General features: G+C 70.0%; 50 protein-coding genes and 1 pseudogene (2 of these 51 only partly in view). 29 read left to right on the forward strand and 22 right to left on the reverse strand.

Features of this window, described 5'->3' with window-relative positions; genetic code table 11:
• The 3 genes and pseudogenes from IEW13_RS17400 to IEW13_RS08470 form a co-directional block, all read right to left on the reverse strand.
• Window positions 1-59 carry the start of an N-acetylneuraminate synthase family protein gene (locus IEW13_RS17400; RefSeq protein ID WP_229745032.1) on the reverse strand. 823 nt of this gene lie to the left of the window's left edge, so only the first 59 of its 882 coding nucleotides appear in the window; the start codon lies at window positions 57-59; its stop codon lies off the left edge, out of view.
• Between the two features lie 300 nt (window positions 60-359).
• Window positions 360-827, reverse strand: a pseudogene (locus IEW13_RS17405) (acylneuraminate cytidylyltransferase family protein); the annotation flags it as partial.
• Between the two features lie 73 nt (window positions 828-900).
• Window positions 901-2,493: a dolichyl-phosphate-mannose--protein mannosyltransferase gene (locus IEW13_RS08470; RefSeq protein WP_188550509.1), complete on the reverse strand. Its 1,593-nt coding sequence runs from the start codon at window positions 2,491-2,493 to the stop codon at window positions 901-903.
• Between the two features lie 97 nt (window positions 2,494-2,590).
• Between IEW13_RS08470 and IEW13_RS08475 the strand changes: the two genes are divergently transcribed.
• The 8 genes from IEW13_RS08475 (at window position 2,591) to groL (ending at window position 12,153) form a co-directional block, all read left to right on the forward strand.
• Window positions 2,591-3,127, forward strand: a complete 537-nt coding sequence (locus tag IEW13_RS08475; protein WP_188550510.1) for a DUF4190 domain-containing protein — start codon at window positions 2,591-2,593, stop codon at window positions 3,125-3,127.
• A 5-nt stretch (window positions 3,128-3,132) separates the two neighbouring features.
• Complete coding sequence (gene rsmI, locus IEW13_RS08480) at window positions 3,133-4,041, forward strand: 16S rRNA (cytidine(1402)-2'-O)-methyltransferase (protein WP_188550511.1); 909 nt, start codon at window positions 3,133-3,135, stop codon at window positions 4,039-4,041.
• 40 nt (window positions 4,042-4,081) lie between these two features.
• Window positions 4,082-5,608 (forward strand): methionine--tRNA ligase, encoded by a 1,527-nt coding sequence (gene metG / locus IEW13_RS08485; RefSeq protein ID WP_188550512.1) that lies wholly within the window; start codon window positions 4,082-4,084, stop codon window positions 5,606-5,608.
• Entirely contained in the window at window positions 5,605-6,516 is a 912-nt protein-coding gene (locus tag IEW13_RS08490) for a TatD family hydrolase (RefSeq protein ID WP_188550513.1), read from the forward strand. The genes metG and IEW13_RS08490 overlap by 4 nt, the downstream gene beginning before the upstream one ends.
• 181 nt (window positions 6,517-6,697) lie before the next feature.
• Window positions 6,698-7,867, forward strand: coding sequence for a resuscitation-promoting factor (locus IEW13_RS17775; protein WP_188550514.1), 1,170 nt, complete (start codon window positions 6,698-6,700; stop codon window positions 7,865-7,867).
• A gap of 528 nt (window positions 7,868-8,395) precedes the next feature.
• Window positions 8,396-9,847 carry a cytochrome P450 gene (locus IEW13_RS08500; RefSeq protein ID WP_188550515.1) on the forward strand — a complete coding sequence of 484 codons (1,452 nt, stop codon included), beginning with the start codon at window positions 8,396-8,398 and terminating at the stop codon, window positions 9,845-9,847.
• Window positions 9,848-10,231: 384 nt separating this feature from the next.
• Window positions 10,232-10,525, forward strand: a complete 294-nt coding sequence (groES, locus tag IEW13_RS08505) for a co-chaperone GroES (RefSeq protein WP_188550593.1) — start codon at window positions 10,232-10,234, stop codon at window positions 10,523-10,525.
• A 35-nt stretch (window positions 10,526-10,560) separates the two neighbouring features.
• The gene (groL, locus tag IEW13_RS08510) at window positions 10,561-12,153 is read left to right on the forward strand and encodes a chaperonin GroEL (RefSeq protein ID WP_188550516.1); all 1,593 of its coding nucleotides are present in this window, start codon (window positions 10,561-10,563) and stop codon (window positions 12,151-12,153) included.
• Between the two features lie 144 nt (window positions 12,154-12,297).
• Here the strand turns inward: groL and IEW13_RS17780 are convergent, their stop codons facing one another.
• The 6 genes from IEW13_RS17780 to IEW13_RS08540 all read right to left on the reverse strand — a co-directional run bounded on the left by IEW13_RS17780 (window position 12,298) and on the right by IEW13_RS08540 (window position 19,076).
• Window positions 12,298-14,025, reverse strand: a complete 1,728-nt coding sequence (locus IEW13_RS17780; RefSeq protein WP_188550517.1) for an ATP-binding cassette domain-containing protein — start codon at window positions 14,023-14,025, stop codon at window positions 12,298-12,300.
• The gene (locus tag IEW13_RS08520; protein ID WP_188550518.1) at window positions 14,022-14,789 is read right to left on the reverse strand and encodes an energy-coupling factor transporter transmembrane component T family protein; all 768 of its coding nucleotides are present in this window, start codon (window positions 14,787-14,789) and stop codon (window positions 14,022-14,024) included. The genes IEW13_RS17780 and IEW13_RS08520 overlap by 4 nt, the downstream gene beginning before the upstream one ends.
• A gap of 92 nt (window positions 14,790-14,881) precedes the next feature.
• On the reverse strand, window positions 14,882-15,760 hold the full coding sequence (locus IEW13_RS08525) for a histidine kinase (RefSeq protein WP_188550519.1): 879 nt from the start codon (window positions 15,758-15,760) through the stop codon (window positions 14,882-14,884).
• 68 nt (window positions 15,761-15,828) lie between these two features.
• Complete coding sequence (locus tag IEW13_RS08530; RefSeq protein WP_229745019.1) at window positions 15,829-16,740, reverse strand: queuosine precursor transporter; 912 nt, start codon at window positions 16,738-16,740, stop codon at window positions 15,829-15,831.
• Window positions 16,737-17,828 carry a nucleoside hydrolase gene (locus IEW13_RS08535; protein ID WP_229745020.1) on the reverse strand — a complete coding sequence of 364 codons (1,092 nt, stop codon included), beginning with the start codon at window positions 17,826-17,828 and terminating at the stop codon, window positions 16,737-16,739. Before IEW13_RS08535 ends, IEW13_RS08530 begins: the two co-directional genes overlap by 4 nt.
• A gap of 36 nt (window positions 17,829-17,864) precedes the next feature.
• The gene (locus IEW13_RS08540) at window positions 17,865-19,076 is read right to left on the reverse strand and encodes a serine hydrolase domain-containing protein (RefSeq protein WP_188550520.1); all 1,212 of its coding nucleotides are present in this window, start codon (window positions 19,074-19,076) and stop codon (window positions 17,865-17,867) included.
• A 79-nt stretch (window positions 19,077-19,155) separates the two neighbouring features.
• Between IEW13_RS08540 and IEW13_RS08545 the strand changes: the two genes are divergently transcribed.
• A complete protein-coding gene (locus IEW13_RS08545; protein WP_188550521.1) occupies window positions 19,156-19,716 on the forward strand; it encodes a PadR family transcriptional regulator in 561 nt (186 codons plus the stop codon).
• A gap of 335 nt (window positions 19,717-20,051) precedes the next feature.
• On the opposite strand, the gene IEW13_RS08550 is transcribed toward IEW13_RS08545, so the two are convergent.
• Genes IEW13_RS08550 through IEW13_RS08560 form a run of 3 tightly spaced genes read right to left on the reverse strand, consistent with a single transcriptional unit; the run spans window position 20,052 to window position 24,801 of the window.
• Entirely contained in the window at window positions 20,052-20,999 is a 948-nt protein-coding gene (locus IEW13_RS08550) for an aminotransferase class IV (protein ID WP_188550522.1), read from the reverse strand.
• On the reverse strand, window positions 20,996-21,895 hold the full coding sequence (locus tag IEW13_RS08555; protein WP_188550523.1) for an HAD-IIA family hydrolase: 900 nt from the start codon (window positions 21,893-21,895) through the stop codon (window positions 20,996-20,998). Before IEW13_RS08555 ends, IEW13_RS08550 begins: the two co-directional genes overlap by 4 nt.
• Before the next feature lie 47 nt (window positions 21,896-21,942).
• On the reverse strand, window positions 21,943-24,801 hold the full coding sequence (locus IEW13_RS08560) for a chorismate-binding protein (protein WP_188550524.1): 2,859 nt from the start codon (window positions 24,799-24,801) through the stop codon (window positions 21,943-21,945).
• Between the two features lie 3 nt (window positions 24,802-24,804).
• Between IEW13_RS08560 and IEW13_RS08565 the strand changes: the two genes are divergently transcribed.
• Both IEW13_RS08565 and IEW13_RS08570 read left to right on the forward strand, forming a co-directional pair.
• The gene (locus IEW13_RS08565; protein WP_229745021.1) at window positions 24,805-25,620 is read left to right on the forward strand and encodes a DUF998 domain-containing protein; all 816 of its coding nucleotides are present in this window, start codon (window positions 24,805-24,807) and stop codon (window positions 25,618-25,620) included.
• Window positions 25,621-25,725: 105 nt separating this feature from the next.
• Window positions 25,726-26,664 (forward strand): pseudouridine synthase, encoded by a 939-nt coding sequence (locus tag IEW13_RS08570; RefSeq protein ID WP_188550525.1) that lies wholly within the window; start codon window positions 25,726-25,728, stop codon window positions 26,662-26,664.
• 36 nt (window positions 26,665-26,700) lie between these two features.
• Here IEW13_RS08570 and IEW13_RS08575 read toward each other — a convergent pair whose 3' ends face one another.
• From IEW13_RS08575 to IEW13_RS08615, 9 genes are all read right to left on the reverse strand, one after another.
• Complete coding sequence (locus tag IEW13_RS08575) at window positions 26,701-27,438, reverse strand: hypothetical protein (protein WP_188550526.1); 738 nt, start codon at window positions 27,436-27,438, stop codon at window positions 26,701-26,703.
• A gap of 259 nt (window positions 27,439-27,697) precedes the next feature.
• Window positions 27,698-31,636, reverse strand: a complete 3,939-nt coding sequence (locus IEW13_RS08580; RefSeq protein WP_188550527.1) for an FtsK/SpoIIIE domain-containing protein — start codon at window positions 31,634-31,636, stop codon at window positions 27,698-27,700.
• A gap of 2 nt (window positions 31,637-31,638) precedes the next feature.
• Window positions 31,639-32,184 carry a pilus assembly protein TadG-related protein gene (locus tag IEW13_RS08585; protein WP_188550528.1) on the reverse strand — a complete coding sequence of 182 codons (546 nt, stop codon included), beginning with the start codon at window positions 32,182-32,184 and terminating at the stop codon, window positions 31,639-31,641.
• A gap of 72 nt (window positions 32,185-32,256) precedes the next feature.
• On the reverse strand, window positions 32,257-32,691 hold the full coding sequence (locus IEW13_RS08590) for a hypothetical protein (protein WP_188550529.1): 435 nt from the start codon (window positions 32,689-32,691) through the stop codon (window positions 32,257-32,259).
• Entirely contained in the window at window positions 32,688-33,110 is a 423-nt protein-coding gene (locus tag IEW13_RS08595) for a TadE family protein (RefSeq protein ID WP_188550530.1), read from the reverse strand. Before IEW13_RS08595 ends, IEW13_RS08590 begins: the two co-directional genes overlap by 4 nt.
• Entirely contained in the window at window positions 33,076-33,327 is a 252-nt protein-coding gene (locus tag IEW13_RS08600; protein ID WP_229745022.1) for a hypothetical protein, read from the reverse strand. The genes IEW13_RS08595 and IEW13_RS08600 overlap by 35 nt, the downstream gene beginning before the upstream one ends.
• 133 nt (window positions 33,328-33,460) lie before the next feature.
• Window positions 33,461-34,381 (reverse strand): type II secretion system F family protein, encoded by a 921-nt coding sequence (locus tag IEW13_RS08605; RefSeq protein ID WP_188550531.1) that lies wholly within the window; start codon window positions 34,379-34,381, stop codon window positions 33,461-33,463.
• The gene (locus tag IEW13_RS08610) at window positions 34,378-35,259 is read right to left on the reverse strand and encodes a type II secretion system F family protein (protein ID WP_188550532.1); all 882 of its coding nucleotides are present in this window, start codon (window positions 35,257-35,259) and stop codon (window positions 34,378-34,380) included. Before IEW13_RS08610 ends, IEW13_RS08605 begins: the two co-directional genes overlap by 4 nt.
• Window positions 35,256-36,476: a TadA family conjugal transfer-associated ATPase gene (locus IEW13_RS08615; protein WP_188550533.1), complete on the reverse strand. Its 1,221-nt coding sequence runs from the start codon at window positions 36,474-36,476 to the stop codon at window positions 35,256-35,258. Before IEW13_RS08615 ends, IEW13_RS08610 begins: the two co-directional genes overlap by 4 nt.
• A gap of 675 nt (window positions 36,477-37,151) precedes the next feature.
• Between IEW13_RS08615 and IEW13_RS08620 the strand changes: the two genes are divergently transcribed.
• From IEW13_RS08620 to IEW13_RS08690, 15 genes are all read left to right on the forward strand, one after another.
• Window positions 37,152-39,377 (forward strand): glycoside hydrolase domain-containing protein, encoded by a 2,226-nt coding sequence (locus IEW13_RS08620; RefSeq protein ID WP_188550534.1) that lies wholly within the window; start codon window positions 37,152-37,154, stop codon window positions 39,375-39,377.
• A complete protein-coding gene (locus tag IEW13_RS08625; protein ID WP_188550535.1) occupies window positions 39,374-40,648 on the forward strand; it encodes a glycosyltransferase in 1,275 nt (424 codons plus the stop codon). The genes IEW13_RS08620 and IEW13_RS08625 overlap by 4 nt, the downstream gene beginning before the upstream one ends.
• 340 nt (window positions 40,649-40,988) lie before the next feature.
• Window positions 40,989-41,444, forward strand: a complete 456-nt coding sequence (locus tag IEW13_RS08630; RefSeq protein WP_188550536.1) for a MaoC family dehydratase — start codon at window positions 40,989-40,991, stop codon at window positions 41,442-41,444.
• Window positions 41,441-41,887, forward strand: a complete 447-nt coding sequence (locus IEW13_RS08635; RefSeq protein WP_188550537.1) for an FAS1-like dehydratase domain-containing protein — start codon at window positions 41,441-41,443, stop codon at window positions 41,885-41,887. Before IEW13_RS08630 ends, IEW13_RS08635 begins: the two co-directional genes overlap by 4 nt.
• Complete coding sequence (locus IEW13_RS08640; RefSeq protein ID WP_188550538.1) at window positions 41,884-43,089, forward strand: CaiB/BaiF CoA transferase family protein; 1,206 nt, start codon at window positions 41,884-41,886, stop codon at window positions 43,087-43,089. Before IEW13_RS08635 ends, IEW13_RS08640 begins: the two co-directional genes overlap by 4 nt.
• An 85-nt stretch (window positions 43,090-43,174) precedes the next feature.
• Window positions 43,175-44,215: an ABC transporter substrate-binding protein gene (locus IEW13_RS08645; protein WP_188550539.1), complete on the forward strand. Its 1,041-nt coding sequence runs from the start codon at window positions 43,175-43,177 to the stop codon at window positions 44,213-44,215.
• A 54-nt stretch (window positions 44,216-44,269) separates the two neighbouring features.
• Entirely contained in the window at window positions 44,270-45,475 is a 1,206-nt protein-coding gene (locus IEW13_RS08650; RefSeq protein ID WP_188550540.1) for an ABC transporter ATP-binding protein, read from the forward strand.
• A gap of 86 nt (window positions 45,476-45,561) precedes the next feature.
• On the forward strand, window positions 45,562-47,223 hold the full coding sequence (locus IEW13_RS08655; RefSeq protein WP_188550541.1) for an ABC transporter permease: 1,662 nt from the start codon (window positions 45,562-45,564) through the stop codon (window positions 47,221-47,223).
• Between the two features lie 98 nt (window positions 47,224-47,321).
• Complete coding sequence (locus IEW13_RS08660; protein ID WP_188550542.1) at window positions 47,322-47,810, forward strand: MaoC/PaaZ C-terminal domain-containing protein; 489 nt, start codon at window positions 47,322-47,324, stop codon at window positions 47,808-47,810.
• Window positions 47,807-48,589 (forward strand): 3-oxoacyl-ACP reductase FabG, encoded by a 783-nt coding sequence (fabG, locus tag IEW13_RS08665; protein WP_188550543.1) that lies wholly within the window; start codon window positions 47,807-47,809, stop codon window positions 48,587-48,589. The genes IEW13_RS08660 and fabG overlap by 4 nt, the downstream gene beginning before the upstream one ends.
• Window positions 48,590-48,607: 18 nt before the next feature.
• Window positions 48,608-49,582: an NAD-dependent epimerase/dehydratase family protein gene (locus tag IEW13_RS08670; RefSeq protein ID WP_188550544.1), complete on the forward strand. Its 975-nt coding sequence runs from the start codon at window positions 48,608-48,610 to the stop codon at window positions 49,580-49,582.
• A complete protein-coding gene (locus IEW13_RS08675; RefSeq protein WP_188550545.1) occupies window positions 49,579-50,352 on the forward strand; it encodes an enoyl-CoA hydratase/isomerase family protein in 774 nt (257 codons plus the stop codon). Before IEW13_RS08670 ends, IEW13_RS08675 begins: the two co-directional genes overlap by 4 nt.
• Window positions 50,342-51,277 carry an NADP-dependent oxidoreductase gene (locus tag IEW13_RS08680; protein WP_188550546.1) on the forward strand — a complete coding sequence of 312 codons (936 nt, stop codon included), beginning with the start codon at window positions 50,342-50,344 and terminating at the stop codon, window positions 51,275-51,277. Before IEW13_RS08675 ends, IEW13_RS08680 begins: the two co-directional genes overlap by 11 nt.
• Window positions 51,278-51,329: 52 nt before the next feature.
• Window positions 51,330-52,502 (forward strand): CaiB/BaiF CoA transferase family protein, encoded by a 1,173-nt coding sequence (locus IEW13_RS08685; RefSeq protein ID WP_188550547.1) that lies wholly within the window; start codon window positions 51,330-51,332, stop codon window positions 52,500-52,502.
• Entirely contained in the window at window positions 52,499-53,896 is a 1,398-nt protein-coding gene (locus tag IEW13_RS08690) for an MmgE/PrpD family protein (RefSeq protein WP_188550548.1), read from the forward strand. Before IEW13_RS08685 ends, IEW13_RS08690 begins: the two co-directional genes overlap by 4 nt.
• Before the next feature lie 4 nt (window positions 53,897-53,900).
• Here the strand turns inward: IEW13_RS08690 and IEW13_RS08695 are convergent, their stop codons facing one another.
• On the reverse strand, window positions 53,901-54,584 hold the full coding sequence (locus IEW13_RS08695) for a GntR family transcriptional regulator (RefSeq protein ID WP_188550549.1): 684 nt from the start codon (window positions 54,582-54,584) through the stop codon (window positions 53,901-53,903).
• Window positions 54,585-54,787: 203 nt separating this feature from the next.
• Here IEW13_RS08695 and IEW13_RS08700 point away from each other — a divergent pair, with 203 nt between their 5' ends.
• The 3 genes from IEW13_RS08700 to IEW13_RS08710 all read left to right on the forward strand — a co-directional run.
• Entirely contained in the window at window positions 54,788-55,792 is a 1,005-nt protein-coding gene (locus IEW13_RS08700; protein ID WP_229745023.1) for a D-2-hydroxyacid dehydrogenase family protein, read from the forward strand.
• Between the two features lie 48 nt (window positions 55,793-55,840).
• Entirely contained in the window at window positions 55,841-57,043 is a 1,203-nt protein-coding gene (locus IEW13_RS08705) for a thiolase family protein (protein ID WP_188550550.1), read from the forward strand.
• A gap of 79 nt (window positions 57,044-57,122) precedes the next feature.
• Window positions 57,123-57,289, forward strand: the beginning of a protein-coding gene (locus tag IEW13_RS08710; RefSeq protein ID WP_188550551.1) for an extracellular solute-binding protein. It continues 862 nt past the right edge of the window; only the first 167 of its 1,029 coding nucleotides appear in the window; its start codon is at window positions 57,123-57,125; its stop codon lies beyond the right edge, outside the window.

Genomic DNA, 57,289 nt, shown 5'->3' on the forward strand with positions numbered 1-57,289 from the left:
GGGTGGCCGTCGCCGACCTCGTGTTCGCCGATGCGGACTGCACTGGTGTCGTTCGTCATGATCTTCGCTTTCTTCTCTTGGGTGCTGGGCTCGGCAGCTGCGAGCAGCTGGGCGATCCTCAGGTCAACGGGTGAGTCGATCTCCACTGCGTCCTCGGGACGGACCTCCTCGACCGCGATCCGGCCGAAGAAGCGGTGCCCGGCTTCGACGAAGCCTTGCGTGCGCATGCAGTAGAACGCCCCGGTCTCCCGGAACTGGGGCTCTCGGTCCTGCCGGCGGGGACGATGATGGGCGTCGTGGCCGATGGCGACCGCGAATCCCTCCTCGTCCCTGCCCCACAGGAAGCCGTGGTCCTCTGCCGCGGAGAAGACGACATCGGCCTCCCCGGCGGCCACCCGGCCCACGGCCCGGTCCAGGGCCGCGGCGTCGATGAACGGCGAGGTGCACTGCAGGAACACGGTCACATCGCGGTGGGGGAGCTGCTCCAGGGCGTGCAGCAGGGCCGATTCGGAGGTGGCGGTGTCCCCGGCGATGGTGCCGGGACGGTCCACCACGACGGCGCCGTGACGCCGGGCCTCCGCGGCGATCTCCGGGTGGTCGGTGCTGACGGCGACTTCCGCGATCCGGGTGGTGGCCCGGGCGGCGCGGATGGTGCGGCCCAGCAGGCTCACGCCGCCGACCAGTTTCAGGTTCTTCAGCGGAACGCCCTTGGAGCCTCCCCGGGCCGGGATGACCGCGAGGGCGGCTTGTGTTTCTGGCATGGGCTCCAGACTAACCCGGACGCCTGAGAAGTCGGTAAACGTCAGGTGTCGTGTCGGCGTCCACATGGCCGCCGGCGTGACGGGCTCTGCGGCCGGCGTTCGCGTTGCGAGAGGCTCTGCGGTCGCAGGCCGGCGCCGGTCAGATCCAGGACGGCAGCCACATCCGCGCCCGCCAGGAGTCCATCGGGATCCACTCCGCGACGTGCAGCGGCCAGAACCAGAAGAACACGGCGACCGCGACCGCCAGGAAGGCGCCCACCGCCAGCCGCCGGGCGGCGAGACCTGCGGGCAGCGCCCGGCCCGGCGGGGCATCGGCGGGAGCCCGCCCCCACAGCAGGCCGAGGGCGTAGACCACAGCAAGGACCACGAAGGGGAGCATCACGATCGTGTAGAAGGTGAAGATGGTGCGGTCGGCGTAGCTGAACCAGGGGAGCCAGGTGGCCGCCAGCCCGGCCAGGATGGCTCCGGCGCGCCAGTCGCGGTGGGCGATCCACGCCACCAGGCACAGCAGGACCGCCGCCGCGCCGGCCCACCAGATGACGGGGTTGCCCACCGAGGTGATCGCCGCGGCGCAGGTGTCGGCGGCGCACTGCGCGCCCTCGTCGTCGCGGCGGAAGTAGAACGAGGTGGGCCGCCACTGCACGATCCAGCCCCAGGGGTGGGACATGTACGGGTGCTCGCTCTCCACGCCGACGTGGAAGCGGTAGGCCTGCCAGTGGTGATACGCCAGGGACACCAGCCAGTCCGGCAGCACGTCCCACCAGCCGGAGTGCTCGGCGGCCCACTGCCGGTTGTAGGCGCCGCGGCTGCTGATCCACCCGGCCCAGGTGGACAGGTACACCACGAAGGCGATGGGCACCAGCGTGAAGAACGACGGCACGATGTCCCGGCGGACGGTGCTGCGCAGCGGCGTGCGGGCCCCGGCGCGCCGCCGCATGCCGAGCGTCCAGAGCACGGCGGCGAGGCCGAACGCCGCGAGCGGGTAGACGCCGGACCACTTGGTGCCCAGCGCCAGGCCGAAGCACACGCCCGCCACCAGCAGCCACGGCCGGAAACCCACTGGACCGTCCGGGCCGCCGGGTCTGGCGGCGAGCGCCGCGATCCGCGCGCCGGTGCGGTCCCGGTCGATCAGCACGGCGCCGAAACCGGCCAGGATCCAGAACATCAGGAAGATGTCCAGCAGGCTCGTGCGCGAGTGCACCAGATGCGAGCCGTCGACGGCCAGCAGCACCGCGGCGGCGGTGCCCAGGAACGTGGAGGAGAACAGGCGCCGGGCGATGAGGCCGATCATCAGGATCGAGACGGCGCCGACGAGCGCCGCGGTGAACCGCCAGCCGAAGGCGGAGTCGTGCCCGAACAGCTGCAGACCCAGCGCGATCAGCCACTTCCCTGCGGGCGGATGCACCACGAAGCCCGGATCCGTGCGCAGCATGCTGGCATCGCCCTGGTTGAAGGCGTCGTCCGAGCCTTCGGGCCACTGCCGTTCGTAGCCGGACTGCAGCAGGGAGTAGGCGTCCTTGACGTAATAGGTCTCGTCGAACACGAGGGTGCCCGGCTCGCCGAGCCGCCAGAACCGCATCACGCCGCCGGCGACGGCCACCGCCAGGGGGAGCAGCCAGCCGAGAATCCGCCGATGCGTCACGAGGGCTGAGGCCAGCCGCGCCGCCGGACCGGGGGAGGGCGCCGAGGCGGGGCTGGGCGTGCCGTGTTGCAGCTCCGAGACATGGGTCACGGGCCTTAGTCTACGAGCGGGTGAGGCGGTAACGTGGGCTTCCGACGAGGATCACGGTCGCAAGAGACGAGCAGACGAGCTTCAGGAGACGGCAGCCATGTCCACCAATCCCGAGTACGGAGACCAGCCAGGGTCGCAGCCGGCGCCGCAGGATCCCTACAGCTCCTACGGCGGCCAGAGCGCCTACGACGCCCAGGGCGGGCAGGGCGGATACGGCGGGCAGGACACCACCGCCTACGGCAGCGGCTACCCGGCTCAGCCGTCCTATGCCCAGACCAACTACGGGCAGGACTCCATGGCTTACGGGCAGGGCGCCCAGCCCGGCTACGGCCAGCCCGCCTATGACTACAACCAGGGCTACGCCGTGCAGCCGCGGACCAATACGATGGCGACCCTGTCGCTCATCATGTCGCTGGTGGGCCTGATCACCGGCATCACCGCGGTGCTCGGCATCATCTTCGGCCACATCGGGCGCAAGCAGATCCGCGAGACCGGTGAGGGCGGCGACGGCATGGCGCTGGCCGGCCTCATCGTCGGCTACGTCATCTGCGGCCTGTGGGTGCTGGGCATCCTGGCGTACATCGCGCTGGTGGTCTTCATGTTCGGCGCCGCGGGCATGGCGGGAGCGTTCTGACGCCGGTGCCCTCGGGTGCCCGGGAGGAGGGCGCGGCCGCCTCGGGGGAGGGTGGCCGGCTCATCCTCCTGGGCACGCCCATCGGCAACATCGCCGACGCCTCCCCGCGGCTGACGGCCACGCTGGCGTCCCTCGACGAGGACGATCTGATCGCCGCCGAGGACACCCGCGTGCTGCGGAAGCTGGCCACGGCGCTCGGGGTGGAGCTGCGGGCCCGGCTGCTCAGCGCTCACGAGCACAACGAGGCGTCCCGCGCCGGGGAGATCCTGCAGCGGCTCCGCGAGGGCCGCACCGTGGCCCTGGTGACCGACGCGGGCATGCCCGCGATCTCCGATCCCGGCTTCCGGATCGTCCAGCACTGCGCCGAAGCCGGCGTCCCGGTCATCGCCGTGCCCGGTCCTTCCGCGGTGCCCACCGCGCTCGCGCTGTCCGGCCTGCCGAGCGACCGGTTCTGCTTCGAGGGCTTCCCGCCGCGCAAGCCCGGCGAGCTGCGCGCCGCGCTCGACGCCCTGGCCCGGGAGCCGAGGACCCTGGTGTTCTTCGAGTCGCCGCACCGCATCGCCGCGACGCTGGCGGCGATGGCCCAGGCGTTCGGGTCCGGGCGCCGGGCCTCGGTCAGCCGCGAACTGACCAAGACCTGGGAGGAGACCCGCCGCGGCACGCTCGCCGATCTGGCCGCGCACGCGCAGACGGAAGGCTTCCGCGGCGAGCTGACCGTGGTCGTGGCCGGGGCGTCTGAGGAGACTCCCGAGGCCGGGGCCCGCGAGGCCGAGCACGCGAGCGAGGTGCTGCGCCTGGCGGGCATGGGACTGCGGCTCAAGGACGCTGCCGGCTATCTGGCCGAGCGGGAGGGCCTGAGCCGCCGCGAGCTGTACCAGGCGGCGCTGCGGGCCCGTGAGGGGTCCCCGGACTGAGCCGCCGGGTGCCGGGCCGGCGGGCTAAGCTAGTCGCATCATGAGCGCCTTCTACATCACGACCGCGATCGCCTACCCCAACGGCACCCCGCACATCGGTCACGCCTACGAGTACATCGCCGCCGACGCCTTCGCGCGGTTCAAGCGGCTGGACGGCTACGACGTCCGGTTCCTCACCGGCACCGACGAGCACGGCCTGAAGATGCAGCAGACCGCTCAGAAGGAGGGCATCACCCCGCGGGAACTGGCCGACCGGAACGCGGCCGGCTTCAAGCGGCTGCAGGACGCCCTGGGCAGCTCCTATGACCGGTTCATCCGCACCACCGATGCGGACCACTACGAGGCGAGCCAGGAGCTCTGGCGTCGCATGGCCGATGCCGGCGACATCTATCTGGGCTCCTATTCGGGTTGGTACTCGGTCCGCGACGAGGCGTACTTCGCCGAGGACGAGACCGAGGTGGACGCCGAGGGCGTCCGCCGGGCCGTCTCCACCGGCGCCGAGGTGACCTGGACCGAGGAGGAGTCGTATTTCTTCCGGCTCTCGGCCTACCAGGACCGGCTGCTGAAGCTCTACGAGGAGCATCCCGGGTTCATCGGCCCCGACGTCCGCCGCAATGAGATCGCCAGCTTCGTGGCTCAGGGGCTCAAGGACCTGTCCATCTCCCGGGCGACCTTCGACTGGGGCGTACCGGTCCCCGGCGACGAACGCCACGTCATGTACGTCTGGGTGGATGCGCTGACGAACTACCTCACCGGCATCGGGTTCCCGCACGATGAGGCCAGCGTAGCGAAGTACTGGCCCGCGGACGTGCACATCATCGGCAAGGACATCGCCCGCTTCCACGCCGTGTACTGGCCGGCGTTCCTGATGTCCGCGGGGCTGGACGTGCCCACCCGGGTCCACGCGCACGGCTTCCTGTTCAACAAGGGCGCCAAGATGTCCAAGTCGGTCGGCAATGTGGTGGACCCGTTCGAGCTCGTCGACGAGTACGGTCTCGACACCCTCCGGTTCTTCCTGCTGCGAGAGATCTCCTACGGCCAGGACGGCTCCTACTCGCACGAGGCGATCGTCACCCGCCGCAACGCGGACCTGGCCAATGAGTACGGCAACCTGGCGCAGCGTTCGCTGAGCATGGTGGCCAAGAACCTCGGCGGCATCGTCCCGGAGCCCGGCGCGTACACCGCCGAGGACGAGGAACTGCTGGCGCTGGCCGACGGTCTCGTCGACCGGATGCGCCCGGAGATGGACCGGCAGAACGTGCACCTGGCCCTGGAGGCCGCCTGGCAGGTGCTCAGCCGGACCAACCGGTACTTCTCCGCGCAGGAGCCCTGGGTGCTGCGCAAGACCGATCCGGCCAGGATGGGCACGGTGCTCTACGTGACCCTGGAGGTGCTGCGGATCGTCACGCTGCTGGTGCAGCCGGTCATCCCCGGCTCGGCCGCCGCGATCCTCGACCAGCTCGGTGTGCCCGGGGACGGCAGGGACTTCTCCGCCCTGCCCGAACGCCTCGCGGCCGGCACCCGGCTGCCGGCGCCGGCGCCCGTCTTCCCCAAGTACGAGGCATGAGCAGGGCCAAGGGGGAGCTGCCGCCGGTCCCGGAGCCGCTGCCGCATCCGGTGGCCGACACGCACACCCATCTCGACATCTCCACGGGGGCGCGGCTGCCGCTCGCCGAGAAGGACCTGCCACCGGAGTATGAGGCCGAGCAGGACGCCGATGCCCCCGCGCTGCCGGACGTGGACGAGTTCCGCTCCCGGGCCCTGGCCTCCGGGGTGACCCGCGCGGTGCAGATCGGCTGCGAGCTGCCCTCGGCTCGCTGGACCGCGCAGCTGGTGGCGGGTGATGACAGCGGCTGGCTCGTCGGCGGCGGTGCGCTGCACCCGAACGAGGCGCCCCGGCTGGCTGCGGCGGGACTGCTGGAGGACGCGCTGAGCGAGATCGACCGGCTCGTCGCCGGCCCGCGGATGCGCGTGGTGGGGGAGACCGGCCTGGACTACTTCCGCACCGGTGACGAGGGCCGGCCGGCCCAGGAGGAGTCGTTCCGGGCGCATATCGAGATCGCCAAGCGCCGCGGGCTCGCCCTGCAGATCCACGACCGGGAGGCCCACGCCGATGTGCTCCGCGTCCTGGACGACGCCGGGGCGCCCGACCGCGTCATCCTGCACTGCTTCTCCGGCGACGCGGCGTTCGCCGCCGAGTGCGCCGCGCGGGGGTTCTACATGAGCTTCGCCGGGAACATCACCTTCAAGAACGCCGAGCCGCTCCGGCAGGCGCTGCGCGAGGTGCCGGACGAACTGCTGCTGCTGGAGACCGATGCGCCGTTTCTGACCCCGGTGCCGTACCGCGGCGCTCCCGGCGGCTCGTATCTGACCGCGCTCACCGCACGGGCGGCGGCGGCGGTCCGGGGTGAGGAGCTGGAGGCGCTGTGCCGTAGGGCGTGGCACAACGCCGAGACCGCCATCGGCGGCTGGTGACGGCGTTTCCATTACAGTATTGCCGCATTGATAACGAAGCGGTTACACTGAAACGCGTTTGGACGTCCACGCCGTCATCCAGCCCCCGTGCACCGCAGACCAGCGGTGTCGGGACGCCGTACGGCACGAACGTCTCCCATGACCGTATACGTCTTCCCCGCAGATCCGATTGGAACCACCCTTGCCAGCAATCCTGAGGAACCGCAAGGTCCAGATCGCCGGACAGGCCGTCGTCATCACCGCCCTCCTGGGCGGCACCGCGGCCTTCGTCGGACTCAACAAGCCCGTCACGGTGACGGTGGACGGCGAGGCGCAGCAGGTGCGCTCCTTCGGCCACGACGTCGCCGATGTGCTCGACTCGCAGGGCATCGAGGTCTCCGGGGCCGATGAGGTGCAGCCCGCTCTGAGCACGCCGATCGAGCGCGGATCCGAGATCGTGGTGAACACGGAGAAGGACGTGCAGGTCGTCCTGGACGGACGCCACCTGGAGGAGACCACCTACGGCAACACGGTGGCGCAGGCGCTCGCGGATCTGGGCATCGACGCACGCGGCGCGGACCTCTCGCTGCCGGTCGACGCCCCGGTGGAATCCGGCGAGACCGTGATCGAGGTGGCCACCGACAAGGCCATCCAGGTGCTCGCCGACGGTGAGGCGCACCCGGTCGAGGGCACCACCGTGACGGTGAGCGAGGCGCTCACCGCCGCCGGCGTCGAGGTGGGCGAGGACGACATCGTCTCCGCTCCGCTGAACGCCCACGTCGTCGACGGCCAGAAGGTCCGCGTGCTCCGGGTGGTCGAAGAGACCGTCACGGAGGACGAGGAGATCGACTACGAGACCGAGACCAAGGACAGCGACGACCTCTACAAGGGCGAGACCCGCGTGGAGACCGAGGGCAAGAAGGGCAGCAAGAAGGTCACCTACGACGTCCGCAAGGTGGACGGCAAGGAGACCCGCAAGGAGAAGCTCGAAGAAGAGGTGACCGAGGAGCCGGTCACCCGCGTGGTCCTGGAAGGCACCAAGGAGCGCTCCTCGTCCGGCTCGGGAAGCTCGTCCGGGTCCAGCGGCGGCGGCAACACCGGCCGTGAGGCGCCCTCCGTGGAGGACAACAGCGTCTGGGACCGCCTCGCGCAGTGCGAGTCCGGCGGCAACTGGTCCATCAACACCGGAAACGGCTTCTACGGCGGGCTGCAGTTCATGAAGCAGACCTGGGACGCGATGGGCGGTGGGCAGTACGCCGAGTACCCGCACCAGGCGACCCGCGAGCAGCAGATCGACATCGGCAAGAAGCTGCAGCGCCAGGCCGGCTGGGGCCAGTGGCCCTCCTGCTCCCGCCAGCTGGGTCTGCGCTGAGCGGCTGAAGCCGGCACCGCCGCTGAGCGCGCGCCGGCCTGCGCGCTGCGGCCCGGAAGGCCTCCGCGGGCAGATGCCCGCGGGCTATGATCCAGCGCGCATGAGACCGGTCCCCGTTACCCAGGGGCCGGTCTCATGGCGTTACGGGGACGGTCGCGGAGAATCCGCCCGCCGGGCGGCGGTCGGCTCGCTCGGGCGGGAAGCCGTGCTCAGTCGAACCAGGCGTCCGGCCGGCTCATGGAAAACTCATGGAGATCAGCTCGCGCGTGCGGGAGGGGTTCGTCTCATTCGATCCCTGTCATTCACCCCTGTGATCCCCTGCACTGGCAGGGGAGACGGATCTGCTGGCCCGCTGGTTGTGCGGCCATGATCGCTGGGGGCTGCCCCGCGTGCCGGGGCGACGCTAACTGGGACGAGCGGAGGATCATGGGCACCGCGGGCAGGGGGGGGCGAGGGGGAAGTGCACACGCGCGCCTCGGTATGGTGAGGGACACGTACGATCGCCGACGACGCACCGGAGGTGCAGTCATGACACGTACCGCCCGCCCCGCTCCCGCCCACGTGCAGAACCCCTTGCCGCGCGCCACCGCCCTGGAAACCGCTCAGGTGCTGCGCGACGTGCAGGCGCCGATGATCGCCAAGGGCCCCATCATCCGCCGGCCGCGCGTGGTCGGCGTGATCGAGCGCTTCGGCCTGGAAGGCCGCGCCGTCGCCCGCATGCAGGCGCTCTCGGACCGCTACGGCAGCGGCCCCCTCATGCTCGCGGTTCCCGGCCGTGATATAGCCCTGGTCCTCGATCCCGAGCATGTGCACCGGGTGCTCGCCGAGACCCCGGAGCCGTTCGCACCGGGTGAGATGCTCAAGCGGAACGCCCTGAAGCACTTCGAGCCGGAGGTCGCGCTCGTCTCGCATGGTACCGAGCGTGCCCAGCGCAGGCGCCTGAACGAGCAGGTGCTCGATGACGGCCACCCGGTGCACCGCATGGCCGGGGACTTCCTGCCGGTGGTCGAACAGGAGGCCGTCGCCCTGCTGGAGACTGCGGACAGGGCCGGCAGTGTACTGGCGTGGGACGAGTTCAAAGCGGCCTGGTACCGGGTGGTGCGCCGCGTCGTCCTCGGGGACTCCGCTGCCGACGACACCGAGCTGACCGATCTGATGGAGAAGCTGCGCGCGGATGGCAACTGGGCGTTCTTCAAGCCGGTCGACACCCGTGCCCGCGCCGAGCTGCACTCGCGGCTCCAGGCGGCGCTCGACCGCGCCGAGCCGGGCAGCCTGGCCGCGTTCATGGCGCGCGCCGACGCCGGTCCCGACGACTCCCCGATCAACCAGATCCCGCAGTGGCTGTTCGCCTTCGACCCGGCGGGGATGGCGACGTTCCGGGCGCTGGCGCTGCTGGCCGCCCACCCGGAGCGGATGGCGCAGGCTCGCCGGGAGGTGGCCGCTCGGGCCTCTGAGAGCGTCTCCGAGCAGGCCACCGGCCAAGCCTCCGGGCCCTCCGGCGGCGCTGCCGGCCGAGCCGCGGGATCCTCCGGCACCGCGCCGCTGAAACCCCTGGGCCTGCTGCGGGCCACGGTGCTGGAGTCGCTGCGGCTGTGGGCCACCACGCCGATGCTGCTGCGCCAGACCACCAGGGAGGTCGGCTTCGATCACGGTGTCCTGCCGGCCGGTGCCACTGTGCTGATCTTCGCGCCGTTCTTCCACCGCGACGACCGCCATGTCGAGGTCGCGCACCGCTTCGCCCCCGAGCTGTGGGATCCGGATCGGACGGCCGAGGCCGGGGCGCCCGTCGGCTGGCCCCTCGTGCCGTTCAGCGCCGGGCCCGGCATCTGCCCCGGCCGGCACCTGGTCCTGCTGCTGACCAGTTCGTTCCTGGCCCGCCTCATCGGGGACCGCGAGATCGCGGTGGCCTCGCACCGGCTCGATCCCGAGCACCTGCCCTCGCTGCTGAGCAACTTCGCACTGGAGTTCCGGCTCAGCTGAAGCGGGCGGCGCGCAGGCCGGGGGCGGGTTAGTCCCGGGGTGGTGCGCAAATTCCGCGTGAGCTCACGCGGAAATAGTGCACAAGGCCGGACGTAACAGCGGCGCTGGGTCGGCTGCCCACGGAAGGCCTCCGCTGCTGACGGCTGTGCCTGTGGCTGCGCCGGTGCGAGGCGCCGCCGGAGCCTCGATGCAACCGTTCATGACGCGCTCCTGGCACTCAAGTTGACCGAGTGCTAAGCGCGTTCTAAAGTCGAATTGGCAGTCGCTATGCGCGAGTGCTAAAGACCTGGAAGGGATCCGCTGTTCGCACACCCGCGACGGCGAGCGGCCGGGGAACTCCAGACCAGCATCGAGATTCTCTACCCAAGAAAGGGAGTGTCCGAATTGTCGGTCTCCATCAAGCCTCTTGAAGATCGGATTGTCATCCGCCAGGTCGAAGCCGAGCAGACCACCGCTTCCGGCCTCGTCATCCCCGACACCGCCAAGGAGAAGCCGCAGGAGGGCGAGGTCGTCGCCGTCGGCCCGGGTCGCATCGACGACAAGGGCAACCGCGTGCCGCTCGATGTGAACGTGGGCGACAAGGTCATCTACTCCAAGTACGGCGGCACCGAGGTGAAGTACGGCGGCGAGGAGTACCTCGTGCTCTCCGCCCGCGACGTGCTCGCAGTCATCGCCTGATCAGGCGCACTCGAACCTAGGACTGGAGAGAGTCAATGCCGAAGACACTGGAGTTCAACGACGACGCTCGCAAGGCGCTGGAGCGCGGCGTTGACGTGCTGGCCGACACCGTCAAGGTGACGCTCGGCCCACGCGGGCGCAATGTCGTGCTCGACAAGAAGTGGGGCGCGCCGACGATCACCAACGACGGCGTCACCATCGCCCGCGAGGTGGAGCTCGAGGATCCGTATGAGAACCTCGGCGCCCAGCTCGCCAAGGAAGTCGCCATCAAGACGAACGACGTCGCCGGCGACGGCACCACCACCGCCACCGTGCTGGCTCAGGCGCTGGTCCACGAGGGCCTGCGCAATGTGGCCGCCGGGGCCGCACCCGGCCAGCTGAAGGCCGGTATCGAGGCCGCTGTGGAGGCCGTCGAGGAGCGCCTGAAGGAGATCGCCCGCGATGTGGACGGCTCCAAGGAGATCGCCTTCGTCGCGGCCCTGTCCGCCCAGTCGCAGGAGATCGGCGAGCTGATCGCCGAGGCCTTCGAGAAGGTCGGCAAGGACGGCGTCATCACGATCGACGAGTCGCAGGCCGCCTCGGTGGAGCTGGAGTTCACCGAGGGCATGCAGTTCGACAAGGGCTACCTGTCCCCGTACTTCATCACTGATGCGGACCGCCAGGAAGCCCTGCTCACCGATCCGTACATCCTGATCAACCAGGGCAAGATCTCGGCCATCCAGGACCTGCTCCCGATCCTGGAGAAGGTCCAGCAGGCCGGCAAGCCGCTGCTGATCGTCGCCGAGGACGTCGAGGGCGAAGCGCTGTCCACCCTCGTGGTGAACAAGATGCGCGGCATCCTCAACGTCGCCGCCGTCAAGGCTCCCGGCTTCGGCGACCGCCGCAAGGCGATCCTGGAGGATCTGGCGATCCTGACCGGCGGCACCGTGGTCACCACCGACCTCGGCATCAAGCTGGATCAGATCGGCCTGGAGGAGCTCGGCAGCGCCCGCTCCGTGCGCGTGACCAAGGACACCACCACCATCGTCGACGGCTCCGGTTCCGAGTCGGACGTCGCCGGCCGGGTGGCGCAGATCCGCGCGGAGATCGAGCACACCGATTCCGACTGGGATCGGGAGAAGCTGCAGGAGCGCCTGGCGAAGCTGGCCGGCGGCGTGGCCGTCATCAAGGTCGGCGCCGCTACCGAGGTGGAGCTCAAGGAGCGCAAGCACCGCGTGGAGGACGCCGTGTCCGCCACTCGTGCCGCCATCGAAGAGGGCATCGTGCCCGGCGGTGGCTCGGCGCTGGTGCAGGCCGGCAAGGTCCTGGACGAGAAGGACCTCGGCCTGTCCGGCGACGCCGCTACCGGTGCTGCCATCGTCCGCCGGAGCATTCGCGAGCCGCTGCGCTGGATCGCGGAGAACGCCGGCCAGGACGGCTACGTGGTGGTCTCCAAGGTGGAGGAGCTCACCGACGGTCAGGGCTACAACGCCGCTTCGGACACCTACGGCGATCTGATCGCCGACGGTGTCATCGACCCGGTCAAGGTGACCCGTTCGGCGCTGCGCAACGCGGCCTCGATCGCGGCACTGGTGCTGACCACCGAGACCCTCGTGGTCGAGAAGGTCGACGACGAGGACGAGGACTGACCTCCTCGTGAGTCGACGGTGGCGGATGAACAGCCCTGCTGGGGCGGTTTCGTCCGGTAACGCCTGACAGGAGCGCCAGAACCGGCCCGCACAGGATGACTGTGCGGGCCGGTTCTTCTTGCGCGTGGACTCCCGCGGCTGCTTTTATGGCGCGTGTGATGGCGTCGTGTCCTCAGGCGGGCAGAGATGGACGGTGCGGTCGGCGATGCTGCTGGCCCAGTGCAGGTCGTGGGTGGCGACCAGCACCGTGCCGCCCGCGCCGGTGAAGTCGTTCAGCAGTGTGTTCAGCCGCTGCATGCCTGCCAGGTCCCGGCCGAGTGTCGGCTCGTCCAGGAGCAGCGCTGCGGGTTCGAGCAGCAGCGCGGAGGCGATCACGAGGTCCTTGCGCCGGGCGGGGGAGAGGTCGTAGGGATGCGTGGCGGCATCGTGTTGGAGGTCCAGCCGTTCCATGATGCCGTCCACCTGTTCGTGCCGGCGTGCCCGCAGGCGTGTGCGCTCCGTTCGGCGATGCCTGGCAAGCGGCACGGCGCCTTCCAGTTCCGCGCGCGCCGATGCCGCCGAAAGCTGCATACCGGGGTCCTGGCCCACCCAGGCCAGATGGCGGGCACGCGCATGGAGCGGCAGCGCGCCCAGCTCCGTGCCGGCACGATCGATGATGCTTCCGGCGACGTCGTCGACGGGTCTCTTGCCGCGCCGGCGACCCCGGGTGAGTCCACCCGTCCTGCGCCGGCCGGAGGCGGGGATGTCCTCGGGCGAGGTCCCCGGGCGGTCTGCCGGACGGTCTGCCGGGCGGTCTGCCGGACCGAGCAGCCCGGCCAGAGCTGCCAGCAGCGTGGACTTCCCGGACCCGTTCGCGCCCAGCAGCGCCGTGGTGGTCCCGGCGAGGAGATCGAGGTCCACGCCGTCGATGACGGTTCTGCCGCCGCGCCGCACCCGCAGTCCGCGGACGCGCAACAGGAGATCCTGCCCGGTGCCTTCTTCCCCGCCGTCACGTCCGGGCGCCTGTACGCCGGGCAGCCGGGAGGTGTCGTGGACGCAGGAGGAGCTTCCGGCCCGGAAAGGAGCGTCTTGTGGAGCAGAATGGGCTGAGCCCGGTACCGGACCTGCCGCCGGCCTGGTATCCCAGACCCCGTAGCGGCTGAGCAGGGCAGGCTGGGCAGTCACGTTCCCGGTGCCGGTCAGACGGCCCCGGTCCAGGAGCAGCACGTGGTCGCAGGCGGCGCTGAGCTCATCGTGCTGATGGCCGGTCAGCAGTACCGCACCGCCGGCCTGGCGGTGCGCGTCCAGAGCGCGGAGCAGATGCGCGCGCGCCCGGGCATCGAGGGCCAGGCCCGGCTGGTCCAGGATCACCAGGGGCGGGGCGAGCACCAGCAGCCCGGCCAGCGCCGTCAGCTGGCGTTCCCCGCCGGAGAGCGTGCTGACGTCCCGTCCGGCCAGATGCGCGATGCTGAGGGCGCTCATCGCTTGCCCGACGGCTCCCGGCAGGCTGTCCCGGAGCATGCCGGTGAGCCGAGCTGGCAGGGAGACCTCTTCCGCGGCGGATCTGCTCAGCCCGGTCAGCTGCGCCTCGGGATCGTCGCCAAGGAGCGCGGCGCGGGCGTTCCTGTTCACGGTGCCGCTGTGCTCCCCGCGGTCGCTCAGGAGCCCCGCGGCCAGCCGCGCGAGCGTCGACGTCCCGGAACCCTGAGGCCCCAGCACCGCGATGCCCTCGCCCGGCCGGATGACCAGGTCGATGTCCCTCAGCGCCGCGGCGTCTGCGTCCCGGTAGCGGAAGCCTGCCTTCTGCAGCGTCAGTAGCGGGATGGGGTTGCCTGGCTCAGCGCGGATGCTCCGGCTACCGGGGCCAGCCGGCGGCAGGCCTGTGGCGTTCATGGGTGCTCACTCCCGGCCGCCAGGGCGGGGATCAGGTCACTTGCCGCGGGAAGTGGCAGCCAGCCGCCGATGGAGGCCGCGACCACGGCGAGGGAGAGGGCCGGCAGTGCCCAGCGCAGCGTCCGCTGCAGCCGTCCATCCGGATAGCGCCGCCAGGGCGCCGGCCGGCGGGCTGTGCCGAAGCCGCGCTGGACGAGGGCGTCGTGCCGCTGATCCAGATCGGTCAGGGAGGATAGCAGGAGCCCCGCGGCGATGCCGCCCAGAAGCCGCAGCCGCACGCCGAGCCGTCTGGTGTCATGGCCGCGCGCCGCGCGGGCGGCGAGCGTGTCACCGAGTCGCTGCCGCAGTCGCGGCACCATTCCCACCGCGGCGGCGCAGACGTATGCCAGGCCGAGCGGCAGCCGCAGGACGATCAGCGCGTCGAAGACGCGGCCGGCATCGGCGCTCAGGGCGAAGACCAGGCAGACGGAGACCATCGCCGCGACCCGCAGCCACAGCTGGGCGGCCACCGCGGCGCCCTCCGCCGTCAGCCGTGCCGGACCCCATGACCACAGGACCTCGGCGGGGCCCGGGTAGAACAGCCCCTGGACCACGCCGACGACCAGCAGCATGGGACCGGCGAGGACAAGCATGCCCAGGAGCCAGCTGCGAAGTCTCACCCGCGGCGAGCAGAGGGCGGCCGCGGCGGAGAGCAACAGCACCGCCGCCGGCATCAGCGGGGAGGCCACCCCGTAGACGAGCAGCATCGCGCAGGCCAGCAGCACGAGAGCCGTGGCCGGATGCAGGAGACCGGGTTCCTCCGGCTCCGGGACGACTATCGCGACCGTCCCGGAACCTGGGAGCCCGGAGCCGGCGGTCAGGGCAGGTCCTCCCCGGAACGGGTACCAGCGCCGGCGGACCGTCCGGGGACCTTCGGCGGGAGGGAGTGAGCCGTGAACGCGAACCGGCTGCGCAGACGCTGGGGCACGGCACGGAAGGCGAGGAAGGCCACCGCGAAGACGATCGCCTTGTCGATGATGTCCGAGGGGATGGCCTGCAGGGTCGTGGCGGCGAGCATCGAGGCGCCGGCGGCCTGGAACGCCGCGACCACGCCGCCGGTGCCGACCCCCAGACCGCCGCCGAAGACATAGGCGGCGACCGGCGCGCCGAGCAGACCAGCGGGAATGCCGGCCACGCCTCCGGCCAGGATGGCCGTCCAGAGGCGGCGGAATGCTCCGGCGCGGGCTGCCCAGCCGGCGGCCGCGCCGATGAACGCCGCACCGGCGGAGAACGGGATGAGGCTCGGGTTGATGGTGACGCCCCAGATGAGGTTCGTCAGGACGCCGGTGAGGGCACCGGCCGCGGGACCGGCCAGGACGCCGATGAGCACGGTGCCGAGGGAGTCGAGGTAGAGCGGGATGGGGGTGAGCGTGCCGACGATCTGGCCGATGACGACGTTGAGCGCGATCATGACCGGCAGCAGTGCCAGCACAGTGGCGGGGATGCGGGGCAGCGCCCCGGCGGCGATCAGGAGCGCGCCGGCCAGATAGCCGGCCATGACGGCGAGGGTGGTGTGGCCGAGGTCGGCGCCCAGGGTGGCCGGCTGGGTGGCGAGGATCCACAGGTAGGTGCCGGCGATGACGAGAGCCCCGGCGGCGATGAGCAGGGTGGACCACAGCGGCGCTGCGGGAGGTGTGGCTGCGGGGCCCGCCGGAGCGGCGGACCCCTGTCCAGATGCGGGATCGTTGCTGGTCATGAGGTGTCCTTCGGGGCGAGATGGATGGATGGTGGCAGTGCGGTCGGCGCGGGTGTCAGCGCCCGGCCTCAGCCGTGCTGACGGTAGGTGGGCTCGTGCCGCTTGAGTGTGTTCACCACCGCGTAGGTGACCGGCAGCAGCAGGAACTCGACGGCGCACTTGTACACGAAGCCGAAGAGCACATAGCTGATGAAGTCCGCGCCGGGGATGATCCCCGCGAACGCGACGGTGCAGAAGATGAGGGTGTCCAGGAACTGGCCCGCCACGGTGGAGCCGGACAGGCGCGCCCAGAGGTGGCGTTCGCCGAAGCGGCGTTTGATGCGCACGATGATGAACGAGTTCAGCAGCTGGCCGACCAGGAACCCGGCCACGCTGGCCAGCAGGATCCGGGGGTAGAAGCCCAGGACCGCCTCGAAGGCCGCTTGATGCTCATAGCCGGGGCCGGGTGGGGCGATCATCACGGCGTAGAAGGTCAGCGCGGCGACGATCTGCACGCCGAAGCCGACCAGGATGGCCTTGCGGGCGGCGGCGAAGCCGTAGATCTCGCTGATGACGCCGCCGGCGATGTAGGCCAGGGGGAAGAGGAACGCGCCGCCGTCGGTGACGATCGGACCGAAGGAGATCACCTTGGTCGCGGAGATGTTCGAGACGAGGAAGAAGGCGACCAGGAGGGCCATCAGGATCGCGTAGAAGCGGCCCTGGGAGGAGGCGAAGAGAGCCTCGCCTGCCGAGGGGCGGCGGGCCTCAGAGCCGGTGCCGGCGACCGGGGCTCCGGCCGGGGAACCGGCTGGAGCGGGCCGGTCCGTGGCGGTCGCGGTCGCTGTGGTGCCGGCTGCGGCGCGGCTGCCGGTGCTGCCGGGGTTGCCGCGCTCTCCGGGCGGTCCGGGCGCAGCATCGTGGTGCCGGGTGGTTTCGCTGGTGTCCGCGGGGCCCGCCGGGCTGGCGGACCCCTGCCCAGATGCGGGATCGGCGCTGGTCATGATGTCGGTCCTCTCATCAGTACGGTCTGCAGGTGCTCCAGGAAGCCGCCGGCGTCGATGCGCCGGATCACTTCCGCGTTGGGCGTCCGGTTCCAGCGGCCGAGCCAGTCGGCCACGGTCTCGCCGCGGGTCAGGGTGCCGTGGAGCTCGACGTCGATGGCGACGCGTGCGGTCTCTGCCCAGGGGATTATCCCGTCTGCGCCGCGGTCAGGCGAATCGTCGGCGGTCCCGTCGTCGGCGGTCCCGCGGCCTGCCGCGTGCGCCCGCGCCCAGCCGATAGCGGCGGCCAGCACGTACGGATCGTGGATATGCGCCAGATAGCCGTGGCCGTCTGATTCGTGGAACTCGAAGTAGAACCTCAGTGCCGCAGCGAGCTGTTCCAGCCAGTGCTGCCACCGGTCGTCGCGCGGTCCGGGCTCGCGGACCGCGTTTCCGGCCGCGTCGTGCCCGGTGCCGTCCCCGAGGATCGCGTCGAGCCGTTCCGGGGTCATCACGACGGCTTCCGTGGCCTCGAGCGGCCCGATGACCGGCAGGCTGTCCGCCCGGCCGAAAGCGGCGAAGACGCGGGCCGCGGCCTCGGGATCGCAGCTGATGTTCCACTCGGTGGTCGGCCGGGTGTTCCCGCGGTAGTTGAACGCGCCGCCCATCACGAAGAGCCGCCGGATGAGCGCGGGCAGGCGCGGTTCGATCTCCAGGGCGAGCGCCAGGTTCGTGGCCGGTCCCAGCAGGACGCCGACGAGTTCACCCGGATGGGCTCGGGCGGCCTCCACCCAGGCGCGGGCGGCGTCGCGGGCATCGGGCACGGCGTCCTGCGGCAGGACCGCGTAGCCGGTTCCGGTGTCCCCGTGCGTGTCCTCGGCATACTCCGCCTCGCCGGAGAGCGGCAGGTCCGCGCCCGGATGCACCGGGACGTCGGCGCGGCCGGCCAGGGCGAGCCAGCCGAGCGCGTTGCGGACCACCTGCCCGGTGGGCACGTTCCCGCCGCTGGCGGCCACTCCGGTGATCAGCACGTCCTCCTGGCAGAGGGCGTAGCCGAGGGCGATGGCATCGTCGATGCCGGGGTCGCAGTCGATGAAGAGCGGGATCATGCTCCCCATTCTGCCGGTAGGCACGGACAGGCGGCCTCAGCCGCTCCAGGCCGCGAGGCATCGGGCCATGACGCGGAAGGGCAGGCTCTGAGCATTCCGACCGCCGGCCTGGTCCACCGTCCCGGCGAGATCCACGCCGAGTTCCGGGCAGGAGAAGAGCCAGCTGCCGGTGGCACCGGAGTGTCCCACGAGGGTGACCGCGCGCAGCCGGCCCGCCACCGGGATCACGGTCCGGAAGATCATCGTGCCCATGCCATATCGCAGCACGGGGATGTTCCGCAGCCGGTTGCGCCGTTCGGTCAGCAGGGCCGCTGTGCGGGTGCTGCGGAAGAGATCACCGCGGCGCAGCGCGCGCTGAAAACGCAGGAGATCCCCGGTGGTGCTGATCAGATCGTTGCTGGAGGCGATCAGGGAACCGAGATTCACGGGATGACGTCCGGCGCAGATGGTGGTGGGAGGCGGTGCCGGATCGTCGCCCGTGAGATGCGGGCCGGCCGCGCCGTGCCCGGGTGCGGCGCCGTGCCGTGGAGCTGGACTGTGCCCGGGGTGCCAGGTGTGGTGCAGTCCGGCCGGTCCGGTGATCCGTTCGGCCAGCAGCCCGGCGAAGTCCTGTCCCGTCACGGTCTCCAGGATGCGGATCAGCAACTGGAAACCGGTGTCCGAATAGCGTGCTTTCTGGCGGGACGCGGAAAGGTCCTGCGGGGCGAAGTGCCCTCGCTGCTGCTCGCGGGTCGTCCTGATCATGTCCTCGAAACTCCAGGACGTGTCCTGGCCGGCGGCGAGCCGGGAGTAGAGGCTCGGGCCGTCGCTACGACGCTCGAAATGATCCGGCAGCCCGGAGGTGTGCGTGGCCAGGTGCCGCACCGTGACGGCGGGCGTGTGATCGGTTCCCCGCAGGGTGTGCAGCCCGGTGGTGACGTCCGGCGGCAGTACGCCGGTGATCGGAGCTGCCAGATCGACCTCGCCGCGCTCGTGCGCCTGCAGCAGCAGAGTCACGATGAATCGCTTGGTGACGGAGGCGATGAAGAAGGGGCGGCCCGGATCCGGAGGCCCCGCCTCATCGGCGGCACCTGCGGCGGCGGACCACCGGAGGCTCCCGTCGGCACTGGCGACGGCCACCGTCGCGTGGTGCAGGCGCTGCCCTCCCCGGCGCGCGATGAGCTTTTGCAGCACACGTTGCAGTCGTGCCTGCGCGTCCGGCCGGGCGGTGTTGTCGCCGGCGGGGACCACGAGCGGCGGCCTGTCCATGACGCTCCCTTCCTCACTAGATGTATGCGATATGTCTATTAGACATATCTATGAGAGTCAAGCCGCTAGGATTGCACCTGTGGCACATGTGATTCTGGGGCTCCTCCTGATCGCTCCGCGGAGCTTGTACGACCTGATCAAGGACTTCGAGGCCGGGGTGGGTCTCTTCTACAGCGCGAGCGCGGGGAGCATCAAGCGTGCCCTGGATGGACTCCTGCGGGAAGGGCGGATCGAGGTCGCGAGCACCGAGCGCTCCGGGCGAGGCCGCAAGACCTACCGCGTCACCGACTCCGGCAGGGAGGAGTTCCGCAGCTGGATGACCGGGGACGTGACCGGCACGGATCTGGAAACTGCGGCCCTCGCGCGGCTGCACTTCCTCGGCTTGCTGGAAGCGGGAGAACGGCCGCTCGTGCTGCGCCGCATCCAGGCGCGCTATGCCGCCGATCTCGCGCGTCTCACCGCCCTGGAGGAAGAACTCAGCACGGCGGAGGTGCCGCCGGAGTTCCACGACATCGCGGCATACCAGCAGGCGACTCTCGACTACGGCATCGCCACGCTCCGCTTCGCGCTGGACTGGTTCCAGCGTATTCCCGGCAGTGCCGAGCCGGCAGAACAGGCGCGAGAGAACCCAAGGGACTGAACCTGCCGACGCACCCAGACGCTGTCCTGCTGTTCAGGCAGCCGGGAAATGAGGGAGGGTCTTCCGGGGTGCCCGTGGCCGGCTGCTAGCCTCCGCCCATGAAGGCCTATGGGATCGATCCGCGGCTCTACACCACCGAACTCCATCATGTCCGGTACCGCGTCAACTTCTGGGACAAGAACATGGCTTCCGATGAATGGGAGCTGGACGAGTCCGACGTCGATGAAGTCCTGGCATGGGTGGAGGACAACGCCAAGGGCCGGACGTACAGTGTGTGGGCGGTGGTGCCGGACGGCAACCGCACGTCGCCGATGATGGTTCGCCGAAGACCCGGCCTAACGCGTGCGGTGGCGCCCTGCAGCGTGTTCCGGCCGCCGGGCGAGCGCGTCCAGCCGGGCCTGCCACGTCACCCGGCGGCCGCTCAGATCCGGTGCGAGCGCCACGGGCTCGGACTGATCGGCGGCCCGCCCGTCCGTCCCGGCGTCGGCCACCCAGCCGGTCACCGTCTGCAGACCGCGCAGCGCGCTCATGCACCACGCCTCAGCGCCGTGCAGATCCGCGGGACGCACGCGCTCGTGGATCACCGGGATGCCGTCCTCGACGGCGAACCCCTCCATCAGAGCGCGAGTGACCGAGGGAAGCACGGGACCTGCCGGCACGCCCAGATAGAGCCTGCCCCGGGCATCGTCCCGCCACCACACCAGCGCGCTGTAGGCGCCCTCCAGGACGCAGCCCTCCGCATCGAGCAGCACCGCTTCATCGGCGCCGTGCTCCTGCGCCCGGGCCCGCAGCCGGCCCAGCGGCGCCAGGTCGGGGCCTTTGGTCTCCGGATGCCGCCGCGGATCCGGTCCGGGCACGCTCCACAGCGAAACGGCGCCACTCGTCGCCTCCGGTGCCGGCCGGAGATCCCACCGCAGGCGCTCATCGGCGCCCCAGTCGCAGACGATCCGGGGGAACCAGCGTCCCCGGCTGGGGAACCGTGCCGGAAGCCAGGCCAGGAACGCCGCGAGTTCCTCATCGGCAGGGTCGCCGGGGTGCGTGCGCAGTGCCCGCACCCCGGCGGAGAACCGCGCCAGATGATGTTCCAGGCCCCGGACCCGGCCGTCCTCGATCAGCCACGAGTCCTGCACCGGGCCGGGGCCATCGGCGTGCGTCCCGGCGCCCGGCCGCGGATCATGGAGCGCTCGCGTCTGGCCGCCCGGCCGTGGGTCCTTGGCCGGCGCCGGGCCCTTACCTGCAGCCCGCGCGCTCCGCTCCGGCCCGTCCTGCCCAGGCGCGCTCATCGCGGCGCGCCGGGCTCCTCGGCCGGGACGTCCTCGGGTGAGCCGTCCGAGGAGCCGGATACGCTCGGATCCGCAGGCCGATCCTCCGTTCCGGCCGCGCCAGATTCGTGAACATCCCCGGAGGAGGGGCGAACCAGCTCGTGCACGCCGGAGATGATCTCGGAGGGACGGAACGGGTACTTGGCGATCTCGCTGTCATCGGAGATGCCCGTGAGCACCAGGATGGTGTGCAGGCCCGCCTCGATGCCGGCGATGACGTCGGTGTCCATCCGGTCGCCGATCATCGCCGTGGTCTCCGAGTGGGCGCCGATGCGGTTGAGCGCCGAGCGGAACATCATCGGGTTCGGCTTGCCCACCACGTAGGGGTGCCGGCCGGTCGCCTTGGTGATCAGCGCGGTGATCGCGCCGGTGGCCGGCAGCACGCCGTCCTGGCTGGGGCCGGTGGCGTCCGGGTTCGTCGCGATGAATCGCGAACCGCCCAGGATCAGCCGGATCGCCTTCGTGATCGCCTCGAAGGAGTAGTTGCGGGTCTCACCCACCACGACATACTCCGGGTCGCTCTCAGTCATGATGAAGCCGGCCTCGTGCAGTGCCGTGGTGATGCCGGCCTCGCCGACGACGAACGCGGAGGCACCGGGGCTCTGCCGGGCCAGGAAGTCCGCCGTGGCCAGAGCCGAGGTCCAGATGCGCTCCTCGGGCACCACCAGCCCCGAGGCTCGCAGCCTGGCGGAGAGATCGCGCGCGGTAAAGATCGAGTTGTTCGTCAGCACCAGATAGGGCGCGTCCTCGCGGCGCCATTGCTCCAGCAGTTCGGCGGCGCCGGGTAGCGCATGGTTCTCACGGACGAGGACGCCGTCCATATCGGTGAGCCAGCTGGTGATATGACTGCGATCCATCGCAACCTGCCTCTCGGTGTGGGGAAGGACCTGATCTCTCCTTCAGTTTATGTGCCCGGGGCTTGGCTGCCCGGCTGCCCGCCGAGCAGCGCTCCGGCGACCGATCCGGCTTTCAGCAGCATCTCCCGGTACTCCGCGTTCGGATCGGAGCCGAGCACGATCGCACCGCCGCTGCCGATGCGCAGCAGGCCGTTCTGCCGGACCGCGGTGCGGATCACGATGCTCAGGTCGGCGGCGCCGTCGAAACCGAGCCAGCCGAGGGCGCCGGAGTAGATGCCCCGTGGGCCTGTCTCGAGGCGGTCGATGATCTCGCAGGTGCGTTCCTTGGGTGCGCCGGTCATGGAGCCGCCCGGGAAGCAGGCGCGGACCGCGTCCAGGGCGTTCAGGCCAGGCCGGAGCAGGCCGCGGACGGTGGAGTAGAGCTGGTGCACATGCGGGAGCGTCTGCACCGCCATCAGGTCGGGGACTTCGACGCTGCCGCTGCGGCTGACCCGGCCCAGATCGTTGCGCACCAGGTCCACGATCATGAGGTTCTCCGCCGTCGTCTTGGGATCCTGGCGCAGGGCGTCCCGCAGCCGGGCGTCCTCCGCGGGATCGGCGACGCGCGGCGCGGTGCCTTTGATGGGCCGGGACTCGGCGCATCCGCCGGCGTCCACCCGCAGGAACCGCTCGGGGGAGGAGGAGAACACGGTGAGCCCGTCCGGAAGCTGCAGGAACGCCGCGTAGGCCGCCGGGTTCGTCTCCCGCAGCGCCAGGTACTCGTCCAGTTCCCGGGCGCGATCCGCCGGTGCCGGGCTGGGGGCGGTGAGGGTGGTGGTCAGGCAGATCTCGTAGCTCTCACCGGCGACGAGTTCGCGCTGGGCCGCCCGTACCGCGGCTTCATAGTCCGCGCGGGGCCGGGTCAGATCGGCCAGCCGCCGATGCTGGGGCTGGGGCCGGGGTTGGAGCTGGTGTGGGGGCTGGGGCTGGAGCTGGTGCGGGGGCTGGTTCTGGTGCTTGTGCTGGGGCTGTGGCTGCTGGCCGGATCGTGCCTCGTCCGCTGACGAGGCTGGGGTCATGCCGCCCGGACCGGGCGCATGCGATGCCGCGGAGCCGGCGGGGGCGGAAGCGCTCACGGGAGCCGGGATGCTCACGGCGCTCGCGGAGCCGGGAGGGCTCGCCGTCGTGGCAGCCAGTCGTCGCCGTGCGGCATCCAGCCAGCTTTCCGCGGCCTCCGGCGTCAGACCGCCAAGCGGTCCGGCGAGGGCGACCAGGGTGAGCGTGCCCGCAGCGTGGTCCAGCACGGCGAATCGGTCGCTGCGCAGCCAGACGGCGTCCGGATGCGGAGAGCGCTGCCGTGTGGCCAGCCCGAACTCCGCACCGAGCTCGTAGCCGAAGTAGCCCAGGTAGCCGCCGCGGAACGGGCCGGGGATGCGGTCGGCGCCGGCGACATCGACGGCGAGCCGGGCGGCGAGCAGTCCGAGGAGATCATCGCGGTCACGGAGGTCACTGAGGTCGCTGTGGTCACTGTGGTCGCTGGTGTCACCGTGGTCGCGGTGGTCACCGCCGGCGTTGAGGTCATCGCTGCTACCGTCGCCGGCCACGTGGTGGACGACTAGGTCCGGCTCCGGGGGGTGCTTCGTGAGGCTGTCGGGCCCGCAGAAATAGGAGTACCGGCCACCGGACCAGGCGGCCTCACCCGCGCCATCCGCTTGAGGCGCGCCGCCCGCTTGAGGCGCACCACTGGGTTGAGGGGCGCCTCCCGGCCTGGCCGCATCGCTCGCCTCCTTTGCCGACTCATCCGCGCTGGATACCTTGCCCGTCTTGCTTGCCTTGGAAGCATCCGGCACCTGTGCGTCCGGCCCGCGACTGTCCGGTCCTTGGGCGTCCGGTCCCTGAATACCCGGTCCTGGGATGCCCGCTTCTTCGGCGGCCGGTCCTTGAGCGTCTGCGGCGGCGGTGCCCGGCCCGTGGGCGTCGGCAGCGGCGGAGTCCAGCCAGATCCGCAGGTTCGGATCGGGAAAGAGCGCCTCCAGCACCGCGGCGGGATCAGGCGGGGCGTCGACGGTGCGTAAATGGGCCCGCAGCACCGGCCTCGTCGGAGGTGCCGGAGGTGTCCGTGGTGAAACGGGGCCAGTGCCTGTACCGTCTGCCGGTGTGGCCGGTGTGGCCGGTGTGGCCGGTGTGGCCGGTGTGGCCGGTGTGGCCGGTGTGGCCGGTACGGCCGGCGTGGTCGGTGTGGCCGATGTGGCCGGACCGCGATGAGGCAACGCCACCGATGCGACCCGCTCCCGCGGATGCGCCGCGGCGAGGGTGAGGAAGTTCCGGATCAGGACGTCCCCGTGCTCGGTGAGGATGGACTCGGGATGGAACTGCACGCCCCAGTGCGGTCGCGCGCGGTGCCGGAAGGCCATCACCTCGCCGTCTTCCGCGACCGCCTGCAGCTCCAGGGCCGGGGGCAGCGGACCGCCGATGCTGAGCGAGTGATAGCGGACGACCCGCATGGAGCCGATGCCGGCGAACAGGTCGGCGCCGGGTTCGATCCGCAGATCCGAGAGGTGCCCATGACGGGGCGCGCCGGCCGGTCCCAGCCGCCCGCCCGCCGCAGCGCCCAGTGCCTGATGACCCAGGCAGACACCCAGAACGGGCAGATCGTGCGCGGCCAGAAGCGCGGTGCACCCGCCGATGTCCGCCGCCCGCGCGGGGGTGCCCGGCCCGGGACCGATGACCGCCGCGTCGAAGTCCTCCGTCCGGAGGGTGCCCCATTCCGGCGCGTCATTGCGCAGCACCATGGGCGGATGCCCGCTCACCACGCTGATCAGCTGGAAGAGGTTGTAGGTGTACGAGTCGTGGTTGTCCGCCAGCAGAATCCGCGGAACGGGGGCCGGGCCGGGCCAGTGGATCGCGGAGACGGAGGAGCTGGGCATCCCATGAGTGTAGCCAGCGCGTTGATCTGCTGCCTGGCATACGGTGCGGGCGGCGTGATCACGGTCCCGGTGCCGCCTTCCATGACCAATGGCACTGTCACTCCGGACGGTGCGCATGCTGGACTGAGCCTGGATGCCGGGGTCTGCGGCTCAGCCGTGGGTGGCGACGGCGGGGAGGCCGGGACACGTCACACAGGAGGGGAGGGGACCGCAGTGGCTGAGACGGGTTACTGGGCGGGGGCGGCCGGGGCGGTGCTCTTCGTGCTGGTCTTCCTCGTCGACGGGGGCACCCGGCCGGGTTACTCGCCTATCCGGCATCCCGTCAGCGCGCTGGCCCTCGGCCGGCGGGGATGGATCCAGAGCGCGAACTTCGTGGTGACCGGCATGGCCGTGACAGCCGGCGCCATCACGATGGCGACATCGGGCCAGGCTGTGCTCCTAGGCGCGGCGGTAGCGGTCTTCGGTCTGGGACTGGTGGCGTCCGGGATCTTCCGGATGGACCCGATGCGCGGGTATCCGCCCGGCACGCCGGAGAAGGACCCTGCCGTTTTCTCCGCCCGGCACCGGATGCACGATCTGGCCGGTGCCGTCGTGTTCCTGGCGCTTCCGGCCGCCGCGGCGGTAGCGGCCTTCATGCTGCCCGGACTGGCGTGGCGCCTGGGTTCGGGACTGCTCGCAGTCGGGCTCCTGATCGGCTTCGGTCTGTTCGGTACCGCCTGGGAGGAAGACTCGCCGCGGACGGGGGCCCTGCAGCGCGCGCTCATCGTGCCCGGCTGGCTGTGGCTGGCCGGCGTCTTCGTGCAGTACGCGCGCGCCTGAGGGATGGCTTTGGCGCGGCCCCTGCACCCCGACGCCACGGTGGCAGTACGCGCGCCTGAGGGATGGCTGCGGCGATAAGGGCAGCGCCTGGCTAGCATGGTCGTCATGCCCGTCTCCCCGCTCGCGCCCCGCGAGGGAATCTCCGCGTCCCGCCTCCGGGCGCCGGTCGCGCTGCCCATCGGCGGCCTGCGGGTGGGGGAGTGGCTGGCGCAGGAGATCCCCTGGTCCAGTCCGGAGCAGCGCGAGCGACTGGCACGTGAGGGCGGTTTGTGCGATCAGGCCGGCCGGCCGGCGCGGCTGAGCGATCCGGTGATCGCCGGGGAGTTCTACTGGTTCCATCGGGAGGTGCCGCCGGAGCCCCGGGTGCCGTTCGAGATCGAGGTGGTGCACGAGGACCGGGATCTACTGGTGGTGGACAAGCCGCACTTCCTGGCGAGCACGCCCAATGGCCGGTTCGTCCGCGAATGCGCCGTGACCCGGCTGCGGGTGGACCGCGACGAGCCGGAACTGGTGGCCATCCACCGGCTGGACCGGATTACCGCAGGGCTGCTGGTGCTCTCGCGGCGCCGGGAGACGCGCGGCACCTACCAGCGGCTGTTCCAGGACCGCAGGATCACCAAGACTTACCGGGCCATCGCCGGCTACCGTCCTGACCTGCCGTTGCCCTTGTGCCGCAGCTCCCGGCTGCAGAAGACACCGGGAACCCGACCCGTCGTGGAAGTGCCGGGACCGGCGAACGCGCACACGGAGATCGCCCTGCTGCGACGGCTGCCGGGCGGCTCCGGGCCGGATGAGCCGGGGACCGAACGGGCGGAGTACAGGCTGATGCCGCACACCGGCAAGACGCACCAGCTGAGGGTGCACCTGAACGCGCTAGGCATCCCGATCGCCGGCGATCCGCTCTACCCGGTGGACCGGCACGAGGAACCCGAGGACTACTCCTCGCCGTTGCAGCTGCTGGCCGAGGAACTCGCCTTCACCGATCCGCTCACGGGCCGGCCCCGGCGGTTCCGGTCAGGACTGCGGTTGGGCGCCGCGACGTAACTCCACGGCCACGGTCTCACCCCAGATGACGAGCGTTCACTCCAGATAGGGAGCGCAGGCCTCGGCGAGGGCATCGGTGGCGAGGTCGCCCTCGCTGGAGGACAGGGCATCGGCGGTCGCCTGGATGGCCCACCATACGGCGGGGCTGCCGGCCCAGGTCAGCCGCAGCTCTTCCCGCGTACCGGGCTCGTCCACCAGCTGATAGACGGCGCCGTTGACCCGGTCCTCGGCGCGGTCCTGAGTGCAGCGCTCCTCATCGGAGGGCGTCTGCGGGGTGAGCTCCTCGATCTCCTCGCCGTCGACGGTGCTGAGCACGAACGCCGCCGAGGCCAGCTGCTCCACCTCGAACGTGCCGGTGATCTGGTAGAACACGTCGTTGAACGCGGTGACCTGGCCTTCGTCCACGGTGATGGAGACGCTGTCGGGTGTCCCGGAGGTGAGGGTCACCGTGCCGTCTCCCTCGGCCGGGGGCTGGTAGTTGTGCATCGTGGCGTGCAGGTAGACCTCGTCACCGGCGCCTGCCGCTTCCTCCAGCAACTGCCACAGCGGATCCCCGTCCCTGGGACCGCCGATGGTGGCGTCGACGAACTGGAGCTCCGGGGCGCCCTCGGGGATCTCGACCTCGGCGGGAGTCTCCTCCGGAAGGGGCTCTGACGGGGTGGGGCGGCCCTGGTCCGGACGTTCGCCCTCGGCGGCCTGACAACCGGTAAGAGTCAGCGCGCCGGCGAGCGCGGCGGCTAGGAGGAGGTGGCGGCTGTGCATCACGCTGGGCATCACACGGGACCTTCGCATCATGGGGGAAGACATGGCTGCTTCCGAGTCTAGGGCAGCGATTCCCACCGGCCACGGATTTCTTGCCCCGCGGCGCGGGGTGCGGGCCTATGCGAGGGCGCCGGGTTGTCACTCAGGGATCCTCGGGTGAGAAGCGGCGCGTGCCATCGGCGAGTTCCCACGGCTGGCGGGCGGCATTGTGGACCGCTCGGTTCATGCCTCACCTGTGAAGCTGAGCTGCCGTGTGCCGGCATGTGGTTCCTTATGGCGCGTAGAGCTGTAGGGGTTCGAGCCGTCCTCGAAGGGCAAGCCAGCCCCGTCCCGGCGGTCCGGCCAGCGGTGGCAGATCACGGCGGCCGATGAGCTCGCCATCGGCGCCGGAGCGGGTCCCGAGCAGCAGGACGGGACCGCGGGCGCGCAGCTGCCCGGCCAGGGAGGAGAACCCCGCCCCGAGCGCGGAGGAGACCAGCATCAGATCAGGCACCTCACCCTGGGTGCGCAGCCGGGCTGTGAGGGCGTGCTCGAGTTCCCTCGGCTGGACGTCGTAGTCGTCGGCGACGATGAGGGAGCCCGGCGGCAGATCCGCCAGCCGCGCGGTGAACCCGGGCAGCGGGAGCGCCCCGGGCAGATCACCGCCGAGGACCGCCATCCGGTCCCCTCGCCCGAACGCCCTCAGCGCCCGCCGCAGCACCGTGCTGCGACCGGTGCCGGGATGCCCGGCCACGAGCAGGCACGATCCGTGCACCGCTGGTTCGTAGTCGAAACGTTCGGCGCGATCCCCGCCGATCCCCAGCGGAAGGCGGACTCTGCCATACGGTGCGGCCATGCCGCCTCCCGGTGACTCAGGGTCGTCCGGCCGGTGTGCATGCTCGTCCGATGGTGCCAGGACCGATACCGGCAGCGGCCGGAACACGGGGAGGTCCGGGAACGGACGGGCGAGCTCCGATCTGCTTCCGGCAGTCGTCACGATCTGCACCTCCTGACGGCTCCGGGCGCCCTCGGCGTCAGTCCCCAGGAACAGCGCCCGGCCTGGCGGCATCCGCTCCGGGACCTCCGCGGCGGGAACCCCCAGCAGGACGGCGTCCTGGGGATCGGCCATCCGGAGGATGATCCGGTCCGGGATCGCCCCGGCCACGGCCGCGCTGGCAAGCCGGCGTTCCCCGGTCAGCAGCAGCCGCACGCCGAGGCCGGGCGCCGCCCGGGCCAGCGCCAGGACACGCTCGGTCCACTGACCCGGGCCGGAATCGAGCACCGTGAAAGACTCCCAGCCGTCGATGACGATGAGCATCGGCCCTGTTGAGTCCGCACTGTCCGCACCGCGAGGGCCACTGCGGCCGGCCCGGCGCCGCGCCACCTCGCCGGCGAGAGCGTCCAGCATCCGGCCGATCCGCCAGGGATCCTCCGCGGTGCACCAGCCGAGGACATGCGGCGCCTCAGCCAGGTCCGCCAGCTGCCGCCCGGGATCGATCAGATACGTCGCGGTGCCCGGCAGGGACCGCACGATGGTGCGGATCAGGCCGCTGCGGCCGCTGCGGGCAGCCCCGAGGGCGAGCAGATGGTCGGCCGCGTCGGTCTCCAGGGTGAGGGCGCGCCGGCGCTGCCGGGCCGGATCGTCGGCCACGGCGAAAGGCGTCTGCCCGCGCTGATCGGTGGGCAGCAGCCCGGTGGCTTCCCCGTCGTGGATGCGTTCCGGCAGCGGCGGAAGCCAGATCGGCGCGGCACGGTGGCCTCCAGCGGCCCGGTGGAAGGCGCCGGCGTCGAACGCGGTGGCGGCGTCTGCTGCGACACGGCGCACTGTGCCGGGACGGAACTCCTGCGGGGCCAGTTCCCGCACCAGGACCTCGTCCGCGCCGGGGTGCGCGGGGGGATCGAGCAGCGCGGCGTGAAACGACGTTTCCGGGGCACCGTCGCTGCGCAGGAAGCCGCGGCCCGGGGCGCTGGCGGGAATGCGGACGGCGGCGTCGGATTCGAGGACGTCGAGGGAGTCGTTGCGGTCGCGGACCCGCAGCGCGATGCGCAGGCTGAGATTGGCGCGCATGTCCTGGGTGACGATTCCCGCCGGGCGCTGCGTCGCCAGCACCAGGTGCATCCCGAGGGACCGGCCCAGGGCGGCCAGGGAGACGAGCCCGTCGACGAGTCGTGGGAGCGCGAGAGCCAGCGCGCGGTACTCGTCGACGACGATCAGGAGCCGGGGCATCGGTTCGGGCGCCCGCCGGTTGTAGGTGTCGATGTCGTGGGCGCCGGCCTGAGCCAGGAGGCGTTCGCGGCGCTGGAGCTCGGCCGTCAGAGCGCTCAGGGCGCGCGAGGTCTCGTGCGCATCGAGGTCGGTGACGAGACCGGAGACGTGCGGGAGATCCTTGCAGCGGGAGAAGGCCGCCCCGCCCTTGTAGTCGATCAGCAGGACGCTCAGGTGCCGCGGTGAGTTGACCGCGCAAAGAGACACCACGAGCGTCTCCAGCAGCTGAGACTTCCCGCTTCCCGTGGTGCCGCCGATGAGCGCGTGTGGTCCCTGCGCGGCCAGATCGACCGTGCAGGTCCCGGAGTGGCCTGTGCCCAGCGGGAAGCGGGTCGTGCCGCCGGCCGCCCAGCGGCGGCGCAGGCTGTCCTCGTCGAGTGGCAGCATCGAGCCCAGGGCCACCGCGCCGGGCGGCCGCGGGTCGGTGCGACCGGGGAGCGCGGCCCGGGCGAGCATGCGCGCGTGGAAGGCCGCGACGGGGGCTTGCAGCGGCAGGAACGGGATGGAGTGCTTCTGGCCCGGGCGTCGCAGGGTCGTCTCGCCCGGTCCGCAGGTCACGGTGACCGGGGCGACGCCCGGCTCTGCGTGTCTCGGCTTGGCAGGAGCGGGGCGAACGGTGCCCCCGTCCGCCGCGGTGAGGAGCACTCGGAGGCCGTGGGCGTCCGCCGTGGTGCTGATGTTCAGCAGAGGAGGTACGGGGCGCTCCGGCGGGATCGCCGTGGTGGTCGCCGCGCGCGCCGGCACGTCATCGTGAAGCGCATGAACGGCGACGTCAGGAAGGGCACGGGATGCGTCCGGGGATGTCTCCGGGTCGGGGGAGCCCTCCTGGAGGTGCCCCGTGCCGCGCTCCAGCCTGATGGTCACGCCGGCGGGTAGACCTGGAAGAACGCCGCGGAGAAGAGCACGCACCCGGTCCGCCGGGCCGTGGATGAGAAGGGGCGCCGTGCGCAGGTCGTGGCCGATGCCGCCTGGCGGCAGGGACGGTTCGTTCTCCCCTTCGGGACCGGTGAGCACGAGGGGGCCGCGGTCGTCGCCGATGCCGAGCCAGAGCCGCAGCTCGCCGTCGTCAGGCGGGCCGTGTCCGAACGATTCCTCCAGGGCGGCCGTGCGCGCAGCCGCGATGCCGGCCGCGATGTGCTCGGCTTCGGTCAGGCGTCCGGCGCGCTCGCTACGCCACTGCCGGGTGGCCGCCGCCGTCCGCCGTCGCACGCGGCGGCGCTCGGCCCACCAGCTCGCCAGTCCGGTCAGCGGGGACATCAGACAGAAGAGCATGAACGTCCAGCTCTGCGTGACCGCGACCATGATCCCGGCGGCCACGAGTGGCGCGAGCATGCCCAGCAACCCCAGAGGCCGGGCGCGTTCCGGCTCGGGAGCGGCAGGGAGTTCGATGACCGCTGTGCCGGCGGGCTGCCTGGCTGCCTCGCCCTGGTAGAGACCGACCACGGATCCGCCCAGGACGAAGTGCTCGCCGACCGTCAACGAGCGCGGCGTCTGACCCTCCTGGTGCAGGACGAGCCGGGAGGGCCCGACCTCCAGCTCGGCGCCGCGGCGGGCCAGGTGCGGGTCCGCCAGGGTGATATCGCATGACGGATCGCGGCCGATGCTCCAGCGTCCTGGCCGTAGGGCGTACCGCCAGCCGGCGTCCGGCCCGGCGAGGCAGCTGAGCCGCAAGGCGGTATCTCCTGTGTTCCCGGTGTTCGCCGTGCTCGCTGTGGCCTCCGTGTTCCCTGCAGATGGTGCTGCGGCGGGACGGTCGCGCGGTCCGAACGCCAGCGGCGCGGTGACCCGGGCGAGGAACCGATGCCACGGTTCGCCGGGCGCGGAGCCGAAGACCAGCGGGGAGCCGAACCGCTCGCTGAGCACTTCGGCCACCCGCGCTGCCGGTTCATCGGCATCGGCCGTCACCTCCGCGCGGCGAGGACCGGTGGCGGTGAGGATGAGGACATGGGCGCTGGATCTCGGCACGGTCACTCCAGCCGCAGCCCGCCACGGACGGAGGAGTGAGCCCGAACCTCGACGCCTCCGGGCAGAAACGGGCTCAGCAGTACGGGACGGACCGTCGCGCTGAGCGCGATCCGGGCGGACCGGCCATCGGGACTCCCGCTGGCGGGCTCCAGATGCAGCTCGTCGAAACGGTGGGGCGCAGCGCGCTCAAGGTAGTCGTGTGCGGCGCGCCGCACGCCCTCGTCGCTCAGGCGCACGCCCGGGGCGTCTCCGTACGCGGGCGCGAACGAGTCGGCCGCGCTCAGCGCTGCGGAGTCGGCCAGCGCGAAAAGCTTCCGCTGCGCTAGGTACAGGTCCGTGACACTCACTCCGGTGACGATCAGCGCCAGCGCGATCACGGATAGACCGATCGCCAGCGGAGTGACGGACCCTGAGTCGGCCCATATCCGGTCGCGGCGAGCCGCCGCGAGGCGCCTGGCGGGGGATGCGCGCCTGGCACCGGCGAGCGCGAGCAGGCGCCTTCCGGCCAGCCCGCGGATGGCGGGGGACGTGCCGGACCGTCGTTTCATCTGCTTCCTCCTTCCGGTCGTTCAGCTCCGCTTCCGATCTTTCAGCCGCGGGCCAGGCGCGGTGCGCGGAACTCAGTCCTGCGGCGCCACCACATCGGCGTGTGAGGCGCTGAGCGCGATGATGCCCACGCCGGCGTCGGCGAGGAACCAGGGAACGCCCGGCAGGACCACCTCCGTGGTGACCTGGACGGTGATCAGGCTCCCGCCTGCCTCGCAGGGGCCTTCGCACTCCCACGCGATGGTCGCCTGGTCCGGTTCGAGCCCGAAGTCCTGCATTGCCAGGCCGGTCATCGTCTCCGTCCTGGCGGGATCGGCGCCGGGTCTCGTGCTGAGCTCCCGGGAGACCGCCGAGGCGGCGGCATCGGCGGCGTACAGGCCGGCCTGCAGCTCCGCCAGGGCCAGTGTCAGGTACAGCAGGGGCAGCAGCAGGACCAGCGTGCCGAAGGTGTACTCCACCAGCCCGCTGCCCTCGTCGGGGACGGGAGATCCCGCTCGTGAGCTGGTCATGGCGGGGGCTCGGCGTCTGAACGGACGTCCTCCACGAGCGCCCGGCCGCGCAGCTGAAGCGTCTCCGGTGGTCCGAGCAGTCCCGCCAAGGGGACGGGAGCCCGGACGGTGACCTCGACGACCTCCACGCCGGCGGCGGTGACGATGCGGGCTTCGATGTCCCGGGCGTATCCTTCGTGCAGCGCGGTGGCGATCAGCTCCGCCGTCCGCCGCTCGCCCTCTTCCAGGGAGCGGTCTCCCATGGCGGCCAGGCGGGCGCCGGCGGCGGCCGAATCGATGAGCGTGTTCCGCACATGCAGAGCCAGCGCGAGCTGCGCCACGACGAGGAACACCAGGACGAGCATCGCTGAGAGCAGTGCGAACTCGGCTACCGCAGAGCCGCGGTCACTGTCCCGCGCGGCGTACCCGGTCGAGGGCATCCTGGAACATCTCCGTGAACGCGGTCCCGGCCAGCGCCCAGAGCGTGACGACCAAGCCGGCGGTCATGATCGTGATCAGCACCCAGCCGGGCACGTCCCCGCGGTCGGAATCCCGTTCGCCGCGGAGCCGGCCGGCCGCCAGCGTGCATGCGGTGGCCAGGATCAGATGGAGACGCGCGGGCAGTCCGGCTGCCCGCCTCAGAGGGGAGGGGGTCATGGAGATTCCTTTCTTCTAGGGCAGGTGCTCCGCCGGGAAGCTGCCGGCGGAAGCGTGGTCGGGGACACGAACCTCATGGTCCTGGTGGTGGGCGGGGACGGCGGGAGAGCGCAGTGCGGTGAGCTGGCAGTGGTCACAGTCTCAGCAGGGTGAAGGAGGGGAAGATGGCGAACAGCACGGTCACCGGGAGCACGAAGAGCACGACGGGTACCAGCATCCCGACCTCCTTCCGCCCGCCCTGTTCCATGAGCTCGCGGCGGCTGGCCTCCCGGACGTCCGCGGCCTGCGCGCGCAGCACCTCCGCAAGGGGCGATCCCCGGCTGAGCGCCACCGCGATGCCGTCGACGAACTGGGTGATCACATCCATATCGAGCCTCCTGGCCAGCGCATCGAGGGCGTCTGAGAGCGAGGAGCCGGTGCGGGCGCGACCGAGAGCGCTGCGCAGTTCCGCCGCGAGTTCACCCGAGCTGGTGCTGGCGACGCGTTCCAGGGCTGCCGTCGTGCTCTCCCCGGCGGAGACGGACAGCGCCAGGAGTTCTGCGATGGTCGGGAACTCGGCCAGGATGCGGGCTTCGCGTTTGCGGATGCGGGAACTGAGCCGCCAGTCTGCGAGGAGGTAGCCCGCTCCGCCGCCGGCAGCCAGGAGGAGGGCGTACAGGCCGGGTAGGAACCCGCGGTGGGCGCCGATGACGAAGGCCAGTATCGTTCCCGCCCCGAGACCGGCCACGGTGAGGACGAGCTGCCCGGCACGATACTGCTCCACCGAGTGCCCGGGCCCCAGTCGCTCGATTCGCCGGGCCAGGGCGGGGCTGGAACCGAGTCGTCCGGCCAGCCACTCGGCGGACCGCTGCCAGTGCCGCCCCAGCAGCCCGTTCAGGCCACCGCGCCCGGCCGGTGCGCCGAGCAGACCTGAGGGCGGCGTGGCCGGCGTGACATACGGTCCGATCCGGTCGGCCAGCGTGCGGCGCCGCAACGGCGGCGTCGCCAGGAGGGTGCCCCAGAGCGCGAGTCCCAGCACGGCGCCGAGGATGAGGGCGAGCGGTTCGGGATTCATCGCAGCACCCGCGGTTCTTCGGGCAGGCGGCCGATCCTTCGCATCAGCCAGTACGCGCACACGGAGACGAGCAGCCCGGTCAGCAGCATCGTCGCTCCTGCCGCGGAGCTGTAGGCGGCCGCGTTCTCCGGGCGCAAGCTGAGCATTGCCAGGACCACCCAGGGAGCGGCGACAGCGAGCCGGGCACCGACGACGGTCCACTGTTGGCGGGCCTGCAGTTCCGCCCGCACCCTGTTCTCGGCGCGGACGAACTCGGCCAGAGCGCGCAGCACCACGCCGACTTCGGTACCGCCGACGTGCCGCGTGAGGACGAGCGCCTCGGCGACCCGGTCTGCCACGGGATCGGCGCAGTGCTCCTTGAGCGCACGCATCGAGGCGGCGAAGTTCCCCGTGCCGCGGTACTGCCGGGTGAAGTACGCGAAGTGCTCCCGCAGTTCCTCCGGCCCGCGCTCGGCCAGGGCCATGACGGCCTCCGGCAGCGACAGCCCGGCCCGGATGCCCGATGCCAGGTGGTCGATGGCCTCGGGCCACTGTTCCCGGGCCTCCCGCTGACGGCTACGCGCCCGCTGGCGGATGAGTAATGCCGGGGCGGCCGCGGCGAAGCACGCGAAGCAGGCCGCCGGCGCCCAGGAGCCGGTGAAGGCGAAAGCGGTGGCGAAGATCAGCAGCGCCAGCCCTGCGCTGGATGCTGCCAGCACGGAGATCCGGGCGCCGGGCAGCCCCGCGCGGTGTAAGGTCTCCCGGATCTGCCGGTCCAGCCGGGATTGCCGCCGCCGGCGGGGCGGATCGTCCCAGCAGGACCACCAGAGCAGGAAGACGCCCAGCCCGGTGAACAGGCCCAGCAGCGCCGCGCTCTCGGTGAAGTCCAGGCCCGTCATCCGCCCAGCTCCTCGTGCAGGGACAGGCCGGCACGGGCGAAGCGTTCACCCAGATGGCTCATGCCGGCGCCGCGCACCAGCGTGCCGCGGCGGCTGAGGAAGATCTCCTCGGTTTCGACCACCGTGCCTTCGGCGGCTCCCGGCACGGCGACGATCTCGGTGACCTTGCGAGCGCCGTCGGCCTCCCGCGCGCAGTGCACCACCAGGTCGATGCTGGCCGCGACGGTGGGCACCACGAAGCCGGAGGAGATGTTCTGCCCGGCCAGGAGCGGGAGCGTCGTCAGCTTTCCGATTGCGGCACGGGCCGAATTCGCATGGAGCGTCCCCATGCCGGGCAGGCCGGCGTTGAGTGCCAGCAGGAGATCCAAGGCCTCCGCCGCGCGGACCTCCCCGATGAGGATCCGGTCGGGCCGCATCCGCAGCGCCTCTTTCACCAGGGTGCGCAGCGTGACTTCCCCGGTGCCTTCCAGCGAGGGCTGCCTGCACTGCATCGCCACCCAGTCCCGGCTGGGCAGGTTCAGCTCGAAGACTTCCTCGCAGCTGATGACGCGCTCACGCGCCGGGATCGCTGAGGCGAGGGTGTTCAGCAGCGTGGTCTTGCCGGCCTGGGTGGCTCCGGAGACCACGATGTTCGCTCCGGCGACGACTGCCGCGCGCAGGAACCGCGCGGCCTGCGGGCTCAGCGTGCCGGTGGCGGCGAGAGCGTCGAGGGAGCGGGGCCGGGCGATGAACTTGCGGATGTTCACGCTCGGGTGCCGTCGCGTGATGTCCGGGAGCACCACGTGCACCCGGGAGCCGTCCGGGAGGGCCGCATCGGCGAACGGCTGTGAGAGGTCAGCACGGCGGCCGGAACTCTCCAGGAGCTGCTCGATGAGGTCCGTGATCTGCTGCTCCGTCAGCACCACGGTGGTCAGTTCCGAGACGCCGGCGCGGCTGACGAACACGGCGCCCGGGCCGTTGATCCAGACCTCCTCGACGTCATCGGCGTCCAGGAATTCCTGCAGCGGACCGAAGCCGGCGAGCGCGTCGAGCACCTGCTTGCGGGCCAGATCCGGGTCCGGGAGGACGGGAAGGTCCGAGCGCAGCGAGCGCATCTCGTAGTCGGCGATGACCGCGTCGACGAGTTCACGTGTGCGGAGTCGATCGCGGCGCGGGTTCAGGCCGCGGCGGCGGACGAGCTCGCGGACCTCTTCGTTGATGACATCCAGGGCTGCCATGGGGATCCTCGGGGGAGGCGGCGGCTTAGGGGTGGGCCGCCGTTCGGGGTTAAGGGGATGAACGGGGTGTGAACAACCTACGACGAAACCGGTGCCCAGGTAAACAGCTCGAACTGGACTGTGGATAGCCGTGGACAGGCCGGATATCTCAGGCGCACACTGTGTCCACACCTGCCCGGAAGACGTCTGCGGCAGAGCAACGAACGAGCGAGGAGAAGGAGGCGAGACCGCCGGCGCGGGTACCGGAGAAGAAGAAGAGGAGACCGCTGGCGCGGGTACAGGAGAAGGAGGGGGAACCGCCGGCGCGGGTACAGGTACAAACGCGAGGAGAAGCGCGGGAAGACGCGCGAGGAGAGGCTACAGGGGCAAGCGCAAGCGGCGAGGCACGACACGCAGCACGACGCGTAGCGCAGTGCACGCCACATGCTCGTCACGTGGGCGTAACACCCTCGACATCGCCGACCGGCACGCTTGAGTCCAACGCCGGCGAGCCGGGAGGCGGCAGCCGGGGCCTGCCTACCGGGCGCGGGCGCTGGACGGAGAACGCCGGCACCGCACGGGACGGTCCGGCCCAGGCCCACGAAAGCCCAGGAATGCCCACGAATGCCCAGGAAGGCACGGCCAGCACAAGCACGGGACGGTCCGGCACAGGCAGCGGAAGGGGGAGGAGGGACGATGCTCGAACACGTCGATCCGTTCATCGGCACCGCGCCCACCGAGCTGCCCCCGGCGCAGGGGCTGGCCGCGAGCTGGTGGTGGCCCAAGGCGCAGATCGGCAACACCCATCCGGGTGCGGCGTATCCCCTCGGGATGGTTTCCGCCTGCGCGTATTCGGGCGCGTACCCCACCGGCTACGGACGCTGGGACCTCGCCACGGAGGGCCTGCCGCCCCAGATCCGGGATGAGGACGTCGCCAGCGGCTTCACCCACTTCCAGCAGTCCGGCACCGGCGCCATCCGCAAGTACTACAACTACTTCCGGGTGACTCCCCTGACCGAGCCGCTCGACGCCCTCGGGCGGGAGTTCCCGCTGATCGGCGAGGAGGCCTCCCCGGGCCGCTATCAGGCGACGCTGGGCAATGACGTCCGCTGCGAGCTGACCGCAGGGCCCAAGAGCGTGATCCACCGCTACACCTTTCCCCGGCACCGCGATGCCCGGCTGGTCATCGACTGCTCCATGGGCGGGCTGCAGATTCCCTTCGGGGAGACCGTTCCGGTGGCCGCCAGCCTGGAACTCGTCGCGCCTGGGGTTGCCCGCGGGCACATCGTGGTGGAGGGCATGCCGCTGGCGGTGCACATCGAGTGCCGCACGCCGGGCTGGCGTCAGCTGCTGTGGTACGACCGCCGCCTCATGCCGGGCGGCTCGCGGCTGGACTTCGACGCGATCCGCCCCACCACGCTGCGGCCCTTCGGGTTCATGTGGGCCGGGCCCTCCTCGCCGGAGGAACCCATCGAGCTGGCCATCGGGTTCTCGCTGCGCGGCACCGCTCAGGCCGAACGGAACCTGCACGCCGATGCCGGCCCCGGCGCCGCCGGCCGCTTCACCCGCCGCCTGTCCGCCACCGAGGACGCCTGGCGCAGCCACCTGGGCGCCCTCAGCATCGACACCGGCAACGCGGACCGGCAGACCGTATTCTCCACGGCGTTCTACCACTCCCTGGTGAAACCGGCCTACGCCGCCGATGAGAACCCGTTCTCATCCCGGCCCGGCCCCTACGTGTTCGACCTGTGCACCATGTGGGACATCTACCGCACCCAGCTCCCTCTGCTCACGGCGCTGTTCCCCCAGCGAGCGGTGGAACTGGCCAACTCGCTCATCACGGTGAGCGAGGAGGAGGGCAACTTCCCCATCGGGTACCGGATGGCCCGCGGCGCTGACCGGTTCGCCCTGCAGGGCTCCGCGCTGGCGCACACCCTGTTCGCGGACCTGGACGCGCTGCGGCTGCCGGGCATCGACTGGGAGCTGGCCCTGGTGCACATGCACGCGGACCTGCGTCGCGGGCTGGGGGAGGATTTCCTGCGCTCTGGCCTGGTCCATCCCGTCACCCACACGCTCGACCTGGCCCTGGGATATCACTGCACGGCACGCATCGCCCGCCGCCACCGGGACCGGGTGCTGGCTGAGCACATGGACCTGCTCGCGGAGCAGTGGCGCAGCGCCTTCGACCCGGAGACCGGTCTGGTCGTGGACTCCACCTTCTACGAGGGCGGCAAATGGAACTACTCGTTCCGCCTGCTGCACGATATGCGCGCCCGCATCGGCCTGGCTGGCGGCGATGAGGCGTTCATCGGCCTGCTCGACAGGTTCTTCGGTTATGGCCAGCCGCCGGTCGTGCAACCGGGACTGGCGCCGGACCGGGACGAGCTGGTCGCCGGCTATGCGCTGCACCGGTTCGAGGGACTGAACAACGAACCGGACATGGACGCCCCCTGGGGCTATCACTACGCGGGCCGGCCGGATCGCACCGCCGAGGTGGTGCACGCGATCGTGGAGAACCAGTTCGGCACGGGCCCGGGCGGGCTGCCCGGCAACGACGATTCCGGGGGACTGTCCTCCTGGTACGTCTGGGCGTCGATGGGCCTGTTCCCGGTCGCGGGTCAGGGAACGGTGCTGCTCTCGCCGCCGTCGTTCCGGGAGGCGTCGATGCGCGTCGGCGGCGGGGGTGAGCTGCGGATCACGACGAGCGGCTTCCGCGAGCCCGCGCCCGGCGGTCCGGCGCAGTACGTGCAGTCGGCGCGTTTCGACGGGCATCCCCTTGACCGGGCCTGGATCACCACCAGGACCCTGTTCCGCGGCGGGCACCTCCATCTGGAGCTCGGCCCGGAGCCTGCATCGTGGGGCGCCGGGCACCGCCCGCCGTCCCGCACCCACACGGCAGAAACAGTAAGGAGCGAGCCATGAAGGACCTCTCACGCCGCCTGGTGATCGTCGTCCGCGCCGATCCCGTCATCTGCGGCCATTCGGGTGAAGCTCGCAATCTCGCCGAGGCGGCGCTGAGCCGTGGCTTCGACGAGGTACGCATCCTCTCCTGGCCGCTGGAGCTGCTCGAGCGGGCGGGTCTGCCGCTGAAGCCCTATGACACGATCCTTCCCTACAGCCCCGGGATCACCGTCGAGCGGCCCGAGCCGGTGGGGGACTACAAGATCGTCGACGGCCGCTACACCAGCGGGATGATCGGCCGGCTGATCGAGCTGTTCACCGACGGCGTGCCGACGGTGTGCATGTCGCTGTACCTGAGCCCGCACACCCTCTGCGTGGCCGAGGCGGCTCAGGCGGCACGCCGCACGGGACTGCCGGTGGACCTCATCACCATCGCCGAGGCGGTGGGCTCGGACGTCACCAATGTGGTCCGGGCCGCGGTGGAGGAAGGCAGGTTCGGGGCAGCGGCACAGGTGCTCACGGCGTATCTGAGCCAGGACGTGCCCGTGGCGGTCTCCGAGTACACCAAGGAGACCATCGTCGCCGAGGCGGAAGCGGTGGACCGGCGTCACGGTACGCGGTTCGCCGAGGAGTGCCGCGAGCGGATCGGCATCTCGTACCCCGCGATCGACACCGCCGGGTATCTGGAGCGCGATCCGGCGGCGACCGCGCAGGTCCTCGGCAAGTACGGCCTCACTGAAGGCGGGTATGTGCTGTCCCTGTCCCGGCTGATGCCGGCCAAGGGGATCGACGATCTGATCGACGGCTTCGCCTGCAGCCAGCTCGCCCGGGACAAGGAACTCGTCATCGTGGGCCGGGGTCCCAGCGAGCAGGCATTGCGGGAGCACGCGCAGGCCTCGCCGGCTGCGGCGCGGATCCGGTTCCTCACGGGTGTGGACGATGCGGAGAAGCCGCACATCATGGGAAACTCCGCCGCCTACGTGCTGGCTACCAAGCCACTGCCGGAGTTCACCGAGACGTTCGGCATCACCTTGACGGAGTCCATGCTGGCCGGCGGCGGCCCGGTCATCACCACCGACGTCGGCGGCACGCTGGAGGCGGTGGGGGACACCGCCGTCATGATCGAACCCGGCAGCCCCGCCTCGATCGCCGCCGCCCTCGACCGGGCCCTGTCGATGCCGGAGGCCGAGCGCGCCGCGCTGGCGGCACGTGCTCGTGATCACGCGCTGCAGTTCGACCGGATGGCGGTCTTCGACGCGCTCATGTCCAGGCTCGCTCTGGCCGCGGCCTGAACCGGGCTGGTCCTCGGGCGGGCCTGCCGAGGCGACGCCGGCCAGGTGGCGCGCCGGCGTCGGCCGGGGTGCCTGCGGTGCGCCACCGAGGCCCGATCCGGCCTCATTCCGTCCATACGGGAACGCCGCGCACCATGGGACGCCACCGGGCGGCAGGGCTGCGTGCCCTGCCGCCCACCGGCGTGCTTGGCGGGCTTCGGTCATGACGTTCTGGGGATTTCACTCACAACGCCGGCGGTGCTGTGCGCCCGGCGCAGGACTTCCCCCTTGTCCGGATCCACGCACCGGTCTATGATCAAGTATCTAAGATCAAATATCTTAAATCTGGTCAAGGAGGACCATGCCTGAGAGCATCTCTGTCGGCACGCATGTGCAGTCGGCTCCGCTGATGATGACCCGCGAGCGCATGCGCTGGTACTGCGACGCCCTGGAAACCGCAGCCCGCCAGGACGGTCAGTTCGTGATCGCCGAACCCACCATTCATACGGACGATGCCTATGCCAAAGCGCAGGGACTCCCGGGCATCATCGCTGACGGGATGCTGTCCACGAACTACATCTCCAGCCTCCTCTACCGCCATTTCGGCGTTGGGTATCTCTCCTCCGGAGAACTCGTGACCAAGTTCATCCGGCCGGTCTACGAGGACGATGTGGTGCAAGCACATGCCCAGGTCACAGCAGTCGATGACGAGGTGATCGCGCTCGAGGTCTGGGTAGACACCGCCGATGGCCAGAAAGTCACCGTGGGTACGGCCAAAGCTCCGCGCACGGCGGCACGGGGCGAGGAGGCCGCATGAGCACCGGCAGGTACGTATCCGATCTGGAAGTGGGCGACACCCTTCGCCCGGTCACCTACGAGATGACCCCGTTCATCGTCCGGGAGTATTGCCATGGCGTGGGCGAGACGGCTGAGGAGTTCCACCGGCCGCTTGAGCCGTTCGGGCAGCAGCTCGTGCCGCCGACGCTGACGCATATCGACAAGATCCGCCTGATCAAGGAGAACTGCCCGGAGGGTCCCGGCCCGCACGCGCGGATCCACTATCAGTTCCACTCGCGGCATCACAAGCTCATTCCCGTCGGTACCAGGCTCACAGCGCGCGGAGAGGTCGCCCGCCGCTATGAGAAGAAGGGGCGCACGTACCTGGTCATGGAGATCACCGTCGTGGAGGAGAGCACCGGGGACCTGGTCATGACCTACTCCGACACCGCGATCCTCAACTTCAGCCCGGCGGCATCGTGAGCGCGCCGGCGCAGGAGAACCTGCTCTCCGGGATCAGGGTCGTCGATTTCACGCACATCTTCGCCGGACCGCTGTGCACGCAGACGCTCGGGGACATGGGCGCTGAGGTGATCAAGATCGAACGTCGCGAGACAGGCGACGCCGCCCGCCGTTACGGGCAGGCCGCGGGCGAGGACGATATGAGCGGGCCGTTCCTCGCTCTGAACCGCAATAAGAAGAGCATCACTATCGATATGGCCTCCGACGAAGGCCGGCAGATCGCCAAACGGCTGATTCTGAGCGCGGACGTCGTCGTCCAGAACTTCAGGCTCGGCCTGATGGAACGGTGGGGACTGGACTACGAGACACTCGCCGCCGAGAAGCCCTCGCTCGTGTACTGCTCGCTCAACGGATTCGGGCACGAGGGTGCGCTGGCGCACAAGGCCGCCAACGATCTGGTCATCCAGGGGTACAGCGGCCTGATGAGTTTCACCGGCGAACCCGGTGGCGACCCGGTGCGGTGCGGCACCGCCATCGCGGACTTCTCCGCCGGCCTGTACGCCGCCATCGGCGTCCTGGGCGCGTTGCAGCACCGGGAGCGCACGGGCGAAGGGCAGCACGTCCGGACCTCGATGCTCGAGAGCCAAGTAAGTCTTCTCAACTACTTCTTCGCGGAGTACTGGCTCAAGGGGATCGTGCCGAAGCCGCTCGGCACGGCCAACCGGCTCGGCATCCCCAACCAGGCGTTCCGTACCGCCGACGGGTGGATCGTCATCTCGGTGGCGAACGAGTCCATGTGGCAACGCTGCTGTGCGGGTCTGGGCGCACCCGAACTCGCGTTCGATCCCCGCTTCGCCACCCTTCCGGATCGCTACGAGAACACCGCGGCGCTCCAGGCCGCCGTCGGGGAGCTCACCGCATCGCGGACCACGCGTGAATGCCTGGACGGCCTCGAGGAACACGGTGTCTCATGCGCTCCGCTGAACTCGCTCGACGAGGTCGCAGAGGACCGGCAGCTCGAAGAACTCGGGGCTTTCCTCGACGTGCCGCGCGGCGACGGCGGCCAAGCGAAGGTCGTCGCCACCCCACTGCACTATTCGAGGACACCGCTGTCCGTACGGCATGGAGTGCCGGCGCTCGGCCAGGACACCGATGCGGTGCTGCGCGACCTCGGCTACGAGGAGGAACAGATCGAAGCGTTCCGCCGGGCACGCACCGTCTGAACGACGGGTACACGCGCCGTCTAAACGACGGCCTCACACAAGACAACGCAGAACGGTCAGAGGGCTTTCAAAGGAGAGAGACGAGATGATCCAGAGGTCATACGGGAAAAGCGCCGCGCTCACCGCGGGCATGGCGGCGCTCGCCCTGGTCGCCGGCTGTGGCGGGCAGGCCTCCGACGAGCGCGATCCGGGTGCCGGTGGCGACGAGATCCAGTCGATCGAAGAAGCCGCCATCGAAGAAGGGCAGCTGACGCTCTATGCCTCGGCTGGTGAGAGCCAGATCGAGGCGATGGCGGAGAAATTCATGGACGACTACCCCGAGATCTCGGTCGATTACTTCCGGGCGGCGGGCACTGCCCTGTTCAACAGGTTCGCCACCGAGGCGGAGTCGGGTTCGGTCACCGCCGATGTCTTCATGCCCACCGTGCAGCCGTCGTTCGTGGAAGAGAACGCCGAATGGTTCGTGGAGCTGGGGCCGGACGAAGTGCCGGCTCTGGCCGAATGGCCCGAGGAGTTCCAGGACGAATACACCTTCGAGATCGCGGTGGAAGAGGTCGTGGCGATCTACAACACGGAGACCGTCCAATCCGCTCCCGCCAGCTGGGAAGACGTCCTGGACGAGCAGTATCAGGGCCGTATCGTCCTGGTCGATCCCGAGTCGTCACCCGGCTACATGTCCTGGTACTCCATCATGCAGGACCGCTTCGGCGACGAGTTCCTCACCGGGCTGGCCGAGCTGGACCCGGTATGGGTCGATACCGGCGCCGTGGGGGCACAGCAAGTGGCCGCCGGAAGCCATGACATCAGCCTTCCCAACTACCCCTCGCACGCCGTGGCGCTCATCGGCCAGGGCGCGCCCATCGAGATGGTGACCGATCTCGATCCGACCCAGGGCATCACCACGAGCGTGGCCCTGACCGCGAACGCCCCCAATCCGAATGCCGCGAAGCTTTTCGCCAACTGGCTCACCACGCAGAGCGCCTACGAGGCCGTCTGCGCCGACGGGGTGTACTCCGCGACCGTCGAAGGCACTGACTGCCTGCCGCTGGCGAGCAACTTCGTCGAGCCAGTCTGGGAGGTTCCCGGTGAACGCCAGGAAGAGATCGTCGAGCTGCTGGGCCGGTGAGCCGATGCCAGCGCCGACAGGTCCCTCCGCCCTCGTAGCCGGAGGGAGACGACCATGACCGTAACGAGTAGAGCCGAAGGACAGGCGATGGCGGAACCGCAGGAGGGTGCGCCACACCGGGTCGAGATCCGCGGACTGAGCAAGTCGTTCCGCAGACGGTCGGGTGCAGGCACCATCAAACCGATCGATGACATCACGCTCAGCATCCAGGACGGGGAGTTCCTCGTGCTGCTGGGCCCGAGCGGGTGCGGGAAGACGACTCTGCTGCGCAGTATCGCGGGGCTGGAGCGCCCGGACGAGGGGTCGATCAGCATCGACGGCACGACGGTGTACGACTCGGGCCGCGGGATCTTCCTGCCGCCGAACCGGCGGCCGATCAGCATGATCTTCCAGTCCTATGCGCTGTGGCCGCATATGACGATCTTCAAGAATGTGGCGTACCCGCTCAGGTCGCGCAAGAGCACCCGGCGACTGGGCCACGCTGAGATCGCCGCCCGCGTGGAGCAGGCGCTGGCGAAGGTCGGCCTAGTCGGCCTGGGCGATCAGTACCCCGGCCAGCTGAGCGGCGGCCAGCAGCAGCGCGTGGCACTCGCGCGTGCGCTGGTCTCCGAAGCACAGGTCCTCCTCTTCGACGAGCCGCTGTCCAATGTGGATGCCAAGGTGCGCGAGGAGCTCCGGGCGCAGCTGGTGGAGATGCAGCGTGAACTGGGATTCACCGCGATCTACGTGACGCACGATCAGGCGGAGGCGATGGAGCTTGCCGACCGGATCGCGGTGCTGAACTCCGGGCGGATCGAACAGCTGGATCCGCCACGCCGGGTCTATCAGCGCCCGCAGAGCAGGTACGTCGCCGAGTTCATCGGATCGGCGAATCTGGTCGCCGGAGTCGTGCGTTCACTGGATGAGCGTGCCGTGGTGGACACGGCGCTCGGCAGCTTCGTGATCGAGGATTACACGGAGCACTGGACCGGCGACACGCCCCTCGGGACGGGGGACTCCGTGACCCTCATGTTCCGGCCCGAGGACTGTCTGGTGGATCCGGGACCGGACTCGCGTTCGAACATGTGGGACGTGGAGCTGGTCCGTACCAGCTTCACCGGAGTCCAGCAGCATCTGCTGGTGCACAGCGGCGACGAACGACTCATCGTCCTGACCACCAACGACGCGCAGTACCCGGAGGGCGCCAAGCTGCGCCTCGGCGTCGAACGGCACAAGCTCCACCTGCTGCCGCCGGTGCCGGCCGAGAGCGGTGCCGCATGAGCATCGACGCGCCGCCACGGCCCGCGCCGCCGGCACCTCCTCCAGGCCCGGCACCCGGACGTGATTCGGGGCGCCGACAGGGGACCGTGGTCAGGGTCGCTGTCCTGATCATCGCCGCCGCCCTGATCGTTCTGCTGGTCTACCCGATCGGCCGCATGGTCATCCGGGCGCTGTTCCCCGAAGGCGGTCTCGATGCCGGGGCGTTCGCACGAGTCGTCTCACAGCCCTGGTTCTGGCCGGTGCTGCAGGACACTTTCGTGGTGGTCGGTACGTCCTCGGTCCTCGCCCTGCTGATCGCCTCTGTCCTGGCATGGCTCAATGAGAGGACTGACGCCGGCCTGGGCTGGCTCGGCACGTTCATGCCGCTGCTTCCGCTGCTCATGCCTCCCATCGCCACCGCTGCGGGCTGGGTCTTCCTCGCCTCCCCGGAGGTCGGCTTCATCAATGGAGTCCTGGCCTATCTGCCCGGGAACCTCTCGGTCAACGTCCTCACGATTCCGGGCCTCATCTTCGTCTACACCTTGGAACTCGTGCCGTTCGCGTACATCCCCATTTCCGGGGCACTGCGCAACCTGGACCCATCCCTGGAGGAAGCTTCCCGCGTGAGCGGCGCGGGCGTGATCAAAACCATCTTCCGCGTCTCCCTCCCCGCCGTCTCCCAGGCGATGACCTCCGCGTTCTTCTTGCTGATCGTGGCCGGTTTCGCACTGTACTCGGCCCCGGTCGTGGTGGGGACGAACGCCGGGATCGACATCCTCTCGGTGCGCATCGTGCGGCTGATGCAGTTCACCTACCCGGCGGATCTGCAGTCCGCGACGGTGCTGGCGACTATTCTGCTCGTCGTCGTCCTGGCCGCCTGGCTGCTGCAGAACGTCGTGACCAGCCGGGGCAGGTACGCGATGATCAGCGGCCGGGGCAGCCAGGTCAAGATCCCGCTGGGACGGTGGCGGCACGTCTTCCGCACCGGCACCATCATCTACCTCCTCCTCACCACGCTCCTGCCGCTGCTGGCCGTCGTCATCGTCGCCTTCCAGCCGTTCTGGACGCCCGTCATCGACCCGTCCATGTTCACCATGGAGCACTTCGAGCGGGTCCTGAACCGGCGGAACTCCGTCCGCGCGCTGCAGACCAGCGTCATGCTGGGCCTCGTCGGCGGTGCGATCGCCGTGGCCATCTGCGTCCTGATCAACATCGCCAAACGGCGCACGTCGTTCGGCTCCATCCTCGGTCCGCGCCTGGCGCGGGTGGTGGACGGGATCATGCGCCTGCCGGCGGCATTCAGCGCGATCGTCATCGCCCTGGGCTTCATCGTGGCGTTCAGCGGACCTCCGTTCAACCTCAACGGGACCGCGGCCATCCTGCTCCTGTGCTACCTGGTGAACTTCATGCCGCAGGCGTCCACCACTGTCGGCAACGCGATGTCGCAGGTGGGCAACGATCTGACTGAGGCGTCGTACATGTCGCACGCGAGCGAACGCAGGACCATCGGCCAGGTCACCGTCCCCCTTGCCATTCCCGGACTGCTGAGCGCCTGGGCGCTTCTGTTCGTGCTGTTCGCCGGAGAGGTGGCCGCCTCCACGATGCTGGCCGGGGCGCAGACACCGGTGATCGGATTCGTGCTCGTGGAGATCTGGGAGAACGGCACCGTCGGCCCGATGGCGGCGTTCGCCACGGTCGTCACCCTGATCACCTCCTCGGCAGTGCTCCTGCTGGTGCTGCTAGGACGGCAGAGGTACCGACGCCGATGACCGCCGGCGAGCACACACAAGGGCAGCGAACGCCCTTTCGAGGAGACCGCGCCGCGCGCGGCATCACGATTCTCATCACATGAGCGATAGGAGAGGCCATGTCGAGCCTGTACTTTGAAGACCTTTCCCCGGGCCAGAGCTTCACCAGCAACAGCAGGACGGTGACCGAGGCCGACGTCGTCGGGTTCGCCGGACTCAGCGGTGATTTCAACCCCATCCACATGGACACCGAGTCCACCAAGGACGGGATGTACGGGCAGCGCGTCGCCCACGGGATCCTGGGGATCTCGATCGCGACCGGACTGCTCGACCGGATGGGCCTGTTCAAGGAGTCCATGGCGGCGATGCTCAGCATCGACGAGTGGCGCTTCGTCAAGCCGATCTTCATCGGGGACACGATTCGGCTCCAGGTGGACATCGAGTCCACCAGGCTGACCAGCAGCGGCCGCACGGGCGTGGTTCGCCGGCGAATGCAGCTGAGCAAGCAGGACGGCAGCCTCGTCCAGGAGGGCATCATCACCGTCCTGGTGAAGTGCCGCAGCACGCAGACGGCGCCGACGGGTTCCCGGGAGGGTTCCCTGACATGAGTGCGGCGACGACCGGCACCGAAGCCGAGGCCCAGACGCCGCCGGGGCTGCTCACGGCCAAGACTGTCGTGATCACCGGCGCTGGCAGGGGGATCGGACGTGACATGGCTAGGGCGATGGCGCTCAGCGGCGCCACCGTCGTGGTCGCCGACGTCGATCTTGGCAGCGCGCAGGAGACCGCCGGCCTGCTCCCCGGGACAGGACACCTCGGCGTCGCGTGCGACGTCACCAGCGAGGAGTCCGTTTCCGCCTTGGCCGATGCGGCGACAGAGGCGGCCGGCGGGATCGACGTCTGGGTCAACAACGCGGGCATCACACGTGACCGGGTGATGCGGAAGATGAGCGTGGAGGACTTCACCGCGGTCCTGCAGGTGCATGTGCTCGGAGCGTGGCTGGGCACCCGGGCGGCGAGTGCGCGGATGCGCGAGCGGGGCGGTGGGTCGATCGTGAACATGTCGTCCATCTCCGGCAAGGTGGGCAATCCGGGCCAGACCAACTACAGCGCCGCAAAGGCCGGCATCGTCGGGCTGACGAAAGCAGCAGCCAAGGAGGTCGCCCGGCACGGTGTCCGGGTCAACGCGATCCAGCCCGGCCTCATCGATACCGATATGACCAGGGCCATGCCGCCGGACGTGCTGCAGGAGAAGATCGGCGAGGTCCCGCTCGGGCGGATCGGCACTGTGCGCGACGTCGCCCACGCTGCCCTGTTCCTCGCCTCGGACCTGTCCGCGTATATCACCGGCACGGTCATCGAGGTCAGCGGCGGCCGGCACATTTGAGGCCGGGGAAGGAGAATCGTGGGAGAGCGGATACTGGTCACCGGGGCGGCGGGCATGCTCGGCTCGCACATCGTGGACCGGCTGGCGGCCGAGGGACACCGGGTGATCGCCGTGGACCGGCGGCCGCCGGATCCGGGCTACAGCTATCGCAGCGACGCACGGGTGGAGCCGGTGGTCGGTGACGTGACGGACGTCGGGGCGTTGAGTGAGCTGATCCACCGGGCAGACGCCGTGGTGCATGTCGCGGCCATCCTTGCGCACGCGGATGGCGACTCTCCGGCGCCGCTGATGGCGGTGAACGTCGCCGCGACCCATGCGATCTTCGAGGAGTGCGCCCGGCGCAGCGTCCGCGTGGTCTACGCCTCCTCGGGTTCCGTGTACGGCGCCAGCCGGCCCGCGGTGAACGGGCGGCCGCCGGCACCGTTCGTCGAGGCCGATGCGCCGGGCGATCTTGGTTTCTACGGGCTGAGCAAGCACGTGAATGAGCTCTATGCGGACGTGTTCGCGCGGGAGCAAGGCCTGCGTGCAGTCGGATTGCGGCTCGGCACGCTCTTCGGAGCCAGGCTGCGGATGGGACTCACCAGCAGGTTCCTCCTCTCCGTCCTTGCCGACGCGGAAGAAGGGCGGATCCCCGAGGTCAGCGAGGACCCGGACCACGGCCGCGAGTGGGTGCACGTCGCCGATGCGGCCGAATGCTTCGTCCGCGCTCTGCGCCTGGAGGGGCCCGCCGGCGCGATCAACGTCGGTACCGGACATCCCCAGCGCCTGGAGGACGTGCTGATGACGCTGTTACGCCTTGCCGGAGCACCCGAAGAGATCCGCTGGAGCACGGGCAGTCCACGCGGAGGCTTCTCCGCGGCCCGCTCCTACGACCCGGCTCTGGCCAGGCGCGTGCTGGGGTTCGCTCCGGATCCGGATCCGACCGCGGGCCTGAGGAGCTTTCTCGCGTGGCACAGGAGCGGCGCGGCTGACAGGAAAGGAGCACGATCATGAACGCCACGTGTTTCCGGGTTCAGACACCCGAACCGGGTGTTGCCGTGGTCACCTTCGACAGACCGCCGGTAAACGCGCAGAACCGCACGTCCCGCGAAGAGCTCATCCACCTGCTGGACGCGCTGTCCGAAGACGACTCGGTCCGGGCGATCGTCCTGACCGGGGCCGGCAGAGTGTTCTCCGCCGGGGCGGACATCAAGGAACGCGTCGGCATGAGCACGGCACACGGCGAGTACCGCCGGCACAACCGCGTGACGCGGGAATTCTTCTACTCCGTCACCGACTGCGCCAAGCCGGTCATCTGCGCACTGAACGGCCCGGCGATAGGCGCCGGGTACGCCTTGGCCGCAGGCTGTGACATCATCATCGCCGCGGAGGACGCGTGGGTGCAGATGCCGGAGATCGACCGCGGCCTGATGGGCGGTGCGAAGTTCCTGGAACAGCACCTTCCGCGATCGGTCTCGCGCCTGTTGTTCTTCACCGGAAGGAGATTCCCCGCAGCCGAGCTCTTCCGGCACGGGATGGTCGCTGATGTGCTGCCCGGGGACGTGCTGATGGCAGAGGCGCTGACGGTCGCCCGGGAGATCGCGGCCAAGGACCCCCACGCCGTGCAGACGGCCAAGGAGACGTTCAATGCGGCGGCGCTCATGCCGCTGCGCGAGGGTTATCAGTACGAGCAGTCGGTCACTCACCGGCTCGCCGGATCTGCCTACGCCCAGGAGGCGCAGCGCGCCTTCGTGGAGAAGAGGACGTCGAACCGTGGGTCGTAAAGTCTACGCCGAGCGGTTCGGCGGGCCTGAGGTGCTCCGGATCAGGACCGAGCAACCCGTGCGCCCCGCACCGGGTGAGGTCAGCGTCCGTGCGGTCTGTGCCGGGCTGAACCCGGTCGACTGGAAGATCTTCGCCGGCGGCGCCATCGCCGAGCGTTTTGGGGTCCGGCCGCCGTTCGGCAACGGCAACGATTTCTCCGGGGTGATCGATGCGGTCGGAGAGGACGTCTCCGGCTGGGCCCCCGGGGACCGGGTATACGGCGGCGCCCGGTTCCACGCTCAGGCGGACCAGATCATCATCGGTGATCTGTCCGCCCTGAACCGGATGCCTGCGGGGCTCAGCCACGCTCAGGCCGCGGCACTGGACATCGCCGGGCGCACCGCGCTGGCCGGGGTCGGCGCACTGGAGCTCGGTTCTGACGATACGGTCCTGATCAGCGCCGCGGCAGGAGGGGTCGGCCTGATCGCCTCTCAGCTGGCGGGCCGGAGCGGGGCACGCGTACTCGGTACCGCGAGCCCGCGCAACCATGCTCTGCTACGGTCGCTCGGGGTCGAGCCGGTCGACTACCGGGGAGACCTGCACGCCGCCGTCCGGGCGGCGGCACCGGAAGGTCTCACCGCGGTGCTGGACTGCCAGGGAGAGGAAACGCTCCGTCTTGCCTTCGCCCTTGGCGTCCCTCCCCATCGCATCAACTCGGTGGCGGACCGGGACACGGCCGAGCGCCTCGGTGCGATCTCCATCGGGCGGGCGACCCTGCCCACCTCGGCCGTGACCCAGGTCGGCGATCTGCTGGCCGCGGGCGATCTGCATCTGCCGATCACCGAATACGGACTGGACGACGTCGTCGAGGCCTATCACACGCTCAAGGCAGGACACGTCCGCGGAAAGATCGTGCTGCGGTTGTCGGAGGAGCCGACCGGATGAGCGCGGGGGAGCAGACCCGTTCTCGGCCGATACGGAATGAGGCGGGCACATCGTGAGCTGGCTCCCGGAAAGCGAGCGGCCTACGACAGGCCCGCTCGCCGGCGTGCGAGTGGTCGAACTGGCACGAATCATCGCCGGTCCGCTCGCCGGTCTCTATCTGGCGGACATGGGCGCGGAGGTGCTCAAAATCGAACGGCCAGGCGGCGATGAGATGCGGCACTACGGACCCGAGCGGTGGGACGGCACAGGGAGTACCTTCCTGGCTCTCAACCGCAATAAGCGCAGTCTCGTCCTGGACCTGAACCGGCCGGAGGCACGTGAGCGGCTGCTGGAGATCGTCTCCGGGGCTGATGTTCTCGTCGAGAGCTACCGGCCGGGCGTCCTGGAGCGCTGGAATCTGACCTTCGAGGAACTGCGGGCTGTGAACCCCCACCTCGTGATGTGCTCGATCACGGGTTTCGGTGATGTGGGACCGGCGGCATCCCTCGGCGCCAACAACCTCATCGCGGAGGCTTTCGGCGGCAGCCTGTCGGTGGGGTTGCCGGAAACCGAGCACATGCTCACCGGCGCCCCCGCTACCGATTTCTTCACGGGGACCTCCGCGGCGCTCGCGGTCGTCGCGCAGTTGACGGTACCCCGCCGGGACCGCCGCGCGGTGCACGTCCGGACCTCCCTGCTGGAGTCGCAAGCACTCATGATGAGTGGCTACATCGTCGGCTATCTGGCGACCGGGAACGACCCGGACAGGACGACCGGACTGCCTTTCACGGTGCCGAATCAAGTCTTCGAGACGGCCGACGGCAGGATTGTCCTGGCGGCGAACAGCGAGAGCATGTGGCGGCGTTTGTGCCTCGCCGTAGGACGCGAGGAGTGGCTCGACCGCTCCGATTACCAGACCAATGCACTGCGCATGGAGCGGCAGGACGAGATCATCGCGGAACTGGGCCGCATCCTCGCCGGCCGTCCCCGTGCAGGCTGGCTCACCGCCTTCCAGCGCGCGCAGGTGACGGCCGCGCCGGTGAACTCCGTCGCGGAGCTGCTGGACCATCCGCAGTTCGCGGCTCTGGGCCTGCTTCAGCCCTCACCGGAGGGATACCCGCCTGGGACCGCAGGGGTGCGCCTGCCGTTCACGTTCGACGGCGGCCTTCCGGCACCGGGACGGCGTCGTCCGGCGCCGCGTCTCGACGAGGCCGGCGACGAGACCAGCGGGGACAGGCAGCCGTGACGACCAGAACGGACGCAGCGGCCGTGCTCGGGCGAGCGGCCGCCAGCACGCGGGCCGGGCGTCTGCCGGAGAAGGTACGCGATCACACGGCCCTGCTGTTCATCGATGTCCTGGCCAGCATGGCGGTCGGAAGCGGTCGCCATGCACATGAACGCACGCGGGAGCTGTTCCTGTCGGCGCCGGGCGGGACCGGGCCGGCAACCGTGCTCGGCCGGGTAGAGGGAGCATCGGCGGCGGAGGCAATCGTCCTCAACGCCACCCTGCCGACCGTCTATCAGCTGGACGAAGGTCATCGCGTGTCACGCGGTCATCCAGCCATTCACATCGTGCCGACTGCTCTGGCGACGGCCGAGGCTGGTGGCGCCGGCGTGCCACAGCTGCTTGCGGCGGTGGCCGCCGGCTACGAGGTGGCCGCCCGGGTGGGCATGGCCTTGGGAGGAACCGTCCCGGAGATACATCCGCACGGGAACTGGGGCGCGATCGGCGCGGCCGTCGCTGCGGCGCATCTGATGGCCGATGGCGAGGAGAAAACACTCGTCAACGCGATCGATATCGCCGCGGGCTTGGTCGGCTATCACGATCGCCGTCCGGCGCGAGAGGGCGCGGGAACCCACCATCTTTGGGCTGCGGTTGGCGCCCACACCGGTTTCCTAGCCGCGACGGCGGCCGTCGCCGGCATGACCGGAGTGCCGGCAACGCTCGAAACCGCGGTGCTGCCTCGCGCCGGAGCGGCGCCGCAACCGGATCTCCTGCATGCCGGCCGTACCGTGGACGGGGAGTGGGCGCGGTGGACGATCCTGGAGAACTACGTCAAGTTCTGGCCGGCATGCGCCCATACGCACACGGCGATCGGGGCCACTCTCGAGCTGCTGCGGAAGGAGAACGTCAGCGCCGGCGACATCGAGTCGATCGACATCACGACGTTCCGCGCCGCAGCCGTATTGGACGATCCGGCGCCGCGCACGGAACTGGCCGCCCGGTTCAGCATCCCGGCCGTGGTCGCGGCGGCGATCCTGGACCAGTCCTTCGGCCTGGAGTCGATCTCGGAGGCTCGTCTGAAGGATCCGGCATGGCGCGCTCTGGCAGGCCGTGTCAGCGTGCAGCACGATCCGGTGCACGACGAGGGCTACCCTGACCGGGGCCGGCCGCTGGTCATGCGCGTCCGGCTCGGGGACGGCAGGGTACTACGGCACCACGCTTTGCGTTCTCATGGAGACCCGGAGTCGCCGGCATCGGCGGACGAAGTTCAGGGCAAGGCCCGGCGGCTCTTCGCGCACCGCTTCGGCTCAGCTGCCGCCGCCAGGATCATGGCCGAAGCCACCGGCTTCGCCGAGGCCACCGACCTCACCGGCCTGGTTGAGGCGCTACGCGCGGCGGCACGGACGGGACGATGAGGTATCAGCTCTTCTTCCAGAATCCCACGGAGTCGAGCATCCGCACCGCTTGTTCGCCGGTGTGCTTGAAGTGCTCGGCGACGGCTTCAGCGGCCGTCCGGGAGTCACCCGAGCGGATCGCTTCGACGATCTGGTCATGCTCCTTGAACGCCTGCTCCCGGAACTCCCACTCGTTGTTCGTTGTGAAGAACTGCGAGGGCATGTTGTCGGAGAGCATGCGCAGCACCGAGATCAGCCGTCGTGACCCTCCGGCCCGGTTGATGAGCTGATGAAAACGGTAGTTGAGGGAATCGTGCTCGTGCGGGTCCATGCTGTCCCGCATCGCGGCTGCCGTCTTGGTGAGTTCTTCGACGACTCCAGCATCCGGGTTCGTCGCGATGCGTGCTGCGGCCACTCCGCTGATGAGCCCGTACATGGTGAAGTGGTCGATGATGTCCTTTGCCTCCAGCTCCGCCACGAACGAGCCTCTCCGGGCGATGTTGTGCACCATCCCTTCGGCTTCCAGGGTGATGAGAGCTTCTCTGATCGGAAGCCGGCTCACTCCGAGCGCCTCGGCGAGCTTGTCCTGGTCCAGCCGTTCCCCGGGGTGGACCTGACCGGAGAAGATGAGGTCGCGGATGTATCGTGCGGCTTCCTGTTTGAGGGTTACACGGCCTCGTGGGGGGACGGGGCGCGGGTCGTCGGGCATAGGGGAGTCCTCCATTCGTCTGTCCCGCCAAGACGCGGTCTGAGCCGGCCGGCGGGCATAAGGCGGCCTGCATTATCTCTGATCAAATATCATTCCACACCCGTCCCGGCCAGTGGGTGACTCAGCGCCTATTGCAGTGTTGATCAAGTATCTAATATACTTGATCAACAAAGGTGGGGCGGATGATCCCAACGACTGCGAGGATGCAGATGGTCAACGTGACGGTGTTGGACGACTACCAGCGAGTCGCGCGTGAGTTCGGGCCCTGGGGACGCCTTGCAGACCAGGTCAACCTCCGTGTGATCACCCGGCACCTCACCGCCGACGAAGTCGTGGAGGCTGCCGATGACGCAGACGCGTTATTTGTCATGCGAGAGCAGACGCCGCTCTCGGCGGCTCTCCTGAATCGCCTGCCGCGTCTCGGTCTCATCGTCACCAAAGGAATGTGGAACCGCGCCATCGACGTGGATGCGGCGACGCGCCTGGGCATCACCGTGACCGGGACGACATCGAGTAGCGCAGCGACAGCCGAGCTGACCTGGGCCCTGATCCTGAATGTCGCGCGGCGGGTCAGTGAAGGCGACCGGGGGATGCGCGGCGGTGAATGGTCCCCTGTCCTCGGCCGCGAACTGGAGGGCCGTACCCTTGGCGTGGTCGGACTGGGTGCCGTGGGCGGCAGGGTCGCGCGCATCGGCGGGGCGTTCGGCATGGATGTCGTGGCGTGGAGTCAGCACATGACGGCAGACCGTGCGGCAGATGCCGGTGCTCGCGCGGTGAGCAAGGAAGAGCTGTTCCGGCATGCCGATATCGTCACCCTCCACGTACAGCTCAGCTCGCGTACCCGGGGTCTGGTCGGTGCGGCGGAACTGGCGTCGATGCGGGAGACCGCCTATCTCATCAACACCGCGCGCGGTGGCCTCGTCGACGAGACCGCTTTGATTGACGCGCTGCGCGCAGGGCGCCTTGCAGGCGCGGGGCTCGATGTGTACAGCCGGGAGCCGTTGCCCGCCGACCACCCTTTCAGGGCACTGGGCAATGCGGTGCTGACCCCGCACCTCGGCTATCTCACGGAAGAAGGCTATCGCCGGCATTTCAAAGAGGGAGTCGAGAATCTCGCGCAGTGGCTGCGCGGACAGCCTGTGCGGGTGATCGGGACGCCCTCCGGGGTGGTCGCTCGCAGGCCTTCTCACCAGGCGCGCTCGCTCTGACCGAGAAGCAATCGCACTCCTTCAGTTCACTCGACGAATAGGGATTTCATGGCAGACGCATATGTGTACGACGCGATTCGCACGCCCTTCGGCAAGCTTGGCGGGGGGCTCGCCGGTCATCGGCCCGACGACCTCGCCGCTCATGTGATCGGCCGCCTTGTTGATCGTGCCCCCGGCCTGGATCCCGCACGCGTGGACGAGATCATCTTCGGCAACGCCAACGGCGCCGGTGAGGAGAACCGGAACCTTGCACGGATGGCAGGTCTTCTGGCGGGCCTGCCGGTGTCCGTACCCGGCACCACGGTGAATCGGCTGTGCGGCTCGTCCCTGGATGCCGCCATCATCGCTTCCCGGCAGATTCGTGCTGGAGACGCCGATCTTGTGCTGGTCGGAGGAGCGGAGTCCATGTCGCGCGCCCCCTGGGTGGTCGCGAAGACCGAACGTCCGTATTCGTCGGGGAACCTTGAGACGTACAACACCGCCTTGGGCTGGCGGCTGGTCAATCCCACGATGCCGGCGGAATGGACGGTGAGCCTGGGAGAGGCCACCGAACAGCTGCGGGAACGGTACGAGATCTCTCGGGAGAGGCAGGACGCCTTCGCGGTGCAGTCGCACCGGAACGCCGCTGCGGCCTGGGAAGCGGGACACTACGCGCAGCTCGTGGTGGATGTCCCCGAACGCCGGGGAGTGAAGGCGCTGACCAGTGACGAAACGGTCAGGCCCGGCACCACGGCCGAGGTGCTGGCTGGCCTGCGAACGGTTTTCCGGGAGGGGGCCTCCGGAACGATCACGGCCGGCAACGCCTCGCCGATGAACGACGGTGCGGCGGGGGCCTGGCTCGGCAGCGAGAAAGCCGCCGAGATTCTTGGCAAGAGCCCGCTTGCTCGCATCGCAGGCACCGGGACCGCGGCCAATGAACCGCAGTACTTCGGCTACGCGCCGGTCGAGGCCGCGGAGCGAGCATTGGCGAAAGCAGGAGTGGCGTGGCGCGACATCGCCGCTGTCGAGCTGAACGAAGCCTTCGCTGCACAGTCGCTGGCGTGTCTCGATGCATGGGACATCGACCCGGCCATCGTCAATGCCTGGGGCGGTGCCATCGCGATAGGGCATCCGCTCGGCGCTTCCGGGCTGCGGGTCCTGGGTACCCTCGTCCGGCGTCTCCAGCACAGTGGCGAGCGCTATGGCCTCGCCGCGGTCTGCATCGGGGTGGGACAGGGGCTTGCCGTCGTGGTGGAGAACACCGGGGTGTGACTGGCTCGACCGTGCGCAGCGTGGCGCACGGGAGCCTCCGTGGCGACATCTGTCGTCCTGACAACGGAAAGGAACAGATATGAATGTCTCACGTGCCGTCATCGGCGTGTGCGCTGCCTCATTGAGCGTTGCCCTCTTGTCCTCCTGTGGTTCAGCCGAACCGGGGGAGGGGGACGCCGACGAGGTGACGACCGATCTCGTCGAAGCGGCGATCCAGGAGGGGCAGCTCACGATCTACGCCAGTAC

Source organism: Sediminivirga luteola (genome assembly GCF_014639315.1).
Taxonomy (GTDB): domain Bacteria; phylum Actinomycetota; class Actinomycetes; order Actinomycetales; family Brevibacteriaceae; genus Sediminivirga; species Sediminivirga luteola.

Bases quoted from the DNA above. Each gene is read 5' to 3' on its own strand.
- IEW13_RS08475 (WP_188550510.1), top strand. From the start codon at position 2,591: ATGTCCACCAATCCCGAGTACGGAGACCAGCCAGGGTCGCAGCCGGCG.
- metG (WP_188550512.1), top strand. From the start codon at position 4,082: ATGAGCGCCTTCTACATCACGACCGCGATCGCCTACCCCAACGGCACC.
- IEW13_RS08490 (WP_188550513.1), top strand. From the start codon at position 5,605: ATGAGCAGGGCCAAGGGGGAGCTGCCGCCGGTCCCGGAGCCGCTGCCG.
- IEW13_RS08500 (WP_188550515.1), top strand. From the start codon at position 8,396: ATGACACGTACCGCCCGCCCCGCTCCCGCCCACGTGCAGAACCCCTTG.
- groL (WP_188550516.1), top strand. From the start codon at position 10,561: ATGCCGAAGACACTGGAGTTCAACGACGACGCTCGCAAGGCGCTGGAG.
- IEW13_RS17780 (WP_188550517.1), bottom strand. From the start codon at position 14,025: ATGAACGCCACAGGCCTGCCGCCGGCTGGCCCCGGTAGCCGGAGCATC.
- IEW13_RS08525 (WP_188550519.1), bottom strand. From the start codon at position 15,760: ATGACCAGCAACGATCCCGCATCTGGACAGGGGTCCGCCGCTCCGGCG.
- IEW13_RS08530 (WP_229745019.1), bottom strand. From the start codon at position 16,740: ATGACCAGCGCCGATCCCGCATCTGGGCAGGGGTCCGCCAGCCCGGCG.
- IEW13_RS08535 (WP_229745020.1), bottom strand. From the start codon at position 17,828: ATGATCCCGCTCTTCATCGACTGCGACCCCGGCATCGACGATGCCATC.
- IEW13_RS08540 (WP_188550520.1), bottom strand. From the start codon at position 19,076: ATGGACAGGCCGCCGCTCGTGGTCCCCGCCGGCGACAACACCGCCCGG.
- IEW13_RS08550 (WP_188550522.1), bottom strand. From the start codon at position 20,999: ATGAGCGCGCCTGGGCAGGACGGGCCGGAGCGGAGCGCGCGGGCTGCA.
- IEW13_RS08555 (WP_188550523.1), bottom strand. From the start codon at position 21,895: ATGGATCGCAGTCATATCACCAGCTGGCTCACCGATATGGACGGCGTC.
- IEW13_RS08560 (WP_188550524.1), bottom strand. From the start codon at position 24,801: ATGCCCAGCTCCTCCGTCTCCGCGATCCACTGGCCCGGCCCGGCCCCC.
- IEW13_RS08565 (WP_229745021.1), top strand. From the start codon at position 24,805: ATGAGTGTAGCCAGCGCGTTGATCTGCTGCCTGGCATACGGTGCGGGC.
- IEW13_RS08570 (WP_188550525.1), top strand. From the start codon at position 25,726: ATGCCCGTCTCCCCGCTCGCGCCCCGCGAGGGAATCTCCGCGTCCCGC.
- IEW13_RS08575 (WP_188550526.1), bottom strand. From the start codon at position 27,438: ATGCCCAGCGTGATGCACAGCCGCCACCTCCTCCTAGCCGCCGCGCTC.
- IEW13_RS08585 (WP_188550528.1), bottom strand. From the start codon at position 32,184: ATGAAACGACGGTCCGGCACGTCCCCCGCCATCCGCGGGCTGGCCGGA.
- IEW13_RS08590 (WP_188550529.1), bottom strand. From the start codon at position 32,691: ATGACCAGCTCACGAGCGGGATCTCCCGTCCCCGACGAGGGCAGCGGG.
- IEW13_RS08595 (WP_188550530.1), bottom strand. From the start codon at position 33,110: ATGCCCTCGACCGGGTACGCCGCGCGGGACAGTGACCGCGGCTCTGCG.
- IEW13_RS08600 (WP_229745022.1), bottom strand. From the start codon at position 33,327: ATGACCCCCTCCCCTCTGAGGCGGGCAGCCGGACTGCCCGCGCGTCTC.
- IEW13_RS08605 (WP_188550531.1), bottom strand. From the start codon at position 34,381: ATGAATCCCGAACCGCTCGCCCTCATCCTCGGCGCCGTGCTGGGACTC.
- IEW13_RS08610 (WP_188550532.1), bottom strand. From the start codon at position 35,259: ATGACGGGCCTGGACTTCACCGAGAGCGCGGCGCTGCTGGGCCTGTTC.
- IEW13_RS08615 (WP_188550533.1), bottom strand. From the start codon at position 36,476: ATGGCAGCCCTGGATGTCATCAACGAAGAGGTCCGCGAGCTCGTCCGC.
- IEW13_RS08620 (WP_188550534.1), top strand. From the start codon at position 37,152: ATGCTCGAACACGTCGATCCGTTCATCGGCACCGCGCCCACCGAGCTG.
- IEW13_RS08625 (WP_188550535.1), top strand. From the start codon at position 39,374: ATGAAGGACCTCTCACGCCGCCTGGTGATCGTCGTCCGCGCCGATCCC.
- IEW13_RS08630 (WP_188550536.1), top strand. From the start codon at position 40,989: ATGCCTGAGAGCATCTCTGTCGGCACGCATGTGCAGTCGGCTCCGCTG.
- IEW13_RS08635 (WP_188550537.1), top strand. From the start codon at position 41,441: ATGAGCACCGGCAGGTACGTATCCGATCTGGAAGTGGGCGACACCCTT.
- IEW13_RS08645 (WP_188550539.1), top strand. From the start codon at position 43,175: ATGATCCAGAGGTCATACGGGAAAAGCGCCGCGCTCACCGCGGGCATG.
- IEW13_RS08650 (WP_188550540.1), top strand. From the start codon at position 44,270: ATGACCGTAACGAGTAGAGCCGAAGGACAGGCGATGGCGGAACCGCAG.
- IEW13_RS08660 (WP_188550542.1), top strand. From the start codon at position 47,322: ATGTCGAGCCTGTACTTTGAAGACCTTTCCCCGGGCCAGAGCTTCACC.
- fabG (WP_188550543.1), top strand. From the start codon at position 47,807: ATGAGTGCGGCGACGACCGGCACCGAAGCCGAGGCCCAGACGCCGCCG.
- IEW13_RS08675 (WP_188550545.1), top strand. From the start codon at position 49,579: ATGAACGCCACGTGTTTCCGGGTTCAGACACCCGAACCGGGTGTTGCC.
- IEW13_RS08695 (WP_188550549.1), bottom strand. From the start codon at position 54,584: ATGCCCGACGACCCGCGCCCCGTCCCCCCACGAGGCCGTGTAACCCTC.
- IEW13_RS08700 (WP_229745023.1), top strand. From the start codon at position 54,788: ATGCAGATGGTCAACGTGACGGTGTTGGACGACTACCAGCGAGTCGCG.
- IEW13_RS08705 (WP_188550550.1), top strand. From the start codon at position 55,841: ATGGCAGACGCATATGTGTACGACGCGATTCGCACGCCCTTCGGCAAG.